The sequence below is a fragment of the Halomonas pelophila genome (assembly GCF_040196315.1).
Classification (GTDB): domain Bacteria; phylum Pseudomonadota; class Gammaproteobacteria; order Pseudomonadales; family Halomonadaceae; genus Halomonas; species Halomonas pelophila.
In genome coordinates this window covers 1-56,286 of record NZ_JBEGCI010000006.1, presented here as the reverse complement: position 1 = coordinate 56,286, position 56,286 = coordinate 1, and the positions used below count along the sequence as shown (strand labels likewise).

At 67.8% G+C, this 56,286-nt stretch carries 48 protein-coding genes and 5 tRNA genes (1 of these 53 only partly in view); 22 read left to right on the top strand and 31 right to left on the bottom strand.

Annotation, left to right across the window (positions count from 1 at the left end; genetic code table 11):
- The 8 genes from ABE957_RS08205 to ABE957_RS08170 form a co-directional block, all read right to left on the bottom strand.
- Nucleotides 1-846, bottom strand: the beginning of a protein-coding gene (locus tag ABE957_RS08205) for a PrkA family serine protein kinase (RefSeq protein WP_349758182.1). The gene continues 1,077 nt to the left of window position 1, outside the view; only the first 846 of its 1,923 coding nucleotides appear in the window; the start codon lies at nt 844-846; its stop codon lies beyond the left edge, outside the window.
- A gap of 350 nt (nt 847-1,196) precedes the next feature.
- On the bottom strand, nt 1,197-3,209 hold the full coding sequence (locus ABE957_RS08200) for an oxidoreductase (RefSeq protein ID WP_349758181.1): 2,013 nt from the start codon (nt 3,207-3,209) through the stop codon (nt 1,197-1,199).
- A gap of 194 nt (nt 3,210-3,403) precedes the next feature.
- Nucleotides 3,404-3,480: transfer RNA gene (locus ABE957_RS08195), tRNA-Asp, on the bottom strand.
- 3 nt (nt 3,481-3,483) lie between these two features.
- Nucleotides 3,484-3,560: transfer RNA gene (locus ABE957_RS08190), tRNA-Val, on the bottom strand.
- 42 nt (nt 3,561-3,602) lie between these two features.
- Nucleotides 3,603-3,679 (bottom strand) — tRNA-Asp (locus ABE957_RS08185).
- Nucleotides 3,680-3,707: 28 nt separating this feature from the next.
- A tRNA-Asp gene (locus tag ABE957_RS08180) sits at nt 3,708-3,784 on the bottom strand.
- Nucleotides 3,785-3,826: 42 nt separating this feature from the next.
- Nucleotides 3,827-3,902 (bottom strand) — tRNA-Val (locus tag ABE957_RS08175).
- A 136-nt stretch (nt 3,903-4,038) separates the two neighbouring features.
- Complete coding sequence (locus ABE957_RS08170; RefSeq protein ID WP_349758376.1) at nt 4,039-4,659, bottom strand: alpha/beta family hydrolase; 621 nt, start codon at nt 4,657-4,659, stop codon at nt 4,039-4,041.
- 277 nt (nt 4,660-4,936) lie between these two features.
- Between ABE957_RS08170 and ccoN the strand changes: the two genes are divergently transcribed.
- The 11 genes from ccoN to fnr all read left to right on the top strand — a co-directional run bounded on the left by ccoN (nt 4,937) and on the right by fnr (nt 15,946).
- Nucleotides 4,937-6,361: a cytochrome-c oxidase, cbb3-type subunit I gene (gene ccoN, locus ABE957_RS08165; protein ID WP_349758180.1), complete on the top strand. Its 1,425-nt coding sequence runs from the start codon at nt 4,937-4,939 to the stop codon at nt 6,359-6,361.
- Between the two features lie 23 nt (nt 6,362-6,384).
- Nucleotides 6,385-6,993, top strand: a complete 609-nt coding sequence (gene ccoO / locus ABE957_RS08160) for a cytochrome-c oxidase, cbb3-type subunit II (protein WP_089847433.1) — start codon at nt 6,385-6,387, stop codon at nt 6,991-6,993.
- Nucleotides 6,994-6,995: 2 nt separating this feature from the next.
- On the top strand, nt 6,996-7,208 hold the full coding sequence (locus ABE957_RS08155) for a cbb3-type cytochrome oxidase subunit 3 (protein WP_089847431.1): 213 nt from the start codon (nt 6,996-6,998) through the stop codon (nt 7,206-7,208).
- Nucleotides 7,205-8,134 (top strand): cytochrome-c oxidase, cbb3-type subunit III, encoded by a 930-nt coding sequence (ccoP, locus tag ABE957_RS08150; protein ID WP_349758179.1) that lies wholly within the window; start codon nt 7,205-7,207, stop codon nt 8,132-8,134. The genes ABE957_RS08155 and ccoP overlap by 4 nt, the downstream gene beginning before the upstream one ends.
- A 142-nt stretch (nt 8,135-8,276) precedes the next feature.
- Nucleotides 8,277-9,710 carry a cytochrome c oxidase accessory protein CcoG gene (gene ccoG / locus ABE957_RS08145; RefSeq protein WP_349758178.1) on the top strand — a complete coding sequence of 478 codons (1,434 nt, stop codon included), beginning with the start codon at nt 8,277-8,279 and terminating at the stop codon, nt 9,708-9,710.
- Nucleotides 9,710-10,222: a FixH family protein gene (locus ABE957_RS08140; protein WP_349758177.1), complete on the top strand. Its 513-nt coding sequence runs from the start codon at nt 9,710-9,712 to the stop codon at nt 10,220-10,222. The genes ccoG and ABE957_RS08140 overlap by 1 nt, the downstream gene beginning before the upstream one ends.
- Complete coding sequence (locus ABE957_RS08135; RefSeq protein ID WP_349758176.1) at nt 10,223-12,703, top strand: heavy metal translocating P-type ATPase; 2,481 nt, start codon at nt 10,223-10,225, stop codon at nt 12,701-12,703.
- Nucleotides 12,700-12,936, top strand: coding sequence for a cbb3-type cytochrome oxidase assembly protein CcoS (ccoS, locus tag ABE957_RS08130; RefSeq protein WP_349758175.1), 237 nt, complete (start codon nt 12,700-12,702; stop codon nt 12,934-12,936). Before ABE957_RS08135 ends, ccoS begins: the two co-directional genes overlap by 4 nt.
- Complete coding sequence (locus tag ABE957_RS08125; protein ID WP_349758174.1) at nt 12,936-13,634, top strand: sulfite exporter TauE/SafE family protein; 699 nt, start codon at nt 12,936-12,938, stop codon at nt 13,632-13,634. Before ccoS ends, ABE957_RS08125 begins: the two co-directional genes overlap by 1 nt.
- Before the next feature lie 131 nt (nt 13,635-13,765).
- Nucleotides 13,766-15,094 carry an oxygen-independent coproporphyrinogen III oxidase gene (gene hemN / locus ABE957_RS08120; protein ID WP_349758173.1) on the top strand — a complete coding sequence of 443 codons (1,329 nt, stop codon included), beginning with the start codon at nt 13,766-13,768 and terminating at the stop codon, nt 15,092-15,094.
- A gap of 108 nt (nt 15,095-15,202) precedes the next feature.
- A complete protein-coding gene (gene fnr / locus ABE957_RS08115) occupies nt 15,203-15,946 on the top strand; it encodes a fumarate/nitrate reduction transcriptional regulator Fnr (RefSeq protein WP_349758172.1) in 744 nt (247 codons plus the stop codon).
- Between the two features lie 116 nt (nt 15,947-16,062).
- Here fnr and ttcA read toward each other — a convergent pair whose 3' ends face one another.
- The 3 genes from ttcA to ABE957_RS08100 all read right to left on the bottom strand — a co-directional run bounded on the left by ttcA (nt 16,063) and on the right by ABE957_RS08100 (nt 19,584).
- Nucleotides 16,063-16,974 carry a tRNA 2-thiocytidine(32) synthetase TtcA gene (gene ttcA / locus ABE957_RS08110; protein ID WP_349758171.1) on the bottom strand — a complete coding sequence of 304 codons (912 nt, stop codon included), beginning with the start codon at nt 16,972-16,974 and terminating at the stop codon, nt 16,063-16,065.
- Nucleotides 16,975-17,087: 113 nt separating this feature from the next.
- Nucleotides 17,088-17,714 carry a 3'-5' exonuclease gene (locus tag ABE957_RS08105; protein WP_349758170.1) on the bottom strand — a complete coding sequence of 209 codons (627 nt, stop codon included), beginning with the start codon at nt 17,712-17,714 and terminating at the stop codon, nt 17,088-17,090.
- Between the two features lie 46 nt (nt 17,715-17,760).
- Nucleotides 17,761-19,584 (bottom strand): DUF294 nucleotidyltransferase-like domain-containing protein, encoded by a 1,824-nt coding sequence (locus ABE957_RS08100; RefSeq protein WP_349758169.1) that lies wholly within the window; start codon nt 19,582-19,584, stop codon nt 17,761-17,763.
- A gap of 527 nt (nt 19,585-20,111) precedes the next feature.
- On the opposite strand from ABE957_RS08100, the gene ABE957_RS08095 reads away from it, so the two are divergent.
- From ABE957_RS08095 to ABE957_RS08080, 4 genes are all read left to right on the top strand, one after another.
- On the top strand, nt 20,112-20,372 hold the full coding sequence (locus ABE957_RS08095) for a DUF4212 domain-containing protein (RefSeq protein WP_138181370.1): 261 nt from the start codon (nt 20,112-20,114) through the stop codon (nt 20,370-20,372).
- A gap of 6 nt (nt 20,373-20,378) precedes the next feature.
- Nucleotides 20,379-22,175, top strand: coding sequence for a sodium:solute symporter family protein (locus ABE957_RS08090; protein ID WP_349758168.1), 1,797 nt, complete (start codon nt 20,379-20,381; stop codon nt 22,173-22,175).
- Nucleotides 22,176-22,291: 116 nt separating this feature from the next.
- Nucleotides 22,292-22,807: a hypothetical protein gene (locus ABE957_RS08085; protein ID WP_349758167.1), complete on the top strand. Its 516-nt coding sequence runs from the start codon at nt 22,292-22,294 to the stop codon at nt 22,805-22,807.
- 71 nt (nt 22,808-22,878) lie between these two features.
- Nucleotides 22,879-26,826 (top strand): hybrid sensor histidine kinase/response regulator, encoded by a 3,948-nt coding sequence (locus ABE957_RS08080; RefSeq protein WP_349758166.1) that lies wholly within the window; start codon nt 22,879-22,881, stop codon nt 26,824-26,826.
- A 125-nt stretch (nt 26,827-26,951) separates the two neighbouring features.
- On the opposite strand, the gene ABE957_RS08075 is transcribed toward ABE957_RS08080, so the two are convergent.
- The 3 genes from ABE957_RS08075 to ABE957_RS08065 all read right to left on the bottom strand — a co-directional run bounded on the left by ABE957_RS08075 (nt 26,952) and on the right by ABE957_RS08065 (nt 30,509).
- Nucleotides 26,952-27,614 carry a LuxR C-terminal-related transcriptional regulator gene (locus ABE957_RS08075; protein ID WP_089847401.1) on the bottom strand — a complete coding sequence of 221 codons (663 nt, stop codon included), beginning with the start codon at nt 27,612-27,614 and terminating at the stop codon, nt 26,952-26,954.
- Between the two features lie 221 nt (nt 27,615-27,835).
- The gene (acs, locus tag ABE957_RS08070; protein ID WP_349758165.1) at nt 27,836-29,785 is read right to left on the bottom strand and encodes an acetate--CoA ligase; all 1,950 of its coding nucleotides are present in this window, start codon (nt 29,783-29,785) and stop codon (nt 27,836-27,838) included.
- 163 nt (nt 29,786-29,948) lie between these two features.
- Nucleotides 29,949-30,509 carry a SprT family zinc-dependent metalloprotease gene (locus ABE957_RS08065; RefSeq protein WP_349758164.1) on the bottom strand — a complete coding sequence of 187 codons (561 nt, stop codon included), beginning with the start codon at nt 30,507-30,509 and terminating at the stop codon, nt 29,949-29,951.
- Nucleotides 30,510-30,611: 102 nt separating this feature from the next.
- Between ABE957_RS08065 and ABE957_RS08060 the strand changes: the two genes are divergently transcribed.
- Nucleotides 30,612-31,268: a YecA/YgfB family protein gene (locus tag ABE957_RS08060; protein ID WP_349758163.1), complete on the top strand. Its 657-nt coding sequence runs from the start codon at nt 30,612-30,614 to the stop codon at nt 31,266-31,268.
- Between the two features lie 36 nt (nt 31,269-31,304).
- Here ABE957_RS08060 and ABE957_RS08055 read toward each other — a convergent pair whose 3' ends face one another.
- On the bottom strand, nt 31,305-32,426 hold the full coding sequence (locus ABE957_RS08055) for a phospholipase D-like domain-containing protein (protein WP_349758162.1): 1,122 nt from the start codon (nt 32,424-32,426) through the stop codon (nt 31,305-31,307).
- Nucleotides 32,427-32,552: 126 nt separating this feature from the next.
- Between ABE957_RS08055 and plsB the strand changes: the two genes are divergently transcribed.
- Entirely contained in the window at nt 32,553-35,009 is a 2,457-nt protein-coding gene (gene plsB, locus ABE957_RS08050; RefSeq protein ID WP_349758161.1) for a glycerol-3-phosphate 1-O-acyltransferase PlsB, read from the top strand.
- A 30-nt stretch (nt 35,010-35,039) separates the two neighbouring features.
- Here the strand turns inward: plsB and ABE957_RS08045 are convergent, their stop codons facing one another.
- The 6 genes from ABE957_RS08045 to ampD all read right to left on the bottom strand — a co-directional run bounded on the left by ABE957_RS08045 (nt 35,040) and on the right by ampD (nt 43,290).
- Complete coding sequence (locus ABE957_RS08045; RefSeq protein ID WP_349758160.1) at nt 35,040-35,831, bottom strand: class I SAM-dependent methyltransferase; 792 nt, start codon at nt 35,829-35,831, stop codon at nt 35,040-35,042.
- Nucleotides 35,828-36,544, bottom strand: coding sequence for a tRNA (adenosine(37)-N6)-threonylcarbamoyltransferase complex dimerization subunit type 1 TsaB (gene tsaB / locus ABE957_RS08040; RefSeq protein WP_349758159.1), 717 nt, complete (start codon nt 36,542-36,544; stop codon nt 35,828-35,830). The genes ABE957_RS08045 and tsaB overlap by 4 nt, the downstream gene beginning before the upstream one ends.
- Nucleotides 36,545-36,664: 120 nt before the next feature.
- On the bottom strand, nt 36,665-37,321 hold the full coding sequence (gene adk, locus ABE957_RS08035) for an adenylate kinase (protein WP_349758158.1): 657 nt from the start codon (nt 37,319-37,321) through the stop codon (nt 36,665-36,667).
- A gap of 291 nt (nt 37,322-37,612) precedes the next feature.
- Nucleotides 37,613-39,640 (bottom strand): pyruvate dehydrogenase complex dihydrolipoyllysine-residue acetyltransferase, encoded by a 2,028-nt coding sequence (aceF, locus tag ABE957_RS08030; RefSeq protein ID WP_349758157.1) that lies wholly within the window; start codon nt 39,638-39,640, stop codon nt 37,613-37,615.
- Between the two features lie 75 nt (nt 39,641-39,715).
- Nucleotides 39,716-42,388, bottom strand: a complete 2,673-nt coding sequence (aceE, locus tag ABE957_RS08025) for a pyruvate dehydrogenase (acetyl-transferring), homodimeric type (RefSeq protein WP_349758156.1) — start codon at nt 42,386-42,388, stop codon at nt 39,716-39,718.
- A gap of 338 nt (nt 42,389-42,726) precedes the next feature.
- Nucleotides 42,727-43,290 (bottom strand): 1,6-anhydro-N-acetylmuramyl-L-alanine amidase AmpD, encoded by a 564-nt coding sequence (gene ampD, locus ABE957_RS08020; protein ID WP_349758155.1) that lies wholly within the window; start codon nt 43,288-43,290, stop codon nt 42,727-42,729.
- A 78-nt stretch (nt 43,291-43,368) separates the two neighbouring features.
- Here ampD and nadC point away from each other — a divergent pair, with 78 nt between their 5' ends.
- Complete coding sequence (nadC, locus tag ABE957_RS08015; protein WP_349758154.1) at nt 43,369-44,220, top strand: carboxylating nicotinate-nucleotide diphosphorylase; 852 nt, start codon at nt 43,369-43,371, stop codon at nt 44,218-44,220.
- 29 nt (nt 44,221-44,249) lie between these two features.
- Here nadC and ABE957_RS08010 read toward each other — a convergent pair whose 3' ends face one another.
- Nucleotides 44,250-44,810, bottom strand: a complete 561-nt coding sequence (locus ABE957_RS08010; protein ID WP_349758153.1) for a GNAT family N-acetyltransferase — start codon at nt 44,808-44,810, stop codon at nt 44,250-44,252.
- A 92-nt stretch (nt 44,811-44,902) separates the two neighbouring features.
- Between ABE957_RS08010 and tsaA the strand changes: the two genes are divergently transcribed.
- Nucleotides 44,903-45,631, top strand: a complete 729-nt coding sequence (gene tsaA, locus ABE957_RS08005; protein WP_349758152.1) for a tRNA (N6-threonylcarbamoyladenosine(37)-N6)-methyltransferase TrmO — start codon at nt 44,903-44,905, stop codon at nt 45,629-45,631.
- Nucleotides 45,632-45,698: 67 nt separating this feature from the next.
- Here tsaA and purC read toward each other — a convergent pair whose 3' ends face one another.
- From purC to dapA, 4 genes are read right to left on the bottom strand one after another with little or no spacing between them, the layout of a single operon-like run.
- Nucleotides 45,699-46,412, bottom strand: coding sequence for a phosphoribosylaminoimidazolesuccinocarboxamide synthase (purC, locus tag ABE957_RS08000; protein WP_349758151.1), 714 nt, complete (start codon nt 46,410-46,412; stop codon nt 45,699-45,701).
- Between the two features lie 40 nt (nt 46,413-46,452).
- Nucleotides 46,453-47,238, bottom strand: coding sequence for an MBL fold metallo-hydrolase (locus tag ABE957_RS07995; protein ID WP_349758150.1), 786 nt, complete (start codon nt 47,236-47,238; stop codon nt 46,453-46,455).
- Nucleotides 47,238-48,206: a lipoprotein, NlpB gene (locus ABE957_RS07990; protein WP_349758149.1), complete on the bottom strand. Its 969-nt coding sequence runs from the start codon at nt 48,204-48,206 to the stop codon at nt 47,238-47,240. Before ABE957_RS07990 ends, ABE957_RS07995 begins: the two co-directional genes overlap by 1 nt.
- 47 nt (nt 48,207-48,253) lie before the next feature.
- Entirely contained in the window at nt 48,254-49,138 is an 885-nt protein-coding gene (gene dapA / locus ABE957_RS07985; protein ID WP_349758148.1) for a 4-hydroxy-tetrahydrodipicolinate synthase, read from the bottom strand.
- Between the two features lie 228 nt (nt 49,139-49,366).
- Here dapA and ABE957_RS07980 point away from each other — a divergent pair, with 228 nt between their 5' ends.
- Entirely contained in the window at nt 49,367-49,840 is a 474-nt protein-coding gene (locus tag ABE957_RS07980; RefSeq protein WP_349758147.1) for a peroxiredoxin, read from the top strand.
- 68 nt (nt 49,841-49,908) lie between these two features.
- Here ABE957_RS07980 and ABE957_RS07975 read toward each other — a convergent pair whose 3' ends face one another.
- Together ABE957_RS07975 and ABE957_RS07970 are read right to left on the bottom strand one after the other, a co-directional pair.
- Entirely contained in the window at nt 49,909-51,009 is a 1,101-nt protein-coding gene (locus ABE957_RS07975; RefSeq protein WP_349758146.1) for an AI-2E family transporter, read from the bottom strand.
- Nucleotides 51,006-51,251, bottom strand: coding sequence for a sulfurtransferase TusA family protein (locus ABE957_RS07970; RefSeq protein ID WP_349758145.1), 246 nt, complete (start codon nt 51,249-51,251; stop codon nt 51,006-51,008). Before ABE957_RS07970 ends, ABE957_RS07975 begins: the two co-directional genes overlap by 4 nt.
- A gap of 142 nt (nt 51,252-51,393) precedes the next feature.
- On the opposite strand from ABE957_RS07970, the gene ABE957_RS07965 reads away from it, so the two are divergent.
- Nucleotides 51,394-52,902: a M48 family metalloprotease gene (locus ABE957_RS07965; protein ID WP_349758144.1), complete on the top strand. Its 1,509-nt coding sequence runs from the start codon at nt 51,394-51,396 to the stop codon at nt 52,900-52,902.
- Nucleotides 52,903-52,995: 93 nt separating this feature from the next.
- Here the strand turns inward: ABE957_RS07965 and nadA are convergent, their stop codons facing one another.
- Nucleotides 52,996-54,024 carry a quinolinate synthase NadA gene (nadA, locus tag ABE957_RS07960; protein WP_349758143.1) on the bottom strand — a complete coding sequence of 343 codons (1,029 nt, stop codon included), beginning with the start codon at nt 54,022-54,024 and terminating at the stop codon, nt 52,996-52,998.
- A 340-nt stretch (nt 54,025-54,364) separates the two neighbouring features.
- On the opposite strand from nadA, the gene ABE957_RS07955 reads away from it, so the two are divergent.
- On the top strand, nt 54,365-54,610 hold the full coding sequence (locus ABE957_RS07955; RefSeq protein ID WP_349758142.1) for a hypothetical protein: 246 nt from the start codon (nt 54,365-54,367) through the stop codon (nt 54,608-54,610).
- Between the two features lie 84 nt (nt 54,611-54,694).
- Here ABE957_RS07955 and ABE957_RS07950 read toward each other — a convergent pair whose 3' ends face one another.
- Both ABE957_RS07950 and ABE957_RS07945 read right to left on the bottom strand, forming a co-directional pair.
- On the bottom strand, nt 54,695-55,882 hold the full coding sequence (locus tag ABE957_RS07950) for an AI-2E family transporter (RefSeq protein WP_349758141.1): 1,188 nt from the start codon (nt 55,880-55,882) through the stop codon (nt 54,695-54,697).
- A gap of 147 nt (nt 55,883-56,029) precedes the next feature.
- The coding region (locus ABE957_RS07945) for a helix-turn-helix domain-containing protein (RefSeq protein WP_349758140.1) at nt 56,030-56,286 on the bottom strand (257 nt) is incomplete at its 5' end.

Genomic DNA, 56,286 nt, shown 5'->3' with positions numbered 1-56,286 from the left:
GGGGTTGTAGTTGCCCTCCTGGGTCGCCGTCAGCAGCGGATGCAGCACCTTGATCGGCGCCTTGAACATCTCGACGAACTCCATCAGCCCCTGGTTGGCGCGGCACAGGCCGCCGGAGAAGCTGTAGGCGTCCGGGTCGTCCTGGGAATAGAGCTCGAGCTGGCGGATATCCACCTTGCCGACCAGCGAGGAGATGTCCTGGTTGTTCTCGTCGCCGGGCTCGGTCTTGGAGATGGCGATCTGGTTGAGCCGCGAGGGGTAGAGGCGCACCACCCGGAACTGCGAGATATCGCCGCCGTTCTCCTTGAGTCGCTTGGCGGCCCAGGGCGACATCACGCTCCTCAGGTAGCGCTGGGGAATGCCGTACTCCTTCTCCAGCAGCTCGCCGTCCTCCTCGGGGGAGAACAGCCCCAGCGGCGATTCATAGACCGGGGAATCCTTGATGGCATAGAAGGGCACCTTCTCCATCAGCAGCTTGAGGCGCTCGGCCAGCGACGACTTGCCACCGCCCACCGGCCCCAGCAGATAGAGGATCTGCTTGCGCTCCTCGAGCCCCTGGGAGGCGTGGCGGAAGTAGGCGACGATCTGCTCGATGGCCTCCTCCATGCCGTAGAACTCGGCGAAGGCCGGGTAGCGGCGGATCACCTTGTTGGAGAAGATGCGCGACAGCCGCGAATCCTTGGCGGTGTCGATCACCTCCGGCGCGCCGATGGCCTCCAGCATCCGCTCGGCGGCAGTGGCGTAGGCCACCGGTTCTCGGCGACAGAGTTCCAGATACTCCTGCAGGCTCATCTCTTCCTGCTGGACGCGAGAGAAGCGGTTCTGCACATGGTCGAAGATGCTCATCGATGCCTCCTTAAAGCCCGATTCCCCGGCCACGACGACGTGGTGATAAAAAGCCGGGTGGGGGTCTCATCAGCGTAGTCAGCATCAGCGGATAACGGTTTAGCCCACCAATCAACGCTCCCGAGCCCTCATCCCTGAGAGCCCAAGAGCGTCCGTCGGTTCATGAAGATCGTCGATAGATTAAACGCTGCAACGACGCTGGCCGCCGGAGACAGCGGCGGCCAGGGGGCAGGAATCGGCACGGCGACGCCGATCGGGGGCGGGCGTCAGACCCGATCACGGGCGCGCCGACGAGAATTACGGCGGGAAGTACGGCCAGAGGCCCGCCATCGCAGACGCCGCGCGTCGCCTCAGAGTCCCGCGGCCAGGCGAGTGCCCTGGGCGATGGCTCGCCGGGCGTCGAGCTCGGCGGCCTCGTCGGCCCCGCCGATCACGTGCACGGCCACCCCAGCGGCGCGCAGCGGCTGGAGCAGTTCCCGCACCGGCTCCTGACCGGCACACACCACCACCGTATCGACCTCGAGCCGACGCGGCTCGCCCGCGACGCGCAGCGCCAGACCCTCATCATCGATGCCGAGGTACTCGCAGTCGGCGATCATCTCGACCCCGCGATGGGCCAGCGAGGCACGATGCACCCAGCCGGTGGTCTTGCCGAGCCCCTTGCCGGGCCGCGAGGCCCGGCGCTGCAGCAGGAAGACCCGCCGCGGGGTCGAGGGCGGGCGCGGCGCCTTGAGCCCGCCGCGCTCGGCCATGGCCAGGTCGACGCCCCATTCGTCGCACCAGGTCGCGACATCCAGGGAGAGGGGACCGGCATGGGTCAGCAGCTCCGCCACGTCGAAGCCGATGCCCCCGGCGCCGATGATCGCGACCCGCGCGCCGACCCGCTCGGGATGGGTGATGGCCTGGGGGTAGCTCATCACCATGGCGTGATCGATGCCCGGCAGCGCGAGCCGGCGAGGGCGCACGCCGGTGGCGAGCACCACCGCGTCGAAGGCGCGCAGGTCCTCCACGCCCGCCTCGACGCCCAGCCGCACCTCGACGCCATGCTTGTCGAGCATCGTCCGGTAGTAGCGCAGGGTCTCGTCGAACTCCTCCTTGCCGGGGATGCGCCGCGCATGGTTGAACTGGCCGCCCAGTTCGCCGGCGCGCTCGAAGAGGGTCACCGCATGACCCCGCTCGGCGGCGGTCACGGCCGCGGCGAGCCCCGCCGGGCCGCCGCCCACCACGGCGACGCGCCTCGGGCGTTCGGTCGGCGTGACGATCAGTTCGGTCTCATGGCAGGCGCGGGGATTCACCAGGCAGGAGGTGAGCCGACCCAGGAAGACCTGGTCCAGGCAGGCCTGATTGCAGGCGATGCAGGTATTGATCTCGTCGTCGCGCCCGGCGGCGGCCTTGCTCACCCAGGCCGGGTCGGCCAGGAAGGGGCGCGCCATGGAGACCATGTCGGCATGCCCCTCGGCCAGCACCCGCTCGGCCACCTCGGGCATGTTGATGCGGTTGGTGGTGATCAGCGGTACGCTGAGTTCTTCGCGCATGCGCCTCGTCACCTCGGTGAAGGCGGCGCGCGGCACGCTGGTGACGATGGTCGGCACCCGCGCCTCGTGCCAACCGATGCCGGTATTGATCAGGTCGGCGCCGGCGGCCTCGATGGCGCGGCCGAGGGCCAGCACCTCCTCGCGGCTGCTGCCCTCCTCCACCAGATCGATCATCGACAGGCGAAAGATCAGCAGGAAGTCCTCGCCCACCGCCTCGCGGATGCGCCGCACGATCTCGACGGGAAAGCGCAGGCGATTCTCGAGGTTGCCGCCCCAGGCATCATCGCGCTGATTGGTACGCGGACAGATGAACTGGTTGATGAGATAGCCCTCGGAGCCCATCACCTCGACCCCGTCATAGCCGGCCTGCCGGGCCAGCATCGCGCAGCGCACGTAGGCCTCGATGCGCGCCTCGACCTCGTCGCTCGTGAGCTCACGGGGCATGAAGGGAGTGATCGGCGACTGGATCGGCGACGGCGCCACCAGCTCCGGGGTATAGGCGTAGCGGCCGGCATGCAGGATCTGCAGGCAGATGCGCCCGCCGGCCTCGTGCACGCCCTCGACCACTCGGCGGTGATCCGCCAGCTGATCCGGCCGCTCGAGGGTCGCTGCGCCCTGAAAGACGGCGCCCTCGGCGAGCGGTGCGATGCCGCCGGTGACGATCAGCCCCACCCCCTCGCGGGCCCGCTCGGCGTAGAAGGCCGCCAGCCGCTCGAAGCCCCCGGGGGCCTCCTCGAGGTTGGTGTGCATCGAGCCCATCAGCACCCGATTGGGGAGCGTCAGGTGGCCGACCCGCAGGGGGCGGAACAGCTGGGGGTAAGCACTCACGGCAGGATCCTCATGGTCGAAACGGCGACGATTTCAAACAACTGTATGATAATCGCGCCGCCGGACGCAAAGACTCACCGCGAGAACAGGCAAAAAACAGGGGAAACGACGAGAAAGGAAAACCGAAAGGGAGTCCCGAAAACGAAACAGCCCCGAGATCACAAGGATCTCGGGGCTGAAGAATTCGTGTGCAGTGGCGGACCGGACGGGACTCGAACCCGCGACCTCCGGCGTGACAGGCCGGCATTCTAACCAACTGAACTACCGGTCCGCGTGGTGGGTGATACCGGACTCGAACCAGTGACCCCCAGCATGTGAGGCTGGTGCTCTAACCAACTGAGCTAATCACCCACGCGTTACTGCAACTTTTACTACTGCTGTCTCATGCCATCGTGGCGGACCGGACGGGACTCGAACCCGCGACCTCCGGCGTGACAGGCCGGCATTCTAACCAACTGAACTACCGGTCCGCAAGACGACTTGCGACAAAGAAGATATTGGCGGACCGGACGGGACTCGAACCCGCGACCTCCGGCGTGACAGGCCGGCATTCTAACCAACTGAACTACCGGTCCGCTGCTATCTTCTACTACATGATCGGGTCATTGCCGCGGCAATGGTGGGTGGTACAGGGTTCGAACCTGTGACCCCCAGCTTGTAAGGCTGGTGCTCTCCCAGCTGAGCTAACCACCCCCGGTCACGTGGCGCTGCATTCTACAGGGGACCCGATCAATGTCAACGCTTTTTGCGCTGCCATCGTGCACCTTGTGGTGAAGAAGAATCGCCGCCCTTTCATCCACTTGGCTACATCGCCCGCGCCGCGCGGCTTTCAGGAATGTTCGCCCATGAAGGCGGCGATCGTATCGGACGCCTCGGTGATCAGCGACGCCTGATCGCGACCCGAGGCGCGCCTGGGTTTCCAGTCGTGATCGCCATCCTCGAGCCAGTGCAGCTGGGCCACCTCGGGCAGCGCATAGCCGGCGACCTGCTCGCGGGTGCCGAAGGGATCGCGACTGCCCTGCACCACCAGGGTCGGACAGGCGAGCGACGGCCAGTGGGCGAGGCGGAGTCGCTCCGGCTTGCCGGGGGGATGAAAGGGGTAGCCGCACAGCACCAGGCCCCGGGCGGACGCTCGGTGGGGGGCTTGCGCCGCCAGCATGCTGGCCACGCGACCGCCCATGGACTTGCCCCCCAGCCAGGGTGGCGGAAGGTCGCGGTGCGACACGCTGTCGCACCACAGGGACAGTTCATCGACCAGGCGATCTACCTTTGGCGGAGGGCGACGGCGCCCTTCACGGCGCATCGTCTGCAGGTAATCGAACTCGAAGGCCAGGGTCTGGACCCCGGCAGTGGCGAGGGATTCGCGCAACCGTTGCATAAAGGTTGAATCCTGGCCCGCGCCGGCTCCGTGAGCGATAAGCAGTCGCCCCGCACGGCCTTCGCCGCGCACGTCCAGCGGGCCGAGCCCGGCGATATTCCAGCATCCCTGCTCGCCATCGAGCAGTCGTCGGGACAGGGTTGACCGGTCGATCGACGGTAAATCCCGACAAAAACGGTCCGACAATTTAGGCCTCCTTGAGTTCATAAATCAACACATTGGCGTGTTCAGCTTGCCGGACGCCTGCGCTAGAATCACCCTTGGTTATAGACCTGCATCATCCTGCGGAGGTCACCCCGAGGCAGAATGCCGCGGGACACCCCCAAACCGCGTTCGATGGGAACCTGACATGAGCACAGCATTTGAACACCCGACCTACAACTACAAGGTAGTTCGGCAGTTCGCGATCATGACGGTGGTGTGGGGCATCGTGGGCATGGCCCTCGGTGTCATCCTCGCCTCACAGCTGGTATGGCCGGAACTGAACCTGGGACTGCCGTGGACGAGCTTCGGCCGACTGCGCCCCCTGCACACCAACGCCGTGATCTTCGCCTTCGGCGGCTCGGCGCTGTTTGCCACCTCCTACTACGTCGTGCAGCGAACCTGCCAGGTACGACTGTTCTCGGACAAGCTGGCGGCCTTCACCTTCTGGGGCTGGCAGGCGGTGATCCTCTCCGCGGTGGTCACCCTGCCGCTGGGCCTCACCAGCACCAAGGAGTACGCCGAGCTCGAGTGGCCGATCGACATCCTGCTGGCCGTGGTCTGGATCAGCTATGCCATCGTCTTCCTGGGGACCATCAAGCTGCGCAAGACCTCCCACATCTACGTGGCGAACTGGTTCTTCGCGGCCTTCATCATCACCGTGGCCGTGCTGCACATCGTCAACAGCGCCTCGATCCCGGTGACCTCGACCTATTCGGTCTCGCTCTACGCGGGCGCCATCGACGCGATGACCCAGTGGTGGTACGGCCACAACGCGGTGGGCTTCTTCCTGACCGCGGGCTTCCTGGGGATGATGTACTACTTCGTGCCCAAGCAGGCCGAGCGTCCGGTCTACTCCTATCGTCTCTCCATCGTCCACTTCTGGGCGCTGATCATGGTGTACATGTGGGCCGGCCCGCACCACCTGCACTACACCGCGCTGCCCAACTGGACCCAGTCGCTCGGCATGGTGCTGTCGATCATCCTGCTGGCACCCTCCTGGGGCGGCATGATCAACGGCATGATGACCCTCTCCGGCGCCTGGCATAAGCTGCGCACCGACCCGACCCTGCGTTTCCTGGTGGTGGCCCTCTCCTTCTACGGCATGTCCACCTTCGAGGGCCCGATGATGGCGGTGAAGACCGTCAACGCGCTCTCCCACTACACCGACTGGACCATCGGTCACGTTCACGCCGGCGCCCTGGGCTGGGTGGCGATGATCACCATCGGCTCCATGTACCACCTGATCCCGCGCCTGTTCGGCCGCACCGAGATGCACTCGGTGAACCTGATCGCCGTGCACTTCTGGCTGGCGACCATCGGCACCGTGCTCTACATCGCCGCCATGTGGGTCAACGGCATCCTGCAGGGCCTGATGTGGCGCGCCGTGAACCCCGACGGCACCCTGATGTACACCTTTGTCGAGTCGGTGGAAGCCAGCGGCCCGGGCTACATCGTGCGACTGATCGGTGGCCTGTGCTGGGTGGCCGGCATGCTGATCATGGCCTTCAACGTGTACATGACCGTGCGGCGCGGTGAAAGCGCCCGTCAGCCGATTCCGCAGACCGCCTGAGCCAACCAGGGAACGAGACACCAATGAGACACGAGATAGTCGAAAAGAACGTCGGTCTGCTCGCCGTGCTGATCCTGGTAGTGATCAGTTTCGGGGGCCTGGCGGAGATCGTGCCGCTGTTCTTCCAGAAGCAGACCACCGAGCCGGTCGAGGGCCTCGAGCCTCTCTCCCCCCTGGAGCTCGCGGGCCGCGGCGTCTATCGCCGCGAGGGCTGCGTCGGCTGCCACTCGCAGATGGTGCGCCCCTTCCGCGCCGAGACCGAGCGCTACGGCCCTTACAGCGTCGCGGGCGAACAGGTCTACGAGCACAACTTCCTGTGGGGCTCCAAGCGCACCGGGCCGGACCTGGCCCGCGTCGGCGGCCGCTACAGCGATGACTGGCACCGTGCCCACCTCTACAACCCGCGTGACGTGGTGCCGGAGTCGATCATGCCGGCCTACCCGTGGCTGTTCGAGAACACGCTGAGCGGCGAGCGTATCGATGACGAGATGCGCGTCATGCAGACGCTGGGCGTCCCCTACACCGACGAGCAGATTGCCAACGCCAGCGAGGAGGTTCGCGGCGAGCGGGAGATCACCGCCCTGGTCGCCTACCTGCAGCAGCTCGGCACCGTGCTCAAGGATTCGCGCTGATCATGGATAACGGGATCGTCAACGGGGTGATCATCATCCTGCTGATCATCGCCTTCGCGGGGCTCACGATGTGGGCCTACTCGAAGCGACGCAAGCCGGATTTCGACGAGGCGGCCAACCTGCCCTTCGCCGATGAGGATGAACCGCCGCACCGTGACCAGAATGCCTCCCGAGAGGCCGATTCCCGACACGACAAGGGAGAGAGGAACACATGAACAATTTTTGGGGTGACTCCCTTTCCAGCTTCTGGAGCGTCTGGATCATCGTCATCACGCTGGGCACCATCGGCATCAGCGCCTGGCTGCTCTTCGCCAACCGCAAGACCGACAAGACCCCGGATGCCGAGGGCAACGTCGACACCACGGGCCACGCCGCCGACGGGATCGAGGAGTACGACAACCCGTTGCCGCGCTGGTGGTTCCAGCTCTACGTCGGCACCGTGATCTTCTCGCTGGGCTATCTGGTGCTCTACCCCGGCCTCGGCAACTTCTCCGGCCTGCTGGGCTGGAGCCAGGAGAGCCAGTGGGAGGAAGAGGTCGCCCGGGCCGAGGAGCGCTTCGCGCCGATCTTCGCCCAGTACCAGGAGGTGCCGATCCCGGAACTGTCCCAGGACGGCGAGGCCATGCAGGTCGCCGAGCGCATCTTCCTCAACAACTGCGCGATCTGCCACGGCTCCAACGCCAAGGGCGGCTACGGCTTCCCCAACCTGACCGACGACGCCTGGCTGTATGGCGGTGCGCCGGAGAATATCGTCCAGACCCTCAACAACGGGCGTAACGGCCTGATGCCCTCCTGGCAGCAGCTGGGCAGCGAGAACATCGAGAACGTGACCCAGCACGTGCTCTCGCTCTCCGGCAACGCCGAGGATGCCGAGCGCGCCGAACAGGGCGCCAGCGTGTTCGCCTCGGTGTGTGCCGCCTGCCACATGCCCGACGGCACCGGCAACCAGGCCCTGGGCGCGCCCAACCTGACCGACGATGCCTGGCTCTATCGGGCACCGGACCAGTCGCTGGCCGACTCGGTGCGCCAGACCCTGCGTAACGGCCGCAACGGCCATATGCCGGCTCAGGCCGCCTACATCGGCGAGGACAAGGTCCACCTCGTCGCCGCCTACGTCTACGGCCTGAGCCGCCAGGACTGAGCCGGCGAACGATGACGGCATGCAAAGGGTGCGGCCTCCGGTCGCACCCTTTCTTGTTATGCAGCCGCGCCGATACAATGTCGACCACCCGCAACGGGTCACCCCCGACGGCCCTCCCCTCCTTGCCAGCCACGAGCCTGCCATGAGCGAGAAGATCCCGACTCACGATGTCACCCCGGATCCGGTGCAGCACCACGCGCCGAACGAGGCGGTCACCCAGCACATGTACGAGAGCCGGCGGCATATCTACGTCCGCGAGATCAAGGGCGTCTTCCAGCGCCTGCGCCGGGCCTCCAACTGGGCCCTGATGCTGGCCTTCTTCCTGCTGCCCTGGGTGCCCTGGGGCGACCGCCCGGCCATCTGGTTCGACCTCCCCGGTCGGGAGTTTCACATCTTCTCGGCGACCTTCTATCCCCAGGAGTTCATGCTGCTCTCCTGGCTCTTGATCATCTGCGCCTTCGGCCTGTTCTTCATCACGGTGTTCGCCGGGCGCGTCTGGTGCGGCTACACCTGCCCGCAGAGCGTCTGGACCTTCCTGTTCATCTGGGTCGAGCATCGCCTGGAGGGCTCGCGCAACCGCCGCATCAAGCTCGACAAGCAGCCGATGACCACCGACAAGCTGTGGCGCAAGGGCGCCAAGCACGCCATCTGGCTTCTGATCGCCCTGGCCACGGGCCTCACCTTCGTCGGCTACTTCACGCCGATCCGTGACCTGGTCGTGGAGCTGCCGACCCTGAACGCCGCCGGCTGGTCCTACTTCTGGGTGGGCTTCTTCCTGGTCTTCACCTACCTCAACGCCGGCTGGCTGCGCGAGCAGGTGTGCATCTACATGTGCCCCTACGCCCGCTTCCAGTCGGTGATGTTCGACCGCGACACCCTGATCGTCTCCTACGACGCCGACCGCGGCGAACCGCGCGGCCCGCGCAAGAAGACGCTGAGTCACGAGCAGGCGCAAGCCGCCGGCCACGGCGACTGCATCGACTGCGACCTCTGCGTGCAGGTCTGTCCCACCGGGATCGATATCCGCGACGGTCTGCAGTACGAGTGCATCACCTGTGCGGCCTGCATCGACGCCTGCGACAGCGTGATGGACAAGATGGGCTACCCCCGCGGGCTGATCCGCTACACCACCGAGAACGCCCTGGAGGGCAAGCCGACGCATATCCTGCGCCCCCGCCTGATGGGCTATCTCGCCGCGCTGCTGGTGATGATCGGCGTCTTCGCCTGGGCGGTGGCCGATCGCACGCCGCTGGGCTTCGACGTCGAGCGCGATCGCAACCAGCTGTTCCAGATGACCCAGGACGGGCGCATCAGCAACGTCTACACCCTGACCGTGCGCAACCTCGACAATCGGCCGCACAGCTACCGGCTGGAGGCCTCCGGCCTGCCCGGCCTGACCCTCGACACCCACGAGATCAGCGTGCCGGCCAGCGAATCGCGCCAGCTGGTGATCCAGGCCAGCGTGCCGCCCGAATCCATCGACCGGCCCAGCGCCGAGATCATCCTGCGCCTCGAGGCGACGGATGCCGACATCGCCATCGAACGTGACAGCCGTTTCCTAGGAGAGACCCGCTGATGAGTGCGGAACCGGACATCATCCCCCCCTGGTACAAGCAGTTCTGGCCGTGGTTTCTGATCGGCCTGCTGGCCTCGTCGGTGACCTTCAGCATCACCTACCTGGTGCTGTCGATTCACTACTACGACGGCACGGTGGAGCAGGACTACTACAAGCAGGGGCTGGCCATCAACGAGCGGCTGGCCAAGCAGGAGCACGCTCGGGAGCTGGGTCTCGAGGCGGTCATGCGCGCCGACCCGCGCACCGGCGACATCGTCATCGACCTCGAGGGCGAACGCCGACCGGAGCGGCTCTACCTCGAGCTGATCTTCCCCACCGAGAGCAGCCGCGACCGCTCGCTGGTGCTGGAGCACGTCCGCGACGGGCGCTTCGTCACCTCCATCGATCAGCCGCTCAACTACCGCTGGTACCTGCACCTGCAGCCCGCCGAGGGCCAGGACGCCGCGTGGCGCCTGACCGGCGAGGCGCACTTCCCCACGGAAGGCGACATCTCGCTCTCCCCCGGCCTCTAGATGACCGCGACCGCCACACCGCCCTCGACCACCGAGGACCCCGGCTGCTACCACTGCGGCAGCCGGGTGCCCGCGGACGCCCCCTGGTCGATCACCCTGGACGATGAACGACGGCCGCTGTGCTGTCCCGGCTGCGAGGCGGTGGCCCACGCCATCGTCGACGGGGGCCTGGCGAGCTACTACCGCTTTCGCACCGAGCTGCCCGAGCGGCCGGACGATCGCCAGGCGGTCCACGCCGAGACCTGGGCAGTGTTCGACGACCCCGGCCTGCAGGCGCGCTTCGTGCACCCCGACGGCGACGGCGGCGGGGTGCACGCCACCCTCGCCGTGGACGGCATCACCTGCGCGGCCTGCGCCTGGCTGATCGAGCATCGCCTCAACGCCCTCCGCGGCATCGAGGCGAGCGCCGTCAACCTCTCCCACCATCGCCTGCGTGTCAGCTGGAATCCCGAACGGGTGACCCTGTCGCGGATCCTCGCCGAGATGGCCGCCATCGGCTATCCGGCCCAGCCCTACGAGCCAGATGCGGCCCAGAGCCGGCTGCAGCACGAGGAGCGCATGAACGTGCGCCGGCTGATCGTCGCCGCGGTGGCGATGATGCAGGTGCTGATGTTCTCGATCCCGATCTACGTGGCCGACCCCGGCGAGCTCAGCGCCGACTTCGACGCTCTCTTCCACTGGCTCTCCTTCGCGCTGGCCACCCCGGTGGTGCTCTTCTCGGCACAGCCCTTCTTCACCAATGCCCTGCGCGACCTCAAGACCCGCACCCTGGGCATGGACGTGCCGGTATCGCTGGCCATCGGCGGCGCCTACCTGGCCAGCGGCTATGCGGTGGTCGTCGGGCATGGCGACGTCTATTTCGATTCGGTGGCGATGTTCACCTTCTTCCTGCTGTTCGGCCGCTACGTCGAGGTGCGCGCCCGGCGCCGCAGCGGCCACAGCGGCAACGCCCTCTCCGGCGCCCTGCCACTCTCGGCGATCCGCCTCACCGAGGCGGGCGAGGAGCGCATCCTGCCCTCCAGCGAGCTCGCCGCCGGCGACCGGGTGCTGATCAAGCCCGGCCACGGCGTGCCGGCCGACGGCGTGATCGAGCGCGGCGAGTCGAGCCTCGACGAGTCGATGCTCACCGGCGAATACCTGCCGGTGACAAGGCGCGCCGGCGATCGCGTCACCGGCGGCAGCCAGAACATCGAGAGCCCGCTGACGGTGCGCGTCACCCATGCCGGCCGCGAGGCGCGGGTCGCCGGCATCGTCGATCTGACCGATCGCGCCTTCGCCAGCCGGCCGCGCATCGCCCAGCTGGCCGCGCGCATGGCCCACCACTTCGTGCTGCAGGTGCTGCTGATCTCCGTCGGCGTGGCCGTCGCCTGGTGGTTCATCGATCCCGACCGCATGCTGTGGGTCACCCTCTCGGTGCTGGTGGTGACCTGCCCCTGCGCCCTGGCGCTGGCCACGCCCACGGCCCTGACCGCCGGCCACGGCCGGCTGCACCGCCGCGGCGTGCTGATTACCCGCGCCGACGCCCTGGAGGCGCTGTCGCAGCTGGACCGGGTGATCTTCGACAAGACCGGCACCCTGACCAGCGGCGAGATGAGCCTGGTGGAGACGCGCCCGATCGGCGACACCCTCGACGAAGCGCGCGCGCGTGCCCTGGCGGCCGCCCTGGAGGCCCAGTCCGAGCACCCCATCGCCCGCGCCTTTCGCCCCTTCCGCGAGGCCGGCATCAGTGCCGACGAGGTGCTCAGCCGCCCCGGCCGGGGCCTGGAGGGCCGCATCGACGGGCGCCGCTGGCGGCTCGGCACCCCCGCCTTCGCCGCCCCGGAGGCGACGCCCGAGGCACCCGGCGAGGGCCAGTGGCTGCTGCTGGCCGAGGACGACACGCCGAGGGCCTGGTTCTGCCTGCACGATCGCCTGCGCGACGACGCCCGAGAGACCGTCGAGGCCCTGAAGGCGCGCGGCCTCGCGGTGGAGCTGCTCTCCGGCGACACCGAATCGGCGGTGGCGGCCATGGCCGCGCGCCTTGGCATCGCGACCTGGCAGGCGGCGGCCTCGCCGGAGGACAAGCTGGCACGCATCCAGTCGCTGCAAGCCGCCGGTGAGCGAGTGGCCATGGTGGGCGACGGCATCAACGACGTGCCGGTGCTGGCCGGGGCCGACGTGGCCATCGCCATGAACGGCGCCACCGATCTCGCCCGCACCCGCGCCGACGCCGTCTTGCTGGGTCCTCGGCTGGGGCGTATCGTCGAGGCCATCGCGACCAGCCGCACCACGCGGCGCATCATCCGCCAGAACCTGGCCTGGTCGCTGATCTACAACATCTCGGCGCTGCCCCTGGCGGCGATGGGTTTCGTGCCCCCCTGGCTCGCGGCCATCGGCATGTCGGCGAGCTCGCTGGTCGTGGTCGGCAACGCCCTTCGCCTGACCCGCGTCGGGCCCGAACGGCCCGCTGGCGCCGACTCCTCCCGGCTGGTGAACGCATGAGCATCCTCTACCTGCTGATCCCCCTCTCGCTGATCCTGCTGGGACTGGCCGTCTGGGCCTTCTTCTGGGCCGTCAAGCACGACCAGTTCGAGGACCTCGAGGGCCCTGCCTACCGCATCCTCTTCGACGAGGATGAGAACGATCGCCCGCGCAAGGAGCGTGCCTCACCCGACGCGGATGCCGGCGCCGATCCCGGTTCCGGCGCGCCCCGCGACGAGGACCGCCGCGACTGATGGATCCCACCGGCCTCGACCTTCCCCCGCTGGCGGCGGCCTTCGTCTTCGGCCTGCTCGGCGGCGCCCACTGCATCGGCATGTGCGGCGGCATCATGAGCGCCCTGACCTTCGCCGTGCCACCCAGCATGCGAAGCCCCGCTCGCCTCTCGGGGCTGCTGCTCGGCTACAACCTGGGACGCATCGCCAGCTACATGATGGCCGGCGCCCTGGCGGCGGGACTCGGCACGCTGATCGCCCTGAGCCCCCAGGCCCGCCTGGTGCTGCAGGGCCTGGCCGCGGTGATGCTGATCCTGATGGCGCTCTATATCGCCGACTGGTGGAAGGGGCTACTCAAGGTCGAAGCGGTCGGCAGGCGCCTGTGGCGCCACCTCGAGCCGCTGGGACGGCGGCTGATGCCGGTGGTCCGGGTGCCCCAGGCGTTCGCCCTGGGCGCCGTCTGGGGCTGGCTGCCGTGTGGCCTGGTCTACTCGATGCTCGCCTGGAGCCTGGCCATCGCCGATCCCTGGCGGGGCGCGATCCTGATGGGCGCCTTCGGCCTCGGCACCCTGCCGGCCCTGCTGGCCACCGGCCTCGCCGCGCGCCAGCTCGGCGCGCTGATTCGCCATCCGGCCACCCGCACGCTCTCCGCGCTGTCGATCATCGCCTTCGCCCTCTGGCAGCTGTGGACGCTGCTGCCCGGGGCGACGTTGCACTGACGGCCGCGCCGATCACGCCGTCGAGATAGCCCTGCCCAGATAGCCGAATACGACTTCGATTGACGCAGCTCAACGCGGTGCACCAGGCGCCTCGCTAGCATAAAGGCATGTTTCCCTCCGGAGGGCCGACCATGCCCGCTCGCGCGTCAACCGCACCCGGTAGCGACGCCCCCTTCGCGGCGGCCTCACCGGCCCCCGCCTATGCCTTCTACCCCACGCCCCAGGCGATGGGCGACGGCATCGGCGCCGAGGACTATCGCCGCGCGCTCGAGCACAGCAACGCCGCGGCGCGCCCGCTGTCGCTCTATGTGCACCTGCCCTTTTGCCAGCAGGCCTGCTTTCACTGCACACGCCGGCCGGTCACCACCTCGGATACCCGGCTGACCGAGGCCTACCTCACCCGCCTCGACCGCGAGATGGTGCTGACCAGTCGCCACCTGGACGCTCGGCGGGAGGTCCGCTCCCTGCAGTGGGGCGGCGGCACCCCGACCTTCCTGACCCTCAACCAGATGGGCGACCTGATCGATCGGCTGGATGCCCGCTTCCGGCTGGCCGGCGATCGCGACCGGGAGTACCTCATCGAGATCGACCCCCGCGAGGCCGATGTCTTCACTCTGCGCCATCTCGAGGCCCTGGGGTTCAACCGGCTGAGCCTCGAGGTGCTGGACCTGGATAGCGAGGTCCAGCGGGCGATCAACCGTGAGCAGGGCCGCGGCCTGACCGAGCAGCTGCTCGACGAGGCGGACCGGCTGGGTTTCACCTCCGTCAACCTGAACCTGATCCTCGGCCTGCCCCGCCAGACCCGCGATAGCGTCGCCGCGACGCTCGAGCAGGTCATCGCCATGGCACCGTCGCGGCTGTCGCTGTTTCACTACCAGCACCACCCCGAACGCTTCCCCCGGCAGCGCCAGATCCGCACCGAGGACCTGCCTGCCCCCCAGGAGGTCCAGGAGATGCTGCAGGCGGCCATCGCGATGCTCGCCGCCGCGGGCTATATGCATATCGGCCATGACCGCTTCGTGCGCGGCGACGACCGCCTGGCCAAGGCCCTCGAGGCCGGGCGGGAGCGCCACGACCTGGTGGGCCTGGGCGTCATGGCGGTCTCCCGCCTGGAGGACCTGCACGTTCGCAACCCGCTGAGGCTCGAGGAGTACGAGGCGTCCCTGGATCGAGGGGAGCTGCCCACCGCCGTCGGCCATCGGCTGAGCCTGGACGACCGGCTGCGCAGCGCCGCCATCGAGCGACTGATGTGCGATCTGCCCCTCGACCTGGCGGCGCTCGGCGAGGCCTTCGGGCTGGACGCCGAGGCCCATCTCGCCGCACCGCTGGCGCGACTGGCCCGGGCCGAGACCCAGGACCTGATCGTGCGCCAGGGCCGCCAGTGGCGCGTGACGCCCAGCGGGCGCCCGCTGATCCGTCAGCTGGCGGCGGCCTTCGATGCCTACCCCGCCGCGCCCTGATCGCCACACGCTGATCGCTACCGTCAGCGGCGAGGTGTTAAGCGGTGCTTTGCCGGTGGGCGACTATCCCCCATAATGATCTCTGAGCCACCATCCATGGAGGAGAGCATGCCCGACCCCGCAACCGGTAGGCGCCGCGCCCTGCTGAACGAGACGCGCTGCCAGACCTGCAGCCTGAGCTCGCTCTGCCTGCCGCTGGCACTCGAAGTGCAGGACATGGATCAGTTCGATGCCATCATCCGCCGCCGACCGCCGTTGAAGAAGGGCGAGGCACTGTTCCGCCAGGGCACCCCCTTCACCAGCGTCTTCGCAGTCCGCTCGGGCAGCCTCAAGCAGGTGACCACCGAGGGCAGCGGCGAGGACCAGCTGACCAACTTCTACCTGCCCAGCGAACTGGTGGGACTCGACGGCATCGACGAGGAACGCTACCCGGGCACGGTGGTGGCCCTGGAGACCACCACGGTCTGCGAGATCCCCTTCGATCGCCTCGACACCCTCTCCGAATCCCTGCCGGAGCTGCGCGGCCAGCTCTACCGCAGCATGAGCAAGGAGATGCGTGACGACCGCCGCATGATGCGCCTGCTGTCGCGCAAGACCGCCGACCAGCGCCTGGCGACCTTCTTCACCAGCCTCTCCGACCGCTTCCGTCGGCGCGGCTACTCGCCCTACAGCTTCCGGCTGTCCATGTCGCGGGCCGACATCGGCAACTACCTGGGGCTCGCGGTGGAGACCGTCAGCCGCATCCTGAGTCGCTTCCAGTCCCAGGAGCTGGTGGCCGTCTCCGGCCGCGAAGTGAACATCCTCGACCTGGAATCGCTGATCGAGGTGGCCGAACAGGAGGGCTGCCGCTGAGGCCGCGCGCCGATCGCGCTCTCCCGTCTCGACACGAAAAACCCCAGCGCCCGATGAGGTCGCTGGGGTTTTTCATGCTTGGCCGTCCGGCCACCGCGAGATGCTATCGCTTCTGATCAGGGCTCGTTATGCAGGGCGATGCGATCGGCATTGAGGCGCGCCTGCTTCTCCTCGAGGCCGGCGAAGTCGAAGAGCTCGCGGTCGGCCAGCTGGGAGGGTGCCACGTTGGTGACCGCCTTGAACATGCTCTCGAGCCGTCCCGGATGCGACGTCTCCCACTCGGCCAGCATCTCCTTGACCACCTGGCGCTGCAGGTTCGGTTGGGAGCCGCAGAGGTTGCAGGGAATGATCGGGAAGGCCATCCGCCGGGCGAACTCGGCGATGTCGGCCTCCCGGCAGTAGGCGAGCGGACGGATGACCATGTTCTTGCCGTCGTCGGAGAGCAGCTTGGGCGGCATCGCCTTGAGGCTGCCGCCAAAGAACATGTTGAGAAACAGCGTCTCGAGGATGTCCTCGCGATGATGCCCCAGCGCCACCTTGGTGGCCCCGATCTCCTCGGCGAAGCCGTACAGTGAGCCGCGCCGCAGCCGTGAACAGAGCGCGCAGGTGGTCTTGCCCTCGGGGGTCTTCTCCTTGACCACCGAGTAGGTGTCGCGCTCGAGGATGTGGTACTCGACGTCGAGCTTATCCAGGTACTCGGGCAGCACGTGCTCGGGGAAGCCGGGCTGCTTCTGGTCCAGATTGACCGCCACCAGGGAGAAGTTCACCGGCGCGTTGCGCTGCAGGTTGCGCAGGATCTCCAGCAGGGTGTAGCTGTCCTTGCCCCCGGAGAGGCAGACCATCACCCGGTCCCCCTCATGAATCATCCCGTAATCGATGATGGCGTTGCCCACCTGGCGACGCAGCCGCTTCTGCAGCTTGTTGAAGGCGCGCTTGTCCGCGGCATCGGATTCGTCGGAAGGCGTCGCGGGGTCGGCGACGGGCCGCAGGGCGGTGTCGCGGGGATCGAACATCAGGGCGTCTGGCATGGTATCGGCGCTGCCTGGGCGGCTGGAAAATGGCGGGCGCTATCCTACCATTCTCGCCGCCGACAGGCGACGCGGGGCCGCCCGAACCGCGGCGATCAACAGAAACGCGGCGATCAGCAGAAACGTTCGACCTCGGGCGTGCTGCGCGTCAGGCGCAGGTGGATCAGCGCCGTGGTCACGGCGTCACCGAGTGCCGTGTGCCGCCCCATCACCGGCACCCCCAGGCGCTCGGCTACCTGCTCGAAGCGCGGCCGGGTGACGAGTTCGGGGTGGGTGCGGCGCAGCCGGCGATAGTAGGCCTGCGCCACGTCGATGCAGGCGTTGGGCAGATCGAAGCCGAAGCGCGGCCGCAGGTAGCGGTTGAGCAGCGTCAGGTCGTCATCCAGGCGCCAGCCGATCAGCGGGCGATTGCCGACGAAGTCCAGGAACTGTGCCAGCGCCTCGTCGATGCCGGCCCCCTCCGCCAGGTCGATGCCGCGCAGGCCGTGCAGGCGGATCGAATCGCCACATAGGCTGGCGGGGCGCGCCAGCCGCAGGTCGAGGGAGTCGCTGGTCAGCACCCGATCCCCGCGCAGGCGCACCGCCGCCAGCGACACCAGCTCGGCCCGACGCGGATCGGGGCCGGTGGTCACGCAGTCGATGGCGACCATCTCCTCGCCGGTATAGGGCGCGAAGAGCCAGCCGTGATCGCCGTCGACCTGACGGCGTCGATCGGCGGCGCGGCGCAGGGCCCTGAGCATCAGGCAACCTCCTGTTGTTGAGTCGATCGAGCAGCGTCGAGGCGCGTCAGGAGTACTCGAGGTGGAAACGGTGCGAGATCCGCTGCTTGAACTCCTTGACGATGTGCAGGGCCTCGCGGAGCAGGTCCCGCTCCAGGGAGGAGAGCTCCTGCACCACCACCCGGTCGGGCGCCTCGCCCTTGCCCTCCGGATCATCGAGGCGCTCGAGCTGCTGGCGAAGCCTCAGCTCGGTGAACAGCGACAGGGCCTCGCCCAGGTCCTCGGCGAAACGCTCCTCCAGCCGTCCGTCGGCGACCAGCGCGTCCAGCCGCGCAAGCGTCGAGGTCGCGGCGATGCGCCGCTCGAGCGCCAGGGTGCGCACCCCGTGGACGATGGGGAAGATGCCGCCCTTCTTGATGTCCACCCCGTGCTGAGGCTTCTTCAGCGACCCGAACAGCGTCAGCGGCGTGGAGAAACGCAGCGCGGTGCGGGCGAAGTAGGAGAGCAGGATCTCGTCGCGGCTGCAGCGCTCGAAGAGCTCCTCGCGCAGCCGCTCGAGCAGCGAGGCGTTGCCGGCCACCGCATGAGCGTCGAGCATGATCGCCAGGCGCATGAGGCTCTCGCCATCGCGCTTCGCCGCCCACTGCGCAATGCGCCCGCGCCACTGGCTCTCGGTGCCCACCCACTCGGGGTTGGAGACCATGATGTCGCCGGGGCACGGCGGGTAGCCCAGCTCGATCAGCGTCTCGGTGAGGCGCTGCATCTGCGCCTGACAGTCGGGCCAGTCGAGATCGTCGGCGAGGATCAGGCCGTTGTCCTGGTCGGTCTTCAGGATCTGCTCGCCGCGCCCCTCGCTGCCCATCACGATCAGGCAGCTCTGGTCGTGATACTGCTCGTCGATCAGAAAGCCCCAGGCCTTGTTCATGATGCGCCCGTTGAGCGCCGCCAATAGCCCCATGGCGAAGCGCAGCTTGACGCCCTGGGCCATCAGCGCCTTGACCAGCTCCGGCGTGCGACGGCTGGCGGCGGCCAGCGCCTCCAGGCTGTCCGCCTGTTCCACCTGCAGGCTCACCACGTAGCTGCGGCTGGAGAAGTAGCTGAGCACGTCGGTCAGCTCGACCACGCCGCAGGGCCGGTCGCCTTCCATGACCACGACGCGCTCCACCTTGAAGCGGGTCATCTGGACCAGCACCTCGAACAGGTACTGCTCGGGGGTCGCCGTGATCAGCGCGAAGTGCGCCACGTCCTGCACCGGGCTCTGCTGGGTCAGGCCCTCGAGGACCAGGGCGTTGAGCAGGTCGGTCTTGGTGACCATGCCCGGCCCCTGCTCGCCCTCGACCAGCAGGCTGTCGGCATGGCTGTCGTTCAGGGTATGCACCGCCTCGGCCAGGTGGGTAGTGGCCGCCACCAGCAGGGGGGCGCGCATGCACTCGCTGACGCGGGCCAGCATGAAGCCCGCCATGGTGACGCCGCCCTCGGCGCGGCGCTCGGTGAGCAGGCGCGTCTTCTGGGCCAGGCGCTGGCGGAAGAACTCGGCGAAGGCCGGATAGGCCGTGCAGAGCTGCTTGAACACGCCCTTGGGCAGCAGGTAGCAGAGGCACTCCTGTTCGGCCCGGAAGCGATAGCGGCTCTTGCCGTTGAGGATGCTGATGGCGCCGAACAGGTCGCCGGCCGTGTAGTGACCGATATGCGACTGGGCGCCGGGCAGGGTCGGGTCCAGCTCGGCGACCTCGCCCTTGTGGATCAGGAAGAGATACTCCCCGGCCTGGCCGGCATCGAGGATGATCTCCTCGCGGTCGTAATAGGCCAGGTCGATGCTGCGGCGAACGCGCTCACGGCCCTCCTCGTCGAGGAAGGTGAAAGGGGGATGGGAGAGTTCTACATCGACCATGGGGCTGTCCTCGTTGCGCGGCGTTCACCACCCCGCTGACCTCGGCACACTCGTCGTCCAGCAAGCCTTCAAGATAGCAAAGTCGGAGTAGCATAAAGACCTAGACAATCGTCCTAACCTGGCTCTCTTAGACCATCGTCAAACACTGCGCTCCGACGCCCCTCAACCCGGTGACATTTCCAGGCTATACCATCGTCCTATGCGCCCCCCAAAGAGAACAAAAACGCTTTCTAAATAACGCTGCAAACCATTGATTAAAAAACAACTACCAAAAAGACCCCGCGCGGGTTCGTCATCATGATACGAAAGTCTGGGATTTATTTTAGGCGTTTGCTGCCCAGTATTGTGCATGAGCCATACAGGGCATTCCCGCGTCGACACTTCACGACGACCGGCCGCGGGCCACCCGATGACAGGCCGGTCCAGACTCCGCCATCGAGGCTGTTCCGTCGGCACGACTGCCCTGATGAGTGATGCAAACACTCCGGGCAACTTTCCAATCTCAACAACAAGTGGAGAGCAACACTATGGCAGACGACAAGTCTAATGCCGCTGCTTACTGGAAGGCGAACGTACGCCTGATCACGGGGTGCCTGATCGTCTGGGCCTTCGTGTCATATGGCTGCGCCATCCTGTTCCGCCCGCTGCTGGCTGGCATTCCAGTAGGAGGAACGGACCTGGGCTTCTGGTTCGCCCAGCAGGGGTCGATCCTGACCTTCATCGCGATCATCTTCTTCTACGCCTGGAAGATGAACCGTCTCGATAAACAGTTCGGACTCGGGGAGTAAGCCAGCATGAGTCAGTTTGCCATCAACCTGCTGTTTGTAGGGGCCTCGTTCGCCCTCTACATCGGCATCGCGATCTGGGCCCGCGCCGGCTCGACCAAGGACTTCTACGTCGCCGGCGGCGGCGTTCACCCGATCACCAACGGCATGGCCACCGCCGCCGACTGGATGTCTGCGGCCTCCTTCATCTCCATGGCCGGCCTGCTGGCCTCCGGCGGCTATGCCAACTCCACCTTCCTGATGGGCTGGACCGGCGGCTACGTCATCCTGGCCATGCTGCTGGCGCCCTACCTGCGCAAGTTCGGCAAGTTCACGGTGCCGGACTTCATCGGGGATCGTTTCTACAGCAACACCGCCCGCCTGGTCGCGGTCATCTGCCTGATCGTGGCCTCGATCACCTACGTCATCGGCCAGATGACCGGTGCCGGCGTGGCCTTCTCGCGCTTCCTCGAGGTCAGCAACACCTGGGGCATCTGGATCGCCGCCTTCATCGTCTTCCTGTATGCGGTCTTCGGCGGCATGAAGGGCATCACCTACACCCAGGTCGCCCAGTACGTGGTGCTGATCATCGCCTACACCATCCCGGCGGTGTTCATCGCCCTGGAACTGACCGGCAACCCGATCCCGGGGCTGGGCATGTTCAGCACCCACACCGAATCCGGCGTGCCGCTGCTCGAGAAGCTGGATGACGTGGTCAACGCGCTCGGCTTTCGCGACTACACGGCCGACGTCGACAACAAGCTGAACATGGTGCTGTTCACCCTGTCGCTGATGGTCGGTACCGCAGGCCTGCCCCACGTCATCATCCGCTTCTTCACCGTGCCGAAGGTGGCCGATGCGCGCTGGTCCGCCGGCTGGGCCCTGGTCTTCATCGCCCTGCTCTACCTGACCGCGCCCGCCGTGGGTTCCATGGCGCGCCTGAACCTGATGACCACCGTCTATCCGGACATGGCCGGCCAGGTCGAGAGCTATGAGGACGCCGCGAACAACCCCATCCTCTATGAGGACCGTCCCGAGTGGGTGCGGACCTGGGAAGAGACCGGCCTGATCCAGTTCGAGGACAAGAACAACGACGGTCGCATCCAGGTCTACAACGACGGCAGCGAGGCCTTCGCCGCCACCGCCGAACAGCGCGGCTGGAACGGCAGCGAGCTCAACGTCAACAACGACATCCTGGTACTCGCCAACCCCGAGATCGCCAACCTGCCGAGCTGGGTCATCGGCCTGATCGCCGCCGGTGGTATCGCCGCGGCGCTGTCCACGGCCGCCGGCCTGCTGCTGGCCATCTCCTCGGCCATCAGCCACGACCTGATCAAGACCATGATCAACCCGAAGATCACCGAGAAGGGCGAGATGCTGGCGGCACGTATCTCCATGGCCGGTGCCATCCTGCTGGCGACCTACCTGGGCCTCAACCCGCCCGGCTTCGCGGCGCAGACGGTGGCCCTGGCCTTCGGGATCGCCGGTGCCTCGCTGTTCCCGGTGCTGATGATGGGCATCTTCTCCAAGCGGGTGAACAACAAGGGCGCCGTCGCGGGCATGCTGACCGGCCTGGGCACGACCCTGCTCTACATCTTCACCTACCTGGGCTGGTTCTTCATTCCGGAGACCAACATGCTGCCCAACACGCCGGATAACTGGATCCTGGGCATCTCACCGCTCTCCTTCGGTGCAGTGGGCGCGATCTTCAACTTCGCGGTCGCCTTCACCGTCTCCAACGCCACCGAGGAGCCTCCGCAGGAGATCCAGGACCTGGTGGAGAGCGTTCGCTATCCCAAGGGCGCTGGTGTCGCCACCGGGCACTGACGTCTCGGGACCTTCTGGGCCATAATGGCCCCCCTGGCCCGGCCAGTCCGGGCCGCGGAACCTCACCCGATCGGGCTTCCTCAGGGAAGCCCGATTGCTTTAAGGATGGATGATTTATGATATGGCACCTGATTGCGGCGGTCTTCGCCGGCCTGGGCGCCGCGGGGGTCGGGCTGATCCTGCGCCTGGCCAGCGGCAAGCGCCTGCCGCGCTGGATCGTCCCGGTATTCGCCGGCATCGGCATGCTGGCCTACCAGATCCACCACGAATACTCCTGGTTCGAGTACAAGCAGGAACAGCTGCCCGACTCGGCCGAGGTGGTCGACGTGGAGCAGAGCCAGGTCTTCTGGCGCCCCTGGACCTTCCTCTTCCCGATGACCACGGCCTTCACCATCGTCGAGCAGGACCAGCTGGCGGTGAGCCGGGCAGACGATGAGCGGCTGGTCGAGTTCCTGCTCTACCGCTTCGAGAAGGAGTACGTGGATCAGGTCAGCCACCAGGCCTGGCTGATGAACTGCGCGACCCGGGAAATGCTGCCCCTCGAGGGCGAAGCCCGCACGCCCGTCACCGAGGCGATGCGCCGCCTCGACGCCTCCGCCCCGCTCTATGGGGTACTCTGCCCGCGGGCCTGAATCGTGTGAGACGGCCGCCCCGCGCACCGGCCTTGCCCTAGCACGGGCGTCTTCGGAAGGGAGTTGAGTGCATGTTCGCCGGCTGGCTGCTGATCGTCGTTTCACTGCTCTACATCACCGTGCTGTTCGCCATCGCCTGGCGCGGTGATCGCCACGCTCGCCAGCACGGGGCGAGCCGACGCCGCCCGGTGATCTACAGCCTGGCGCTGGCCATCTACTGCACCTCCTGGACCTTTCACGGCGCCGTGGGCCAGGCGGCCACGTCGGGCTGGTCGTTCGCCAGCATCTTCGTCGGCCCGATCCTCACCCTGCTGCTGTTCTGGCCGGTGCTGGCCAAGATGATCCGCGTCGCCAAGCACCAGAACGTCACCTCCATCGCCGACTTCATCGCCTCGCGCTACGGCAAGACCCAGTCGCTGGCGGCCTTCGCGAGCCTGGTGGCGCTGATCGGCACCCTGCCCTACATCGCCCTGCAGCTGAAGGCGGTCTCGACCTCCTTCAGCGTGATCACCGCCGCCTCGGACATCACCCGGGCCCCGCTGTTCGGCGACACCGCCTTCTACGTGGCGCTGGTGATGGCGGCCTTCGCCATCCTCTTCGGCACCCGCCACACCGACGCCACCGAGCACCACGAGGGGCTGATCCACGCCGTGGCCTTCGAGTCGCTGGTCAAGCTGGTGGCCTTCCTGGCCCTCGGCGCCTACGTCACCTGGGGCATGTTCGACGGCCTGGGCGACCTGCTGGGCCGCGCCGAGGAGCAGCTGGCGCTGCAGCGCCAGCTCGCCGACCAGGACTTCGGCCAGAGCTTCTGGGCCCAGACCCTGCTGGCGATGCTGGCCATCCTCTGCCTGCCCCGCCAGTTCCATGTCGCGGTGGTCGAGAACATCCACCGCGACGATGCCACCAAGGCGCGTTGGCTCTTCCCGCTCTACCTGCTGGCCTTCGCCTTCTTCGTCATCCCCATCGCCGCGGCCGGCCTGACCGTCTTCTCCGAGAGCCGCATCGAGCCCGACACCTATGTGCTGGCCCTGCCGATGGCGGCCGACAACGCCTGGCTGACGCTGTTGACCTTCATCGGCGGTTTCTCGGCGGCCACCGGCATGGTGATCGTCGCCGCCGTGGCGGTGTCGATCATGATCTCTAACGAGATCGTCATCCCGGCGCTATTCCGCCTGCGCTGGTTCGATACCAAGCCGCGGGACTACGGCCGCCTGGTGCTGCGCGCCCGGCGCATCACCATCGTGGTGATCCTGGCGATGGCCTACGGCGTCTACCACCTGATCGGCGAATTCAGCTCGCTGGCCAACATCGGCATGCTGTCGTTTGCCGCCGCGGCGCAGTTCGCCCCGGCGCTGATCGGCGGCCTCTACTGGAAGCGCGGCAACCGGCTCGGGGTGATCGTCGGCATGAACGCCGGCTTCGCCATCTGGGCCTACAGCCTGCTGATGCCGACCATGATCGCCACCGGCGTGCTGCCGCTCGACTGGGCCGACGGCGGCCCCCTGAACATCGCCTGGCTCGCCCCCACCTCGCTGTTCGGCCTCAACGTCGGCGACAGCTTCACCCACGGCGTGATGCTCTCGCTGGGCGTGAACCTCTTCTGCTACATCTTCGTCTCCCAGATGACCCCGCAGCGGGTGGTCGAGCGCATCCAGGCCTCGCTGTTCGTCGACAGCGTCGAGACCCGCCAGACCTCGGTGAACCGCCCCTGGACCGGCGCCACCACCGTGGGCGACCTGAAGGTGCTGTGCGAGCGCTTCCTGGGCGCCGGCCAGGTGAGCCGCGCCTTCGACGACTATGCGAGGCGCACCGGCAAGCCGCTGGAGGACAACACCCGGGCCTCCATCGACGTCATCCAGTTCACCGAGCGTTTCCTGGCCTCGGTGCTCGGCGCCTCCTCGGCGCGCATCGTCGTCAACTCCGCCCTGCAGGGCCGCGGCATCGGTATCTCGGACGTGATCTCGATCGTCGACGAGGCCTCCCAGGTGCTGGAGTTCAACCGCGCCCTGTTGCAGGCCACCATCGAGAACATCAATCAGGGCATCAGCGTGGTCGACCAGAACCTGCGCCTGGTGGTGTGGAACCAGCGCTATCTGGAGCTGTTCCGCTTCCCCGACCACCTGATCCGGGTCGGCGCGCCGATGGACAAGATCTTCCGCTACAACGCCCACAACGGCGAGTACGGCCCCGGCGACCCGGAGGAGCACGTGCGGCTGCTGATCGACAACATCCGCGAGGGCCAGCCCCACCGCTACGTACGCTACCGTCAGGACGGCAGCGTGCTGGAGGTCCAGGGCAACCCCATGCCGGGCGGCGGCTTCGTCTACACCTATCAGGACATCACCCAGCAGAAGCGCATCGAGGAGGCGCTGATCCGCTCGGAGAACAACATCCGCATCTACACGGACAACGTGCCGGCGCTGATCGCCTACTTCGACAAGGAGTGTCGCTACCTCTTCACCAACCGCGCCTACGAGCAGGCCTTCGACATCGACCGCAACGCGGTGATCGGCAAGCGCGTCGATGAGGTCATCGCCCCCGACATGGCCCGCGAGCGGGCCCCCTGGATCGAGCGTGCGCTGGCCGGGGAACGGGTCAACTTCGAGGTCTCGCTGCCCATCGGCGAGGCGCGACGCTACATGCTGGTCACCTACACGCCGCACTTCGGCGACAGCGGGGCCATCCTTGGCTTCTTCGCCCTCTACCAGGACATCACCGAGCGGCGCCGGGCCGAGATCGCCCTCAAGGAGACCAACGAGACCCTCGAGGAGCGCGTGCGCGAGCGCACCCAGGCGCTCTCCGAGGCCAACGCCGCGCTGCGCCAGGAGAACCGCGTGCGCGCCGAGGCCGAGCTGGCCCTGCGCCAGGCAAAGCAGCTCGCCGAGGACGCCAACGCCTCCAAGACGCGCTTTCTGGCCGCCGCCAGCCACGACCTGCTGCAGCCGCTCAACGCCGCGCGACTGTTCACCTCGGCGCTGGCCCAGGAGATGGATGCCGAGGACATGAAGCGCACCATCGGCCATATCGACAACTCCCTGCAGGCCGCCGAGGAGCTGCTCGGCACCCTGCTCGACATCTCCAAGCTCGATGCCGGCGCCCTGACCCCGCGGCGCAGCCACTTCGCCCTGGCCGACATCATCCGGCCGCTGCGCGCCGAGTTCGCGGTGATGGCCGAGGAGCGCGGCCTGGACCTGGTGGTGGTGCCGACCGGCCAGTGGGTCGACAGCGATGCCCAGATGCTGCGCCGCATCATCCAGAACTTCCTCTCCAACGCCATCCGCTACACCCAGGCGGGCCGCGTCCTGCTGGGCTGCCGCCGCCACGGCGAGCGGCTCACCGTCGAGGTCTGGGACTCGGGCCCGGGGATTCCCGAGGCCAAGCAGACCGAGATCTTCCAGGAGTTCCGGCGCCTCGACCAGGCCACGCGGCACAAGGAGAGCGAGAAGGGACTCGGGCTCGGGCTCTCCATCGCCGATCGCATGGCCCGGGTGCTCGACCACCCCATCCGGGTGCGCTCCCGGGAGGGGGTAGGCACCATGTTCTCGGTCAGCGTGCCGACCGTGGCGCCGCGCACCGCGACCCAGCAGGCCGAGGACGCCGCCCCGAAGCGGGCTGGCAACAAGCTCGACGGCACGCGAATACTCTGCATCGACAACGAATCGCTGATCCTCGAGGGCATGAAGGCGATGCTCTCGGGCTGGGGCTGCGAGGTCTTCACGGCCACCACCATCGGCGGCGCCAAGTCGGTGCTGCGCCACCTGGACGGCCCCCCGGACGCGATACTCGCCGACTACCACCTGGACAACGAGGTCACCGGCCTGATGGCCCTGGAGGCCCTCGGCGACCGGCTGGAGGAGGCCGTGCCGGGCATCGTGATCACCGCTGATCGCACCGAGGAGGTCGCCGAGGAGATCAAGCGGGCGGGCTATCAGCTGCTGCTCAAGCCCGTGCGCCCCGCCGCCCTGCGTGCCCTGCTCACCCGCACCCTGCAGGCCAGCCGGGCGGAACGGCATCCGTGAGGCCGTGCACCACGCCTCGCTGAGCACGCGAAACATGTAGGGCCATCATGCAAGAAACCCACCAAATGGTGGGTTTCTTGCTGTGTGAGCGGCCTGAGACGACGGGCTGGAAGCGCTCGCCGGGGCTAGGACTCGACCTTGGGCGGCTCGACCTCGAGCTTCTGGGCGGCGATCACCGCCTGGGTGCGGGAGTGCACACCGAGCTTTCGGAGGATGGCGGTGACGTGCGCCTTGATGGTCGCCTCGGAGACGCTCAGCTCATAGGCGATCTGCTTGTTGAGCAGCCCCTCGGTGAGCATGTTGAGCACCCGGAACTGCTGCGGCGTCAGCGAGGCGATGGCCTCGGCGAACTTGGTCTCGTCCTCGTTGGCCTCGCCCAGGGCGTCGGCCATCTCGGCCGGCAGCCACACCTCGCCGTCGAGGATCTCGCCCACCGCCTCGGCGATCAGCTGAAGAGAGGAAGACTTGGGAATGAAGCCCGAGGCGCCGTAGTCGATGGCGCGGCGCACCACGTAGACCTCGTCGCTGCCCGAGACCACCGCCACCGGGATGTCCGGCGTCTGGCCGCGCAGCTGGATAAGGCCGGAGAAGCCATGGGCGCCCGGCATGTGCAGGTCCAGCAGGATCAGGTCGGCATCGGGATGCCGGGTGACCACGTCGGTGGTGGCCTCCATGGTATCGGATTCGACGATCTCGGCCTGGGGCGCCAGCTGACGCAGGGCCTGGGTCAGGGCCGCACGGAACAGCGGATGGTCATCGGCAACGATGAATTTCTGGGCAAAGGCCATGGATCTTCCTCCGGTTCCTCGGGCGGCGGACCGACGACCGCCACGCTGGGCTCTCGATTTGTTATCGCATGTTACCCCATGGCCTAGGCGATTCCCAAGAGGCGAGAAACAATGAGGCGCTGATCGGGTCGCCGACCCGTCACCCGCCGTCGACCGCACATGAAGAAGCCGGCCCCCAGGGGACCGGCTCGGTTTCTGCTGTCGCGGCTGGGGCGCTGCCCTCAGCGATTGGCGCGATGCTCGATCAGCTCATCGACCACCGAGGGATCCGCCAGGGTGCTGGTGTCGCCCAGGCCGTCACACTCGTTGGCGGCGATCTTGCGCAGGATGCGGCGCATGATCTTGCCCGAACGGGTCTTGGGCAGCCCCGGCGCCCACTGGATGACGTCCGGCGAGGCGATCGGACCGATGTCCTTGCGCACCCACTGGGTCAGCTCCTTCTTGAGCTCGTCGCTCTCCTCGAAGCCATCGCCCAGGGTCACGTAGATGTAGATGCCCTGGCCCTTGATGTCGTGGGGGAAGCCGACCACGGCCGCCTCGGCCACCGCCTCGTGTGCCACCAGCGAGGACTCGATCTCGGCGGTGCCCATGCGGTGACCGGAGACGTTGAGCACATCGTCGACGCGGCCGGTGATCCAGTAGTAGCCGTCCTCGTCGCGGCGACAGCCGTCACCGGTGAAGTACATGCCCTGGTAGGTCGAGAAGTAGGTCTGCACGAAGCGGTCGTGGTCGCCCCAGATGGAGCGCGCCTGCCCCGGCCAGGAGTCGAGGAGCACCAGGTTGCCCTCGGTGGCACCCTTGAGCTCATTGCCCTCGTTGTCGACCAGCGCCGGCACCACGCCGAAGAACGGCAGGGTCGCGGAGCCCGGCTTGAGATCCGTGGCACCGGGCAGCGGGGCGATCATGATGCCGCCGGTCTCGGTCTGCCACCAGGTATCGACGATGGGGCACTTCGAGTTGCCGATCACCCGATGGAACCACTCCCAGGCCTCGGGGTTGATCGGCTCGCCCACCGAGCCGAGCAGGCGCAGGCTGTCGCGCTGGCTGGAGGCCATGACGTCGTCGCCATGGGCCATCAGCGCCCGCACCGCGGTGGGGGCGGTGTAGAGGATGCTGACGTTGTGCTTGTCGACGATCTCGCCCATGCGGCCATGGGTCGGATAGCTCGGCACGCCCTCGAACATCAGGGTGGTGCCGCCGTTGGCCAGCGGCCCGTAGACGATGTAGCTGTGACCGGTGACCCAGCCCACGTCGGCGGTGCACCAGTAGACCTCACCGTCCTGGTAGTCGAAGACGTAGCGGTGGGTCAGGGCGGCCTGCAGCAGGTAGCCGCCGGTGGTGTGCTTGAGGCCCTTGGGGGCGCCGGTGGAGCCCGAGGTGTAGAGGATGAACAGCGGGTCCTCGGCGTTCATCTCCTCGGCCGGGCAGTCGGTGGACTGCTTGGCGACGACGTCGTCGTACCAGACGTCACGGCCGTCCTTCCAGTCGATCTCGCCGCCGGTGCGCTTGACCACCAGCACCTTCTCGCAGACCTCGGTGCCGTCGCGGGTCAGGGCGGCATCGACGTTGTCCTTGAGCGGCACCTGCTTGCCGCCGCGAACGGACTCGTCGGCGGTGATGATCAGCTTGGACTGGGCGCCGACCACGCGTTGGGCGACGGCGTCCGGCGAGAAGCCGCCGAAGACCACCGAGTGCACCGCACCGATGCGGGCACAGGCCAGCATCGCCATGGCGGCCTCGGGAATCATCGGCATGTAGAGCGTGACCACGTCACCCTTGCCGACCCCCAGCTCCTTGAGGCCGTTGGCCAGCTGGCAGGTCTGCTCATAGAGCTCGCGATAGGTGAGGGTCTTGTCGTCCTTGGGATCGTCGCCTTCCCAGATGATCGCCGGCTGGTCGCCGCGGGCCTCGAGGTGGCGATCGAGGCAGTTGACGCTGGCGTTGAGGGTACCGTCCTCGAACCAGCGGATGTCCACGTTGTGCGCGTCGAAGGAGGTGTGCTTGATCTTGGTCGGCGCCTTGAACCACTCCAGGCTCTTGGCCTGCTCGCCCCAGAACCCCTGTGGGTCGTCGACCGACTGCCGATACATGGCCTCGTAGGTGGCCTTGTCGGCGTTGGCCTTGGCGGCGAAGTCGTCGCTTACCGGGTAGACGTTCTGATGCTCGGTCATGGATATGCCTCTGTCCGGGAGGATGCGCCCTCCTGGTGGATGTTGCCGGCCGCGTTGGTGTTGGACGAGCCGGTTCCATAAAACTGCCCACCAGCATATACGTCCCGGCGCGGCCTTCCCTTTAGACATTGGTATGATCAAATTTCTTTTTTATAACAATAACTTAAACGGTCTTTTCAAACGCCGAGCGGCCGCAATAGACCAAGGTCTGAGCGCAGTGGCGGCAGCGATAGCGGCTCCCGCGACGGGCCAGGGCGTGGCGACGCGCCGTGAAGTCGTGCTCGCGGCAGGCGCAGTGGTAGCGATAGGGGGCGGGGCTCGCCCGCCCGGTATCGAAGCGGTGGGTGGTGCTGGGGGGAAGTCCAAAGAGACGCCGCATCACGGTCTGCCACTCGCGACCGTGGGGCCGCGCCCGACCGCCATCCTCGAGGTGATGCACCAGCCAGTGCGCCATCTCGTGGGGCACCACCTCGACCAGGAAGGCTCGGCGGTTCTCCTCGTAAAGCACCGGATTGAAGCGCAGCCCGCCGCGCCCGAAATGGGCCTGTCCGGCCGACTTGCCGCGCAGGTCCAGCCACACCGCCGGGCGCGGCAGGGCCGGGTGCACCTCGCGGCACAGTTGCCAGGCCGCCTCGACCCGGTCGAGCAGGGCACGGTGCAGGGCCTCGCGCTCGAGGGCGTCGAGTCGGGCGGTGTCGGGGTCGGGAAGCGCGGGAGCCATCATGGGATGCTAGAATGGCCGGTCTATCTAAACGCGTAAAGCCCGGAGCACCGCGCCCGCGGCGCCACCCCGTACACCCTGCACCGTTTCCCTGCGAGAGCCATCATGTCCGATGCCGAAACGCCCCTCCCCCAGCCGCTGCTCGAGGACCAGGAGCTCGACCTGCTGGATGACTTCCTCGACTCCGAGCGCGTCGATGCCGACGCCCTGGACCTGATCGGCGCCCACGGCTTCCTGGTGGCGCTGGCGGTGGCCCCGCGCGACGTGCCGGCGGCGACCTGGGTCGCCGAGCTCTTCCACGGCGAGCCGACCTTCGAGGACGACGCCGAGCGCGAGGCGATCCTCGGGCTGCTGGAGCGCCTGCGCGCCAACGCCATCGAGGTGCTGGAGGGCGGCGGGCTGCCGGAGCTGCCCTTCGAGCTCGAACTGGGCGAGGTGCCGCCCGAGGAGACGCCGATCGGCGACTGGTGCGCCGGCTTCATGGAGGGGGTGTTCCTCGACGAGGCCGCCTGGTTCGACGACGACGAGGAGGCCGCCGCCACCCTGCTGCTGCCCTTCATGCTGCTCTCGGGGCTGTTCGAGGACGAGCCCGACATGGCCGAACTGGCCGGCGACAAGGCGCGGCTGGAGAGCCTGGTCGGCCAGCTGCCGGAGTTGCTGCTGGATCTCTACCTGCACTATCGCGTCCCGCCGGAGACGCCCAAGCCCAAGCCGCGGCGCAAGGCGCCCGCCGGTCGCGGCAAGGGCAAGGGCAAGCGGTAAGCGGTAAGCGCTGGGCGCTGGGCGCCCGGCACGACGCTAAGTCAGCCGCGTCAGCAGGCCGTCCACCAAACCGAACAGCCACTCCTTAAAACGCTGCCAGCGCGGGCGGCGGGACCAGGCCTCGGGATCGATCTCATCGCTGGTCGCGAAGTGGCGCTCGAACAGCTCGGCGACCCGGGCGGCGAAGCGGGCATCGTCCACCTCCTGATTGGCCTCCAGGTTCCACTGCAGGCTCCAGTGGTCGAAGTTGCAGGAGCCGAGGCTGACCCAGTCGTCGACCAGCGAGAACTTGGCGTGGATGAAGGTGGGCTGGAACTCGAAAATGCGCACCCCGGCGCGCAGCAGTCGGCCGTAGAAGCGCTGGCCAGCATAGCGCACGCCGGGGTGGTCGTGGGTCTTGCCGGGCAGCAGCAGCCGCACGTCGACCCCGCGGCGGGCCGCCCGCGCCAGGCGCTGGCGCAGGGTGAGCGTGGGCACGAAGTAGGGCGTGCAGATCCACAGCCGCTGCGTCGACGTCGAGACCCGACGATGCAGGGAGTGGCGGATCGCCTGGTAGCGATAGCCCTGCCCCCACACCACGCGTCCGCGCATGCCGTGATAGCCCTCGGCGCGGCGCGGCGAAAGCTCGATCCCCCGCACCAGCGAGGGCGCACCGGGACCGCGACTCAACGGCGAGTCCCACACGCTGCAGAACAGCCGCACCCAGTCGGCGACCACCGGCCCCTCGATGTGAACCGCGACCTCGTACCAGGCATCCAGGAACTCGTCCACGGCGCCGAAGCCGCCGGTGAAGGCCTCGGCGCCATCGACCACCACCAGCTTGCGGTGATCCCGGGTGAGGTTGCGCACCGGTGACTCGAACCCCAGGGGATTGAAGAAGCGCAGCGCCACCCCGCCGGCCTCCAGGCGACGGCGATCGGCATCGTCGAGGCCCATGGCGCCGTAGCCATCGAGCAGCAGCATCACCGACACGCCGCGCTCGGCGGCCCGCAGCAGCACCTCGGTGAGAGCCGTGGCCAGCCGGCCCGTCTCCATCAGGTAGAGCTCGATCAGCACGAAGTGGCGCGCCCGGTCGACGGCCTCGAACATCGCCGGCAGGAAGCGCGCCGCCTCGGGCAGCAGCGCGAAGTGATTGCCGTCTCGCCACATGCCGTGCATGGCATCGTCCCTGTCACCGTTCGTTACAGCATTGACGCATGTTTACCGCCTGGGGAAAAGAGCGCCCGCTGGCCGCCGGATCGAGGCGCGTTATACTGACGGTTCATTTCCGGCCGGGGCAAACGGATGGGCCTTGCACGCATGCTCGCCGGCGCGCTGCGCGCACCGCTCACGCAGCTGATGATCCGCGGGACCCAGATCCGGCTGATCGAGCCCGCGCCCGAGGCGCTGCCGCTGGAACCGACGCTGCCGGTGCTCTATGTGCTGTCGCGCCCGGCGCTCTCCGACACCCTGCTGCTGGAGACGCTGGCCCGCGCCCACGGTCTGCCGACGGCCGGCGGCCGACGCCGCGTGGGGAGTGTCAGCCTGCCCGCCTGCCTGGCGCTGCCCGCCCCGGGGCGTCGCCTGTGGCGCCGCGGACGGCGACCGACGGCGCCCTTCCAGCCGCTGATCGAGCAGTATCGCCGCGACCCCGCGCGCGACGCGCAGCTGGTGCCGGTGAGCGTCTTCTGGGGACGCGCCCCGGGCAAGCGCTTCGGCGTCTGGCATCTGCTGGCCGCCGACAGCTGGCGACTCACCGGGCGGCTGCGCCGCCTGCTCTCGGTGGCGGTCAACGGGCGCGACGTGGAGGTGCAGTTCGGCGCACCGCTGCGGCTCTCCGAACTCGATGACGACCGCGACCCGGCGCTCACCAATCGCAAGGTGGCGAGACTGCTGCGGGGGCATTTTCGCCGCCTGCGCACCCGGGTGCTGGGCCCGGATCTCTCCCATCGGCGCACCCTGATCGACGGCGTGGTGGCCAGCGCCGAGGTGCAGCGCGCCATCGGCGAGGTCGCCAGGGCCCAGCGCCTGCCGCCTGCCCGCCTGGAACGACGCGCCCGCCGCTACGGGCGCGAGATCGCCTCCGACATGACCTACCCGGTGATGCGCTTCATGGCCGGCGCCCTGCGGCGCCTGTGGAACCGCCTCTACGATGGCGTCGAGGTGCGCGGCCTGGCGCGGGTCAAGGCCGTGGCCGGCGACCACACCCTGGTCTATGTGCCCTGCCACCGCAGCCACATCGACTACCTGCTGCTCTCCTACGCGCTCTACCGCGAGGGGCTGATGCCCCCGCACATCGCCGCCGGGCGCAATCTCGACATGCCGCTGATCGGCCCGCTGCTGCGCCGCGGCGGCGCCTTCTTCATGCGCCGCAGCTTCCGCGACAACCGCCTCTATGCGGCGGTCTTCAACGAGTACCTGCACCGCCTGCTGTCGCGGGGCCACCCCCTGGAGTACTTCATGGAGGGGGGGCGCTCGCGCAGCGGCCGCCTGCTGCCGGCCCGGCCGGGGATGCTCGCCATGACCCTGCGCTCCTTCCTGCGCAGCCGACGGGAAGGTGGCCGGGACATCGTCTTCGTGCCCGTCTACCTCGGCTACGAGCGCATCCTCGAGAGCGCCAGCTACCAGCGCGAGCTGCACGGGGCCGACAAGCGCAAGGAGTCGCCGCTGGCGCTACTCGGCGTGACGCGACGGCTGCGTCAGCCCCATGGGCGGGTGGCCGTGAACATCGGCGAGCCGCTGTCACTCTCGGCCTTCCTCGATGCGCAGATGCCGGACTGGCGACAGCGGCTCGACGCGCCCCGTCCGGCCTGGCTCACGCGGGTCGTGCCGGCGCTTGGCGAGACCCTCTCGCGGCGCATCAACGCCGCCGCCGCCCTCAACCCGGTCAACCTGGTGGCCCTGGTGCTGCTGGCCACCCCCCATCGCGCCATCGAGGTCGGGCTGCTGAAGCAACAGCTGGCGCAGCTGGTGGCCCTGCAGCGGCGCCTGCCGGGTGGGCGCGACGCGAGCCTGCCGGCAGGCACGCCCGAGGCGTGGATCGATCAGGTGGCGACCCTGGGCATGATCGGCCGCCACCCTCACCCGCTGGGCGACATCATCGTCGCAGACGAGCGCCAGGCCGGGCTGCTGGGCTGGTACCGCAACAATGTGCTGCACCTCTTCGCCCTGGCCGGCCTCACCGCCTTCGCCTTCCGGCATCAGGCCTGCCATCGCCTGGACGATCTCGCCGCCCTGCTCGGCCCCGGCTGGCCGATACTCGCCCGGGAGCTCGCCATCGAGCCCGCGCCGACGCTGCGTGACGACCTGGCCGCGATGCTCGAGGCGCTGGTCGAGCAGGGCCTGCTAGAGCGCGAGGGCGACGGCTGGCGGCGCCCCCGGGAGTCGCTGGCGGCAGGGGAGCAGCTGGATATGCTCGGCGCACTGATGCAGCCCTCGCTGGAGCGCGGCTACCTGCTGCTCTCGGTGCTCCTGAGCGAGCCCTCGGGGCACTTCACCGCCGAGGCGCTCACCGAGCGCAGCCGGCTCTTGGCCGAGCGGCTGGCCCTGCTCTCGGGACGCGACGCCCCGGAATTCTTCGATGCGCGGCTATTCGCCGGCCTGGTGGAGAGCCTCGCGGCCTGCGGATGGCTCGCCGCCGCCGACGACGGCCGCCTGACCTTTGGAGAGGCGCTGCGCGAGGCGGCCCGGCACAGCCGGGCGCTGTTCGACCCGGCGCTGCGCCATCGGCTGCAGCTGGTCAGCCGCCAGGGTGAAGAATGAAAGATGAAGGGTGAGAGGCGAGAATTGAGCTCAGGCGCCCAGGCGGCGATGCACGTAGAGATCGTAACGGCTGGTCTTGTCCTCGATGACGTGGCGCGGCGGCGGTCCCGCCAGGGGCGGCGCCTTGCGCGGGCGCTTGACCACCACCCGGTGGGTCGCCACGTCCAGCGCCGCCTCGAGCAGCCGCGGGGCATCCGGGTCGTCGCCGGCCAGGGTGCGGAAGAGGCGCATCTCCTTCTTGACCAGCGCGGACTTGTCGCGGTGGGGAAACATGGGATCGAGGTGGATCACCTCGGGGGCCACGCCGCCGTTTTCCACCAGGGTCGCAAGCTCGCGGCCGGCATCGCCGTGCGCCAGGTGCATGCGCGCGGCGATCTCGCGGGTCTCGGGATCGGCCAGGGCCCGGGCCAGGCCGTCCTCGAGCAGCGCGAAGATTGCCGCGACCCGCTCCACCAGCAGCACCTCGGCACCCAGGCTCGCCAGCACGAAGGCGTCGCGGCCAAGTCCCGCGGTAGCGTCCACCACCGAGGGCGTGACGCCCTTGGCGAGACCGCAGGCCCGGGCGATGAGCTGGCCGCGGCCGCCGCCGAAGCGCCGCCGGTGGGCGGCGCGCCCGGTGACGAAATCCACCGCCAGGGGGTGACCGTAGCGACGCGGATCGCCGGCCAGCACCAGGCGATCGTCCTGGCGGGCGAGGGTCAACTCGGCGCCGCCCGCCTCGGCCTCGCTCGCTTCGACTGCCGCGCCGTCATCGACCATGGGCAGCCCCAGGCGCCGGGCGAGCGGATACAGGGCCGGATCCCGCACCGCCACGCGGCTCATCGGCTCTTCTGCCAGGCGACCTGGTCGCGCAGGTAGACCGGCTGCACCTCGTGGGCCGGGCGCGCCTCGCCCCGCGCCAGCGCCTCCACGGCCAGCAGCGCCATGTCGGCGGCGTCGGCCTCGACCTCGGGCAGGCAGAGGCCGAGCCCCGCCTGCACCTCGACGCTCATCTGCTCGCGGAGATTCCAGCCGGAGCCGATGCCGACCCAGTCGGCGTCGTCCTGGGCACTGTCCTCGAGGGCGGGCAGCCGCAGCCGCTCCGGGGGCATCACCGCCTCCTCCAAGAGCGGCAGCACGCGGCCATCGCGACACTGCCAGGCGGCCACGTAGATCTCGCCCATGCGGGCGTCCAGGGCGGTGATCAGCTGGCGATAGTGGTGGCGGCGATGCCCGCCCAGGGCCAGCGCCTCGAGCGTCGAGACGCCGACCATCGGGCGGTCGAGGCCGAAGGCGAGGCCCTGGGCGACGCCGGCGGCGATGCGCAGCCCGGTGAAGGAGCCGGGCCCTCGGCCGTAGGCCACGGCGTCGAGCGCCGAGGCCGCCAGGCCCGCCTCGGCCAGCACCTCGTCGACCATCGGCAGCAGGCGGCGGGTGTGCTCGCGCGGGGTCAGGGCGAAGCGTGAGATCAGTTCGTCAGCGTGGCCGTCTCGACGGCGCAGCAGGGCGGCGGAACAGGCGCTCGAGGAAGCGTCCAGGGCCAGCAGGATCGGCATGGGAGATCACGTCGTGGCGAAAATGTTCGCGCATTATACGCGCGCCGCCGCCAACGACGAAGGCCCGCGAGAGCGGGCCTTCGGCGACGTGCAGCGCACGCGGTGATGCAGGAAGTGAGCTCAGCCTTCGAGGGCCTCGATCACCTGACCGGTGATGTCGTCGATGCTGCCCACGCCCTCGACGCGGTGGTAGGTCGGGGCCGCCTCGGGGGCTTCCTTGGCCCACTGCTGGTAGTAGTCGACCAGCGGCGCGGTCTGCTCGTGGTAGACCGACAGGCGATTGCGCACCGTGGACTCGCGATCGTCGTCGCGCTGGATCAGGGCCTCGCCGGTGACGTCGTCCTTGCCCTCTTCCTTCGGCGGCTGGTACTCGAGGTGGTAGACGCGACCCGAGCCCGGGTGGACACGGCGACCGGCCAGGCGCTTGACGATCTCCTCGTCATCGACGGCGATCTCCAGCACGTGATCGATCTTCACCTCGGCATCGCGCATGGCCTGGGCCTGCGGGATGGTGCGCGGGAAGCCGTCGAACAGGAAGCCGTTGGCGCAGTCGGGCTGGCTGATGCGCTCCTTGACCAGGGCGATGATGATGTCGTCGGACACCAGGCCGCCGCTGTTCATGATCTCCTTGACCTTGAGCCCCAGCTCGCTGCCCTCCTTCACCGCGGCGCGCAGCATGTCGCCGGTGGAGATCTGCGGAATGTTGAATCGTTCGCAGATGAACTGGGCCTGGGTACCCTTGCCGGCACCCGGGGCGCCCAAAAGGATCAAACGCATCTGACTGCTCCTTATAAGTGTGTTTCTGGTCGAAGAAGAAGGTAAGAAGCGAACGATAACCGCGCCGCCGGGCGCAGACAAGCGAAGGGCTCCGATTCACCTCGCTAAAGAGGAAAAAAGGGTGCGGCATCAAGCCCCTGCGACCAAGTTGCACTTTGGTCTGCCCCGCAGTAACCGTGCTCTTCATGACAGCGTCCTGCCTGAGGAGCCCTGCAGGAATAACCCGGTAGAAGAGCGCCCTGCAAACGATAACGGCGCCTCGCGGCGCCGTTATCGGTGTCAGGGTGCGGCTTACAGCAGCAGGCGACGGATGTCCGTCAGCACCTGACCCAGGAAGGCGGTGAAGCGCGCGGCATCGGCGCCGTTGACCGCCCGGTGGTCGTAGGAGAGGCACAGCGGCATCATCAGCCGCGGCTGGAAGGCCGCGCCGTCCCACACCGGCTTCATCGACGCCTTGGAGATGCCGAGGATGGCGACCTCCGGGGCGTTGACGATCGGCGTGAAGGCGGTGCCGCCGATGGAGCCCAGGCTCGAGATGGTGAAACAGCCCCCGGTCATCTCGTCGCGCTTGAGCTTCTTCGACTGCGCCTTGCCGGCCAGCTCCACCGACTCCTTGGCCAGCTCGATCAGCGACTTCTGATCGGCGTTGCGGATCACTGGCACCATCAGGCCGTCCGGGGTGTCCACGGCGATGCCGATGTGCACGTACTTCTTGTGCACGATCGTCTCGCCGTCGCTCTTCAGGCTGACGTTGAACTGCGGGTACTTCTTCAGCGCGAAGGCGCAGGCCTTGATCAGGAAGGGCAGCGGCGTGAGCTTGGCGCCCTGAGCCTCAGCCTCGGCCTTCATCGACTTGCGGAAGGCCTCGAGCTCGCTGATGTCCGCCTCGTCGAACTGCGTGACGTGGGGCAGGTTGACCCAGCTGCGATGCAGGTTGGTGGCGCCCATCTTCATCAGGCGACCCATCGGCTTCTCTTCCACCTCGCCGAACTGGCTAAAGTCCTGATCCGGGATCGGCGGAATGCCGCTGCCGGCGACGGCCGGTGCCGCGGCGGCGGGGGTCTTAGCCTTGCCGTCCATGACCTGCTTGACGTAGGCGTGGACGTCCTCCTTGAGCACGCGCTCCTTGGGGCCGCTGGGCTTGACCAGCTCCAGATCGACGCCCAGCTCGCGGGCCAGCATGCGCACCGCCGGACCGGCGTGCACCAGCTTGCCGTCGCGCGGCTTGTGGGCGGCCATCTGCGCCTCGGGGCTCGGCGAGCCGGCGGGGGTACCGGAGGACTTAGCGGCCGGCGCCTCGGCCTTCTGCTCGGGCTTCTTCTCCGCCTTCTGCTCGGGCGCCTTCGACGCCGGCTTGGCGGCGGGCTTGCTACCCGCAACCTCGATATAGCCGATCAGGTCGCCCTCGGAGACGGTATCGCCCTCCTTGACGGTCAGCTCGAGAAGCTTGCCCTTGTAGGGGCTGGGCACGTCCATGGAGGCCTTGTCGGACTCCAGGGTGATCAGCGGATCTTCCTCGTCGACCTCGTCGCCGGCGCTGGCGGCGATCTCGATGATCGGCACGTCGGCGGAACCGGAGAGGTCCGGCACGCGCACTTCCTTGCGCTCCGGCTCGCCACCGCCGCTCTCTTCTTGCTCGGCCTCGGCGTCCGCCTGGGGGGCGCTCTCGGCAGGCTCCGGCGCCGACTCGGCGGGCTCGGCGTCACCGCCGCCCTCACCGGTACCCGCGTCCTCGACCTCCATGGTGCCGATGACGTCACCCTCGGAGACGGTATCGCCCTCCTTGACGGTCAGGCTGACGATCTTGCCGGCCTGGGGGCTCGGCACGTCCATGGAGGCCTTGTCGGACTCCAGGGTGATCAGGGTGTCTTCCGCGTCGACCTGGTCGCCGGCGGCCACCGCCACCTCGATGATCTCCACGTCGGCGGAGCCGCCGAGGTCGGGCACCTTGATCTCGACGGTCTGCTTGCCGCCGCCGCTCTTCTTGGCCGCGGGCTTCTCCGGCGCAGGCTCGGCTGCCTTCTCGGGCTCGGGGGCCTTCTCGGCTTCTTCCTTGCCACCTGCGTCGGCGTCGCCGCCACCCTCGGCCTCGATCTCGACGATGTCGTCACCCTCAGAGACGGTATCGCCCTCCTTGACCAGGACCTTCAGCACCTTGCCGCCCTTGGGCGCCGGCACGTCCATGCTGGCCTTGTCGGACTCCAGCGTGATCAGGGTGTCCTCGGGGGCGATGACGTCGCCCTCGGCCACCGCGATCTCGATGATCTCGACATCGGTATCGCCACCGATGTCCGGAACTTTGATGATTTCGCTACTCAAGGTCGCGCTCCTTCAAACTCTTGACGGGGGCGGGCCCGCGGGCCCGCCATGCCACCGAATCGCTCGGGCGACGCCTCACACCGCAAGCGGGTTGGGCTTGGCCGGATCGATGCCGTACTTCTTGAGCGCCTCGCCGACGACCTTGCGATCCAGCTCGCCGCGGTCGGCCAGCGCCTTGAGCGCGGCCACGGTGACGAAGCGACGGTCGACCTCGAAGAAGTGACGGAGCTTCTCGCGGGTGTCGGAGCGGCCGTAACCGTCGGTGCCCAGTACATGGTAGTCGGTCGGCACCCAGGCACGGACCTGGTCGGCGAACAGCTTCATGTAGTCGGTGGAGACGATCGCCGGACCCTCGCGGCCCTCCAGGCAGGCGGTGACGTGGGGCTTGCCCGCCTCGGCCTCGGGGTTGATGAAGGCCTGACGGTCGATCTCCAGGGCCTCGCGACGCAGCTCGTTGAAGCTGGTGACGCTCCAGATGTCGGCGCCCACGCCCCACTCCTCGGCGAGCATCTCGGCGGCCGCCTCGACCTCGCGCAGGATGGTGCCGCAGCCCATCAGCTGCACGCGGCCCTTCTTGCCCTTGGTCTCGCGCAGCAGGTACATGCCCTTGATGATGTCGGCGGCGGGCACTTCCTCCATGACCGGCTGCTCGTAGTTCTCGTTCATCACCGTCAGGTAGTAGAAGCAGTTCTCCTTGTCGGTGAACATGCGCTTCAGGCCGTCCTGAACGATCACCGCCACCTCATGGGCGTAGGTCGGATCATAGCTACGGCAGTTCGGGATCATCGACGCCTGCAGGTGGCTGTGGCCGTCCTGGTGCTGCAGACCCTCGCCGTTCAAGGTGGTGCGACCGGCGGTACCGCCGACCAGGAAGCCGCGTGCCTGCATGTCGCCGGCGGCCCAGGCCAGGTCACCGATGCGCTGGAAACCGAACATCGAGTAGTAGACGTAGAACGGCAGCAGCGTCGTGGCGTTGTTCGAGTAGGAGGTCGCGGCGGCGATCCACGCCGACATGGCGCCGGCCTCGGTGATGCCCTCCTCGAGGATCTGACCCTTCTGATCCTCGCGGTAGAACATGATCTGGCCTTTATCCACCGGCTCGTACTTCTGGCCTTCCGAGGTGTAGATGCCGAGCTGGCGGAACATGCCCTCCATGCCGAAGGTGCGCGCCTCGTCGGGAATGATCGGCACCACGCGCTCGCCGATCTTCTTGTCCTTGACCAGGCCGTTCAGGATGCGCACGAAGGCCATGGTGGTGGAGACCTCGCGACCCTTGGAACCGCCGGTCTGGGAGGCAAAGGTCTTGTCCTCCAGGGCCGGGATCGGCAGCGACTCGAAGTCGTTGCGACGGCTCGGCAGGTAGCCGCCGAGGCGCTCACGCTGCAGGTGCATGTACTTCAGTTCCGGGGAGTCGTCCTCGGGCTTGTAGTACGGCACCTCCTTGAGCTGCTCGTCGGTCAGCGGGATGCCGAAGCGGTCGCGGAAACGACGCAGCGCCTCGTACTCCATGGTCTTGACCTGGTGCGCCTCGTTGGCGGCCTCGCCATCGCCACCGCCCATGCCGTAGCCCTTGACAGTGTGCGCCAGGATCACGGTGGGCCGGCCGTTGGGGTTCTGGGTCGCCTCATGGTACGCCGCGTAGACCTTGAACGGGTCGTGGCCGCCGCGGTTGAGCTTCCAGATGTCCTCGTCGGACATGTCCTTGACCATCTCGGCGGTCTCCGGGTACTTCCCGAAGAAGTGCTCCTTGGTATAGGCGCCGCCGTTGGCCTTGTAGTTCTGGTAGTCGCCGTCGACCGCCTCATCCATGCGCTTTTGCAGGATGCCCTTGGTGTCCTTCTCGAAGAGCGGATCCCACAGGCGGCCCCAGACAACCTTCTGCACGTTCCAGCCGGCACCGCGGAAGACGCCCTCGAGCTCGTCCATGATCCGCGAGTTGCCGCGGACCGGGCCGTCGAGGCGCTGCAGGTTGCAGTTGATGACGAAGATCAGGTTGTCGAGCTTCTCGCGGCTGGCCAGGTGAATGGCACCGAGGGACTCCGGCTCGTCGCACTCGCCGTCGCCCATGAAGCACCAGATCTTGCGATCGTGCATGTTCTTGAGTTCACGGGAATCCAGGTACTTCATCACGTGGGCCTGGTAGATGGCCTGGATGGGGCCGAGGCCCATGGATACCGTGGGGAACTGCCAGAAGTCCGGCATCAGCCAGGGGTGCGGGTAGGACGAGAGGCCGTCACCGTCCACTTCCTGGCGATACTTGTCCATCTGGTCTTCGGTGAGGCGGCCCTCGAGGTAGGCGCGAGCATAGACGCCCGGCGCCACGTGACCCTGGATGTAGACCAGGTCGCCTTCGAAGTCGCCGTTCGGAGCGCGGAAGAAGTGGTTGAAGCCCACGTCATACAGGGTCGCCGCCGACATGAAGCTGGCGATGTGCCCGCCCAGGCCCGGGTTGGCGCGGTTGTTGCGGATGACCTGGGCGATGGCGTTGTAGCGAATCAGCGAGCGGATGCGACGTTCCATGAACAGGTCGCCCGGCATCGGCGCCTCGCGGTGCACCGGAATGGTGTTGCGATGCGGGGTCGTCACCGAGAAGGGCACCTGCATGCCATCACGCCGCACCCGGTCGGCCAGGCGAGTCATCAGGTACCGGGCACGATCCTCGCCCTCGCGATCCAGGACCGATTCCAGGGAATCCAACCATTCCGTGGTTTCGACCGGATCGAGATCTTCTCTTGTTTCCAGACTCATAGACGTCTCTCCGAATGACGGTGGGGAACTACAGCCCCGCAGAGGGGCGAAATGGTACTCATGATCGGGGTTGGCGCCCCAACGCGTCAGGCCTGTAGTTGTTTTACAAGACAATGCACAGGGTGCCCTGCTGATGGCGCGAAGATACCGTAAACGCTGGTCCCTGCCAATTCAAGATAGAGTGGAAATATTTTTCAAATACCCATACTGCACCGCAGCGTAGGGAATTAGCGCCTTTTCTCCGCCGAAACCGGCCGGATTCGGGTCACTGTAGGAGGACTACCCTGCGCGGCGCCTCCGACGCCGACGCCGAGGCGACGCCACGACAAGTTTGGTGCCTAAGTACGTATTTTTCCAAGCTCCTGGCGAAAGTAGGCCCAGTCGAAGGCGGGACCGGGATCGTTCTTGCGCAGCGGGGCCACCCGGGCGTGGCTGGTGATGCGACGCGGCGTGAGCGCCGGATAGTGCGCCAGCAGCGCCGCCGTGGCGCTCGCCAAGGCCCGGTACTGGGCGCCGGTATAGGGCGTCACCTCGTCGCCTTCCAGCTCGATGCCCACGGCGAAGTCATTCAGCGCCCGTCGCTCGAGGGCCCCGTCCAGCCACCGCGAGCGCCCGGCGTGCCAGGCGCGCGCCGCGAAGGGCACGAACTGCACGCACTCCCCGTCGCGGCGGATCAGCAGGTGCGCCGAGACGCGCAGGTCGGCGATCGCGGCGAAGAAGGGATGCGCCGCGGGATCGAGCCGATTGGTGAAGAGCCGCTCGATATGCTCGCCGCCGAACTCTCCCGGCGGCAGGCTGATCGAGTGCAGCACCAGCAGTGAGACCTCCCCCGCCGGGCGAGCATCCTGGTTGGGCGAGGCGAGCCGCCGGGCGGGCGACAGCCAGCCGTCGTCGATGCGCATGGTTTTTCCCTGACGTCGATGCATGGGTTTCCCCTATAATGACCCGCTCAAGCTTCCCCGCACAGAGATGGACCCGCCATGCATTATCAGGACGCCATTGCCGAAGAGATCCGTGACAGTGCCGCTCGGCTGCTGGCCGAGGACGTCGGCCCCGGCGACATCACCGCCCAGCTGATTCCCGAGAAGCAGATGGCCCGCGCGCGGGTGATCACCCGCGAGGCGACGATCCTCTGCGGGGTGGCCTGGGTCGACGAGCTCTTTCGACGTCTCGACCCCCGGGTCAGCCTCCACTGGCAGGCCGCCGACGGCGACCGCCTCGAGGCCGGCCAGGGCTTCCTGGAGCTGGAGGGACCGGCCCGCAGCCTGCTCACCGGCGAGCGCGCCGCGCTCAACCTGCTGCAGACCCTCTCGGCCACGGCGACCCGCACCCGCCACTACGTCGACCTGCTCGAGGGCACCGGGGTGCGCCTGCTCGACACCCGCAAGACCCTGCCGGGCCTGCGCCTGGCGCAGAAGTACGCGGTGACCTGCGGTGGCGGCCACAACCACCGCATTGGCCTCCATGACGCCTTCTTGATCAAGGAGAACCATATCGCTGCCTGCGGGGGGATCGAGGCGGCGGTGCGCGAGGCCCGCGACATTGCCAAGGACCTGCCGGTGGAGGTCGAGGTGGAGACCTTCGAGGAGCTTGACCTGGCGCTTGCCGCCGGCGCCGACGTCATCATGCTCGACAATTTCAGCCTCGATGACATGCGCGAGGCGGTCGCCCGCAACGCGGGACGCGCCACCCTGGAGGCCTCGGGCAACGTCGACGAGACCACCCTGCGCGCCATCGCCGAGACCGGGGTTCACTGCATCTCCAGCGGCGCGCTGACCAAGGACCTGAAGGCCATCGACCTGTCGATGCGCTTCATCGACCAGCCGGACTAACGTCACCGACGAGCAACCGAGAAGCGGCCTCAGGTCTCGACGGCGACGAGGCGCTTCTCCAGGCGCTGGCGATAGAGCCGCTCGCCGCCGCGCTCGACCCAGTCGTCGCCCCGCCGCTGCCAGCCGCGGTGCACCAGGCCATCGGCCAACATGGCGCTGGCCTCGATGCGGGCGCGGCTCACCCCCTGCTCCAGCAGCATCCGCTCGGCATGCACCAGCAGCGTCGAGCCGATGCCGCGCCGCCCCAGCGACGGCCAGACGTAGAGGGTCTCGATCCGACCCTCGGCCAGATCCAGCTCAAGAAAGCCCACGCAGCGGCCCTCGCAATCGGCCACCAGGGTGGTGAAGAGCGCCTGGCGCGCCGACCAGGCACTGGCATCCCGCGGCAGGGCCATGGCCCAGGCCTCACGCTCGGCCAGCGTGTAGTGCCCCGCGGCGCCCTGCATCACGGCGTGATAAAAGACCTCGGCCTGATCGGCGGCGTCGCGGACGCGCGCCGCCCGGTAGACGATGCGCGGCCCGCGGCGTGTCCCGGGGAGTGCCTCGGAGGACGGCTCGTCGCCGGCGGTGGGGTGGTCGGCATGACGCATGCGTAGGCTTCCTGCGATGATGGTCAGGCCAGCAGACTACCCAAGCCCTGCCTCGGGGCCAATCCCCGCGAGGAAAAAGCGCAAGGATCCCCATGAACGACCGCCCCGCCCTGCCCGACGCCTTCGACATGGCCCCCGTCGGCCTCATCGAGAGCGACTTCCCGGACAAGTTCGGCATCCCGCGCCAGCCGGGGCTCGCCGACGCGGCCCGGGCGAGCCTGGTGCTGCTGCCGCCCTTCGATGATCCGCTGACGGTGCGGGGCCTCGAGGCCTTCAGCCACCTCTGGCTGACCTTCGTCTTTCACCAGAGCCCCGAGCGCTGGACGCCGCTGGTGCGCCCGCCGCGCCTGGGCGGCAACGCCCGGGTGGGGGTCTTCGCCAGCCGCAGCACCCATCGCCCCAACCGCCTGGGGCTCTCGCTGGTGGAGCTCGTCGACATCGACACCGCCCACGGCGTGCGCCTCAACCTGCGCGGCGCCGATCTGGTCAGCGGCACGCCAGTGCTCGACCTCAAGCCCTACCTCCCCTGGGCGGAGTCACGCCCCGAGGCGCGCGCCGGCTTCGCCCCCGAGGCGCCGCCGACCCTGGCGGTGGCGCTCTCCCCCGCGGCCGAGGCCGAGCTTACGCGCCGCGACGACGGCGAGAGCCTGCGCGCGCTGATCCGCCAGGTGCTCGCCCAGGACCCCCGCCCGGCCTATCGCCGCGGCGCCGAGGAACGTGTTTACGGGGTACGCCTGCGCGACGTGGACGTGCGCTTCCAGGCGCGCACCGACGCCAGGGGCGAGACGCGCCTGGAGGTCATCGAGATCGCGCCGGCCTGAAGGCCAGCAACGACGAAGGGCCCCGCGGGGCCCTTCGTCATGACGCGCGTTGGTGCAATGGCCGGACTCAGTCGAAGTCGATGCCGATCCGCCGACCCACTTCCTCATAGGACTCGATCACGTTGCCGAGCCCCTGGCGGAAGCGGTCCTTGTCGAGCTTCTCGCGGGTCTTCGCGTCCCACAGGCGGCAGCCGTCCGGGGAGAACTCGTCGCCCAGCACGATCTCGCCGTGGAAGAGACCGAACTCGAGCTTGTAGTCGACCAGCAGCATGCCGCCGTCGGCGAACAGCGCCTTGAGCACCTCGTTGACGCGGAAGGTCAGCGCCTTCATCTCGGCCAGCTGCTCGGGGGTCGCCCAGCCGAAGGTCTCGGCCAGCGACTCGTTGATCATCGGGTCGTGGAGCTCATCGTTCTTCAGGAACAGCTGGAAGGTCGGCGGGGTGAGGGTCTGCCCCTCCTCGACGCCGAGGGTCTTGACCAGGCTGCCGGCGGCGATGTTGCGCACCACGCACTCCACCGGGATCATCTCAAGGTTCTTGACCACGCACTCATCGGCGGAGAGCTGGCTCTCGAAGTGGGTGGGGATCCCCGCTTCCTGCAGCTTGCCCATGATGAAGGCATTGAAACGGTTGTTGACCTGCCCCTTGCGCTCGAGCGCCTCCACGCGACGGCCGTCGAAGGCGCTGGTGTCGTTGCGGAAGTGCAGGATCAGGCGGTCCGGATCATCGGTGGCATAGACCGACTTGGCCTTGCCGGCAAAGAGTTCTTGGCGCTTTTCCATGGGAGCCTCCAGAGGCGAGGATACGGGTAAGGATGGTCGGTCAGCCGAGGGTCTGCCACGCCAGGCCATCGTCCTGGGCGGCGATCCTCAGCCGGGAGTCGTCGCCGTCGAGCAGGGGCACCAGGGCCTCCAGGGCCAGCTCGGGGCGGTTGTTGTGTTCGGAGAGGTGCGAGCAGACGATGCGCTGCAGGCGATCGAGCCCCAGCCGCTGCAGCAGCCAGGCCGCCTGGACGTTGGCCAGGTGGCCCCAGTCGCCGCCCACCCGGCGCTTCAGGCTGGCGGGATAGGGTCCCTCGGCGAGCATCCGGCGGTCGTGGTTGCACTCCAGCACCAGGCCGTCGCAGCCGGCGAAGGCCTCGACCACATGCGCGCTGGGATGCCCCAGATCGGTGAGCAGGCCGAGCCGATGGCCACCGCCAGCGATGCCGAACTGCACCGGCTCGCGGGCGTCGTGGGGCACGGTGATCGGATCGATGGAAAGCCCCTTGACGGCGAACCGCGCCTGGGGGGTGATCCAGTGACGGTGCGGCAGCTCACCGAGGCGCCCCGACAGCCAGGTGCCCGGCGTCAGGTAGACGGGCACCTGGTGACGGCGCGCCAGGGGTCCGACGCCGCGGATGTGATCGCCGTGCTCGTGGGTCACCAGCACGGCATCGAGCTGGCGGGGATGCAGCCCCAGCCGGGCCAGGCGTCGCTCGGTCTCCTTCAGGCCGAAGCCGCAGTCGACCAGCAGGTGCGTCTCGCCGTCGCTGACCAGGGTGGCGTTGCCCTTGCTGCCGCTGCCCAGGGAGGCGAAGGTGAGGCCGCCCGACGCCGTGTCGTTCATCAGCGCAGCAGGCCTGCCACCCGCTCGAGCAGCTCGCGCTGGTCCTCCTCGGGCAGTGAACCGGCCTCGCCGACGCCTACCGCGCGCAGCACGGTCTCCTCGGGGCCACGCGCCTCGAGGGTCAACTGCACCGGCTGTGGCTCGGCGCCGAGCTCCAGCGAGGCCAGCGAGCTCAGCAGGCCCTGCTCGCGCCCTTCGCGGGTCAGGTAGCCGACCAGGAAGCTGCGCGTGCCCGGGTCGCGCTCGCGCAGCTCGCGGCGGCCCTCGACGGCGAAGTCGATCTCCAACTGGTGGCTGAGCTCGGCCCACAGGCGATCGATGTCGTAGGGCAGGATCACCTGCCAGTCATCGCCGCGCTGCTCGAACCGGGCGCGGTCCTGCACCTCGGGCCGCTGGGCGGTCAGCGACGCCGCGCTGGCCGAGGCGCTGAGCGACTGGAAGTGGCGCTCCAGCGCCCGGAGGCAGCCCGCGTCGACGCTGCCACCGCGCTCGCAGTGCAGCTCGCTGTCGCCGCGGCGCAGCCCCTGGCGGACGCTCAGTCGGGCCTGCTCGGTCTCCAGCACGCCGCGGCTCGGATCACGGGCGATGACGTCCAGCCCGCGCCCCTGCACGAAGCGCTCGAGCTCCGGCCACACCGAGGCCGGCTGGGCGCCCACCACCAGCCAGGCGTCGCTGCCGATCTCGCGACGCTCGACGTAGCCGCGCTCCCGGGCGCGCCCTGGCGACAGGGCCTGGGGCAGCGGCGCTTCCACCACGCCGTCCGCGGCGGGACGCGCGCCGCTCACCTCGGGCACCGGCATGGCATCCCGGTAGCGCGCCGGGTTGCGGGCCTCCGGCAGCACCAGGGGCGCCGTCTCCTCGGCCTCGGCGTAGTCGAGGTTGCGATCGTGATAGTAGCCATCACGGGCACAGCCAGCCGTGGCCAGCGCGACCGTCGCCACCAGCATCCCTTTCAGCGCAGAGTTCATGCGTCCACCTTGCCTCGTGTTGTGCGGAGTGCGATGCCGGGCACCGCTCAGTCGTCGATCATCCCCGCCAGCTGCAGGGCCTCGCTGACGGTGGAGTGGTACTTCTCGGAGAGCCAGGTCAGCGGCAGGCGGATGCCCTGCTCCATGTAGCCCATGCGATGCAGCGCCCACTTGACCGGAATCGGGTTGGACTCGACACCCAGGTTGGTGTGCAGCGGCAGCAGGCGGGTATTGATCTGGTGGGCCTTGTCGGAGTCGCCGGCCACGGCGGCGCTGCACAGCTCATGCATGGCCCGCGGGGCGACGTTGGCGGTCACCGAGATGTCGCCGTGGCCGCCCATCAGCATGAAGTCGCAGGCGGTGGCGTCGTCGCCGGAATAGAGCATGAAGTCGCTGCCCTTGAGGCGCGCGATCAGGTCCTCGGCACGCTCCAGGTTGCCGGTGGCATCCTTCAAGCCGATGATGCCGTCGACCTCGGCGAGACGCATCACGGTCTCGTTGTAGATGTCGGAGCAGGTGCGGCCCGGCACGTTGTAGAGGATCACCGGCAGGTCGCTGGCTTCGGCGATGGCCTTGAAGTGCTGAAACAGGCCTTCCTGGGTCGGCTTGTTGTAGTAGGGCGCAACCGTCAGGCAGTAGTCGGCCCCGACCTCCTTGGCGTAGCGGGTCAGCTCGACCGCCTCGGTGGTGTTGTTGGAGCCGGTGCCGGCGATCACCGGAATGTGGCCATTGACCTCTTCCACCACGGTGCGGATGACGTCGAAGTGCTCGGCAAAGGACATGGTCGTCGGCTCGCCGGTGGTGCCGGCCGCCACGATCGCATCGGTGCCGTTGTCGAGATGAAAGTGCACCAGGCGGCGCAGGGCCTCCCAGTCGATATCGCCGTTGACCTTCATCGGCGTCGCCAGCGCGACGATACTACCAGTGATCATCCTCTCGATTCCTCTCGATTCACCTGCATTCACGGCCAACAGGCCCCGGAAGCGCCGGGACCTGCCCCGGGGCCAGGGGCCAAATGGTACTCAGGCCTCGAGAGCCTGTACAGCCGCGACTTTACAGTTCGCCGCGGGTTGCGTGTAATCGACGCTCACTGGTCCGACCCACCCCGTCCGACCGGCAGCTTTTCACTGTCCTACGCCCCCCTTACAAGGAGTCGTTTCATGAGCATCAGCCTCGGCGAACCCGTCCCCGATTTCACCGCCACCGCCACCGGCGATACCACCCTGAGCCTCGCCGACCTGAAGGGCCAGCAGGTGGTGATCTACTTCTATCCCAAGGCCAGCACCCCGGGCTGCACCACCGAGGGCGGCGACTTCCGCGATCGCAAGGAGGCCTTCGAGGCCGCCAATACCGTGATCCTGGGCGTCTCCAGGGACGGCATCCGCGCCCAGGAGAACTTCAAGGCCAAGCAGGGGTTCAACTTCGCGCTGATCTCCGACAAGGACGAGGCCGTCTGCCGGCTGTTCGACGTCATCAAGCTGAAGAAGCTCTACGGCAAGGAGCACCTGGGGATAGAGCGCAGCACCTTCCTGATCGATGCCGACGGCCGGCTTGCCCGCGAGTGGCGCGGCGTCAAGGTCAAGGGGCACGTCGAGGAGGTCCTCGAGGCGGCCCAGGCCCTGCACGCCGGCTGAATCCGCCTCATCACCGCACCCTCGAGTGCCCCTGAGGATGCGGGCGCGTCACGCCCGGGCGGGTCGCCTCAGGGCTCGACGGACGTTTCCGGCACTTCCTGGCGCTGGCGCTGCTGGATGCCGCGGGGCCAGGCGTAGACCAGCGCCTTGAGCAGGGTCGCCAGGGGGATCGCGAAGAAGATCCCCCAGAAGCCCCAGATGCCGCCGAAGAACAGCACCGCCAGGATGATCGACACCGGGTGCAGGTTGACCGCCTCGGAGAACAGGACCGGCACCAGCACATTGCCGTCCAGCGCCTGGATCACGCCGTAGGCCACGATCACGTAGAGGAACTGGTCGCTGATGCCGAAGTGGAAGCCCGCCACCGCGGCCACCGGCAGCGTGGCCACCGCGGCGCCGATGTAAGGCACCAGCACCGACAGACCCACCAGCACGGCCAGCAGCGCCGTGTAGGGCAACCCGAAGAAGGCGAAGGTGAAGAACGCCACGCTGCCGACGATGATGATCTCGGTGAACTTGCCACGCACGTAGTTGGCGATCTGGTCGTCCATCTCCTGCCAGATGCGGGTCATCAGGTCGCGCCGTTGGGGCAGCAGCGAAACGGTGAAGCCCACCAGGCGGTCGCGATCCTTGAGCATGAAGAAGACCAGGATCGGCACCAGCACCAGGTAGATGATCAGCGCCAGGACGTTGCCCAGCGAGGCCAGCGAGAGCGTCAGGGCGCGCTGGCCGAGTTGGGTCACCTCGCGCCCGGCCATGCCGATCCAGTTCTGGATCTGATCCGGCGTCACCAGCTGCGGGTAGCGCGCCTGAAGATCGTCGAGCAGCTGCTGGCCGCTGGCAAACATCCGCGGCGTCTCCTGGATCAGGTTGACCAGCTGCGTCCAGATCAGCGGCATCAGGATCAGCGCCATGGCCAGCAGCACGCCGATGAAGCCCAGGAAGACCAGGATCACCGCCAGCAGGTGCGGCACCCGGCGGCGGGTCAGGCCATTCACCGCCCCCTGCAGCAGGAAGGCGATGACCAGGGCGGTGAGGAAGGGCGCCAGCATGCGGCCCATCCAGATCACCACGGCGAAGCCGAGCGCCAGCACCACCAGCAGGATCACCGCCTCCTCGTCGGAGAAGTAGTGCTCGATCCAGCCACGGAATACCGACCTCAGGGTCATGAAGGCGATGCCCCCTTGCGGATCCAGTAGTGGTAGACCTCGCCCCGCTCCTCCCTGGCCGGCATCTCGTGAGGGCTCTGGGCGACGAAGGTCTCGAAGTCGCGCCAGGAGCCCGCGTCGGTGGCCTGTATCTCGAGCAGCTGACCGGGCGCGAGGCGTGACAGGGCCTGCTTGGCCTTGAGCAGCGGCAGCGGACAGGGCAGACCGCGGGCATCGAGCAGGTCGTCGGGTTGCAGCGCCATGTTGTCTCCCGGGAGAATGCAGTGAGTCGTGCAGGCCGGCGGGCCCACACGCAAGTTCCTGCGATTTAAAGGCACTTTGCGGACCGAATCAATGTCAGAGCGGAACGCCCGCCCCTGCTTATGCCCCGTGACGAGGATGGCCATGCTGCGTCGAACCGGATATTGCCTCACCGCCAGCGCCCTCTGCCTGGCGCTCGCCCTGCCGGTCCAGGCCCAGTCCGCGGATCTCTTCGAAGCGCCCGGCCTGACCGATCGCGGCGGCACCCCGATCGCCAGCGGCGACTACGGCCTGCCGAGCCTCACCTACGGCGGCAGCCAGGCGATCAGCGGCGAGGAGCTGCGCCTGGGACGCGCCTGGCTGCGCCAGTTTCGCGCCCGGGCGCCCGAGTGGCAGGACGCCATCGCCCAGGACTACGTGGAGTCGCTGGTGGCCCGCCTGCTGCCCCACAGCGGGCTCAGCCAGGCGCGCACCGTCGTCACCCTGGTGGAGAGCCGCCTGCTCAACGCCTTCGCGGTGCCGGGCGGGGTGATCGGCGTCAATGCCGGGCTGTTCGCCTTCGCCGAGCGGGAGGCGGAGCTGGCCTCGGTGGTCGCCCACGAGCTTGGCCACCTCGCCCAGCGCCACTATGCCCGCGGCCGGGAACGCGCCGAGCAGACCCAGATTCCGACCATGGCCGCCATGCTGGCCGGCATGCTGATCGCCGCCGGGGGCGGCGGCGATGCCGGCATCGCAGCCGCCATGGGCACCCAGGCGGCCTTGATTCAGGATCAGCTGCGCTACTCGCGGCGCTTCGAGCAGGAGGCCGACCGCGTCGGCCTGCAGGCGATGGCCGGCGCCGGCTACGACCCGGACGCCATGGTGGAGATGTTTCGCGCCATGCAGCGCATGGTCAGCCTGCAGGGCGGCAGTCCACCGGAGTTCCTGCTCTCCCACCCGGTGACCGAGTCGCGCATCAGCGACACCCAGGCCCGCGCCAACCAGACCCCCGTGGCGACGCCGCGCGGCGAAGATCTCGAGTACGCGCTGGTCAGGGCCCGCGCCCTGCTGGCGATCCACGAGCGCGATCCCCAGCAGGCCGCCACCCGGCTGGCGCAGGACCAGGCGCCAGCGGCGGCACGGCGCTACCTGGCGGCGTTAATCGACGCCCGGGCGGGCCGCACCGACCGGGCGCTGGGCGAGCTCGACGCCCTGGCACGCGCGCATCCGGACCTCGCCATGCTGCCGGCCACCGCCGCCCAGGTGGCCTTCGCGGCCGGGCGCACCGACGACGCCATCGCGCGCAGCCGGGGACAGCTGCGGCTGATGCCGGACTACGCGCCGACCCGCCGACTGCTCGGCGAGGCGCTGCTGCAGCGCGACCCCGACGAGGCCTATCGCGTGCTGCGCGAGCTGGCCGAGCGCCGCCCCGAGGATCCGCAGGTGTTCACCCTGCTCGCCGAGGCCGCCGGGCGCAGCGACCGGGAAGCCTGGGGCCACCTGGCCCGCGCCGAGCAGCTGCAGCTCACCGGCCGCATCGACCGGGCCATTCGCCAGCTCGAGGTGGCCAAGGAGGTTGCCCGGCGCCGGGGCGAGCCCGCCGCGGCGAGCGCGATCGAGCGGCGCCGGGAGGACTTCCTCGGCTACCGGGAGACGCTGGAGGAGTTTCGATAGAAGCCGCAAGCCGCAAGTCAGCAACCTGACATCGCCCGCAGCAAAAGAAAACCCCGGAGGTCTGGGCCTTCGGGGTTTCTTGTCGCTCGGCGCTTACTTCTTGAAGTTGAGCATCCGCTCCAGGGGCTTGAGGGCGGCCAGGCGCAGGGCATCATCGACAAACACCTCACCGGTCCCCTGGCGCAGCGCGCCGGCCAGGTTGTCCAGGGCGTTCATCGCCATCCACGGGCAGTGGGCGCAGCTCTTGCAGGTGGCGCCGTTGCCGGCGGTGGGCGCCTCGAACAGCGTCTTCTCCGGCACCGCCTGCTGCATCTTGAAGAAGATGCCGCGATCGGTGGCGACGATCAGCCGCTCGTTGGGCAGCTCCTTGGCCGCGGTGATCAGCTGGGAGGTGGACCCCGCCACATCGGCCAGCTCCACCACCGAGGCCGGCGATTCCGGGTGCACCAGCACCGCCGCATCGGGATAGAGCGACTTGAGGTCCTCGACGCCCTTGGCCTTGAACTCCTCGTGGACGATGCAGGCCCCATCCCAGAGCAGCATGTCGGCGCCGGTCTGCTTCTGGATGTAGCCGCCGAGGTGCTTGTCCGGGGCCCAGAGGATCTTCTCGCCGCGCGCCTGGAGGTGCTCGATCACGTCCACGGCGATGGACGAGGTCACCACCCAGTCGGCGCGCGCCTTCACCGCCGCGGAGGTGTTGGCATAGACCACCACGGTGCGGTCGGGATGGGCATCGCAGAAGGCGCTGAACTCGTCGGCCGGGCAGCCCAGGTCCAGCGAGCAGGTCGCCTCCAGGGTCGGCATCAGCACGCGCTTCTCGGGGGAGAGGATCTTGGCCGTCTCGCCCATGAAGCGCACGCCGGCCACCACCAGGGTATCGGCCTCGTGGCGGGCGCCGAAGCGCGCCATCTCCAGGGAATCGGCCACGCAGCCGCCGGTCTCTTCGGCCAGCTGCTGGATGGCATCATCGGTGTAGTAGTGCGCCACCAGCACGGCGTTATTGGCCTCGAGGAGCGCCTTGATCTCGTCTATGCGCGCCTCATCCTCGGCGGGAATGCGGGTGGGGCAATAGGTGCGTGCCAGCTGCTCGCGCAGATCGGCACGGGAAGTCATGATCGTCATCGTGTCTACCACTGTGACCGGCAGGGGCTCCCCCTGCAATGCACCAGGTGTCGCCGCTCGTGCACTCCGCACGGGGCCACACGCCAGAGGGTCAACCGCTGCGTCTGTCGCGATGGCCAACCCAACGCCATTCTAGACCAGAATGCCCGCCCTTTGTTCGATTCCGCGGAGAAAGTGTGGGCCGAGGGTCTGACCTCGGGCCACCCGCTCGGCGCGGGGCGATTGGCAGTGTCGACGGAATGGGTGTGTTAGCGCACCGACGACGGCCTGCCGTTGCGCCAAAGTGACCTTACCGACGCTTCACGACGTCGTGAGGCTCGCGCAGCGACCTGAGGTCAACATGACAACCCCCATCCAGAACTCCATGCCTCAACCAGCCCCCGATTCGGGAATGTTCTCGCACTTCGTGCGTCTCGCCGACAAGGAAGCGAGCGAGCATCAACACGGCTGCCCCTTCAAGCCCCAACAGCCTCTGGAAGCACCTGTGACACCGCCCCCCGACAAGAGCACCATCGAACCAGGTGTACAGGTTTCCGGCGGCGATGATGACCTGATGAGTCAGGACATCAACGCGACCGCTTCCTAGATACCGCCACGGCGCCTCGGCGGGTGCGCCCTGCCCGGGGTGCACCCGCCGAGCTCACGCCATGCCCAGGGAGATCCGCGTCCATCATGTCGCGACTTCCCGGCTGCTCAGCGAATGTTTCAGGCTGGCCTTGATCTCGCTCCAGATGGCGACGAAGAATGCCGTCAAGGGAACCGCAAGTATCATGCCGATGATGCCATCCAGGGCGGTGCCCCAGAAGAACAGAGAAATAATCACGAGTGCGGGGTGCAAGCCCGAGCGGTTGGCCATGATCTTTGGTGTCAGCAGCCAGCTTTCCAGCAGTTGCACCGCGGCGAACACCAGTCCGGTCAGGACCAGCAACTCCACTCCCCCATCCGGCTGAAGATAGGCCATGGGCAGGATCACCAGCAGGCCGAGCAGGGTGCCTAGGAAGGGCACGATATTCAACAGCCCCAGAACCAGCCCGGCGAGCACACCGAACTTAAGTCCAATCAAGGTAAAGCCCGTGACGTACAGGGCTCCCATGCACACGGCGATAAGCAGCTGCCCCTGAAAGAAAGCGGTGACATACCCCACGAAAACATCCATGAAATACAATACTTTCTGCTGGGTTGGCTTATGGAAGACGGATAACAGCTCGGAAACTTGTCCACGAAGTAAGTCACCGGAAAGCAGGGTAAAGAACAGGAAAAGGGGCACAAAGCTTATCCCCGCCAACAGCCCCAGGTAGGACATGATGGCCGCGCCCGGGTTTTGCGTGACGGCCAAGGCTGGCTGAGCCTCCGCCCCGCCGCTGCTCTCCATGCTGGTGGAAATCATGGAGCTGAGTCCCGGGAAATGTGTGGAGAAATGCGCCTCCCAGCTTGCCAGCGCGTCTGGCAAGATGGTCATCAACTGGACGGCCTGGCTGACAAGAAGAGGGACGAGAAGGTAGATCAGACCGGCGATACCTACAAAGAAGACAACCAGAACAAGCAGGATGACCAGCAGGTTCGGCAAGTGAAGCCGTCTCTCGAGAAGTTCCACCACAGGATGAAGAACCAGTGCCAGCACACCGGCAATGGCGAGCGGCATCAGCAAGTGATTAAACGAATTCAGTAGCCAGCCAAATGCCCAGACAATGATGCCGATCAGAAAGGTCAGCACAATCAGCGATAACAGTACCGCCGTGTAGCGAAACAAGCGAAGCTCAGCGACATTGAACAGTCGCTTGTCAGGAGGTGACGCCGGTGAGTACTGGCTGGAAACTCTCGCCTCGCCAGCCAAGGGGGTCTGCCTGTGATCGGACATTGTACGCTCCCGTGCTACTGGTTGCTCGTGGGTTTACCCAACAGCAACGGTTCGTCATCGGCCGCTACTGAAGCTGCGGTCGGTCTCTTGGGTGATCCGAGCAGCAGGCCATGTCCGAAGCACCATTTGAAATACGTCTCGACGACGTCATGGCGCCTCCCCTTCGGTGATGACCCGCCGATAGATGCTTCGATCGGCGGTATAGCAGCCACAGGCGGCCTCGATCAGGCCCGCCCGATCCAGCACCGTGATATCCCCCCGCTGATAACTGATCAACCCGTGCCCCTGAAGCGCCATGGCGGCCAGGGTGATGCCGGCACGACGGACCCCCAGCATCATGGCCAGAAACTCGTGGGTAAGATGCAGCCGATCCGAGTGCGCACGATCCTGAGTCATCAGCAGCC

What these genes read in the sequence shown, in the direction of transcription:
- ABE957_RS08140 (WP_349758177.1), top strand. Translation starts at nt 9,710, where the DNA reads ATGAGTGCGGAACCGGACATCATCCCCCCCTGGTACAAGCAGTTCTGG.
- ABE957_RS07995 (WP_349758150.1), bottom strand. Translation starts at nt 47,238, where the DNA reads ATGAACGACACGGCGTCGGGCGGCCTCACCTTCGCCTCCCTGGGCAGC.
- adk (WP_349758158.1), bottom strand. Translation starts at nt 37,321, where the DNA reads ATGCGTTTGATCCTTTTGGGCGCCCCGGGTGCCGGCAAGGGTACCCAG.
- tsaA (WP_349758152.1), top strand. Translation starts at nt 44,903, where the DNA reads ATGAACGACCGCCCCGCCCTGCCCGACGCCTTCGACATGGCCCCCGTC.
- dapA (WP_349758148.1), bottom strand. Translation starts at nt 49,138, where the DNA reads ATGATCACTGGTAGTATCGTCGCGCTGGCGACGCCGATGAAGGTCAAC.
- nadA (WP_349758143.1), bottom strand. Translation starts at nt 54,024, where the DNA reads ATGACGATCATGACTTCCCGTGCCGATCTGCGCGAGCAGCTGGCACGC.
- ABE957_RS08075 (WP_089847401.1), bottom strand. Translation starts at nt 27,614, where the DNA reads ATGGCCTTTGCCCAGAAATTCATCGTTGCCGATGACCATCCGCTGTTC.
- ABE957_RS08095 (WP_138181370.1), top strand. Translation starts at nt 20,112, where the DNA reads ATGGCAGACGACAAGTCTAATGCCGCTGCTTACTGGAAGGCGAACGTA.
- ABE957_RS08105 (WP_349758170.1), bottom strand. Translation starts at nt 17,714, where the DNA reads ATGCTCAGGGCCCTGCGCCGCGCCGCCGATCGACGCCGTCAGGTCGAC.
- ABE957_RS08090 (WP_349758168.1), top strand. Translation starts at nt 20,379, where the DNA reads ATGAGTCAGTTTGCCATCAACCTGCTGTTTGTAGGGGCCTCGTTCGCC.
- nadC (WP_349758154.1), top strand. Translation starts at nt 43,369, where the DNA reads ATGCATTATCAGGACGCCATTGCCGAAGAGATCCGTGACAGTGCCGCT.
- hemN (WP_349758173.1), top strand. Translation starts at nt 13,766, where the DNA reads ATGCCCGCTCGCGCGTCAACCGCACCCGGTAGCGACGCCCCCTTCGCG.
- ABE957_RS08100 (WP_349758169.1), bottom strand. Translation starts at nt 19,584, where the DNA reads ATGGTCGATGTAGAACTCTCCCATCCCCCTTTCACCTTCCTCGACGAG.
- ABE957_RS08065 (WP_349758164.1), bottom strand. Translation starts at nt 30,509, where the DNA reads ATGATGGCTCCCGCGCTTCCCGACCCCGACACCGCCCGACTCGACGCC.
- ABE957_RS07950 (WP_349758141.1), bottom strand. Translation starts at nt 55,882, where the DNA reads ATGTCCGATCACAGGCAGACCCCCTTGGCTGGCGAGGCGAGAGTTTCC.
- ABE957_RS07975 (WP_349758146.1), bottom strand. Translation starts at nt 51,009, where the DNA reads ATGACCCTGAGGTCGGTATTCCGTGGCTGGATCGAGCACTACTTCTCC.
- ABE957_RS08010 (WP_349758153.1), bottom strand. Translation starts at nt 44,810, where the DNA reads ATGCGTCATGCCGACCACCCCACCGCCGGCGACGAGCCGTCCTCCGAG.
- ABE957_RS08135 (WP_349758176.1), top strand. Translation starts at nt 10,223, where the DNA reads ATGACCGCGACCGCCACACCGCCCTCGACCACCGAGGACCCCGGCTGC.
- ttcA (WP_349758171.1), bottom strand. Translation starts at nt 16,974, where the DNA reads ATGCCAGACGCCCTGATGTTCGATCCCCGCGACACCGCCCTGCGGCCC.
- ABE957_RS08155 (WP_089847431.1), top strand. Translation starts at nt 6,996, where the DNA reads ATGGATAACGGGATCGTCAACGGGGTGATCATCATCCTGCTGATCATC.
- ccoO (WP_089847433.1), top strand. Translation starts at nt 6,385, where the DNA reads ATGAGACACGAGATAGTCGAAAAGAACGTCGGTCTGCTCGCCGTGCTG.
- tsaB (WP_349758159.1), bottom strand. Translation starts at nt 36,544, where the DNA reads ATGCCGATCCTGCTGGCCCTGGACGCTTCCTCGAGCGCCTGTTCCGCC.
- ampD (WP_349758155.1), bottom strand. Translation starts at nt 43,290, where the DNA reads ATGCGCATCGACGACGGCTGGCTGTCGCCCGCCCGGCGGCTCGCCTCG.
- ABE957_RS08085 (WP_349758167.1), top strand. Translation starts at nt 22,292, where the DNA reads ATGATATGGCACCTGATTGCGGCGGTCTTCGCCGGCCTGGGCGCCGCG.
- fnr (WP_349758172.1), top strand. Translation starts at nt 15,203, where the DNA reads ATGCCCGACCCCGCAACCGGTAGGCGCCGCGCCCTGCTGAACGAGACG.
- ccoG (WP_349758178.1), top strand. Translation starts at nt 8,277, where the DNA reads ATGAGCGAGAAGATCCCGACTCACGATGTCACCCCGGATCCGGTGCAG.
- plsB (WP_349758161.1), top strand. Translation starts at nt 32,553, where the DNA reads ATGGGCCTTGCACGCATGCTCGCCGGCGCGCTGCGCGCACCGCTCACG.
- purC (WP_349758151.1), bottom strand. Translation starts at nt 46,412, where the DNA reads ATGGAAAAGCGCCAAGAACTCTTTGCCGGCAAGGCCAAGTCGGTCTAT.
- ccoN (WP_349758180.1), top strand. Translation starts at nt 4,937, where the DNA reads ATGAGCACAGCATTTGAACACCCGACCTACAACTACAAGGTAGTTCGG.
- ccoP (WP_349758179.1), top strand. Translation starts at nt 7,205, where the DNA reads ATGAACAATTTTTGGGGTGACTCCCTTTCCAGCTTCTGGAGCGTCTGG.
- ABE957_RS07970 (WP_349758145.1), bottom strand. Translation starts at nt 51,251, where the DNA reads ATGGCGCTGCAACCCGACGACCTGCTCGATGCCCGCGGTCTGCCCTGT.
- ABE957_RS07955 (WP_349758142.1), top strand. Translation starts at nt 54,365, where the DNA reads ATGACAACCCCCATCCAGAACTCCATGCCTCAACCAGCCCCCGATTCG.
- ABE957_RS08080 (WP_349758166.1), top strand. Translation starts at nt 22,879, where the DNA reads ATGTTCGCCGGCTGGCTGCTGATCGTCGTTTCACTGCTCTACATCACC.
- ABE957_RS08055 (WP_349758162.1), bottom strand. Translation starts at nt 32,426, where the DNA reads ATGCACGGCATGTGGCGAGACGGCAATCACTTCGCGCTGCTGCCCGAG.
- ABE957_RS07965 (WP_349758144.1), top strand. Translation starts at nt 51,394, where the DNA reads ATGCTGCGTCGAACCGGATATTGCCTCACCGCCAGCGCCCTCTGCCTG.
- aceE (WP_349758156.1), bottom strand. Translation starts at nt 42,388, where the DNA reads ATGAGTCTGGAAACAAGAGAAGATCTCGATCCGGTCGAAACCACGGAA.
- ccoS (WP_349758175.1), top strand. Translation starts at nt 12,700, where the DNA reads ATGAGCATCCTCTACCTGCTGATCCCCCTCTCGCTGATCCTGCTGGGA.
- acs (WP_349758165.1), bottom strand. Translation starts at nt 29,785, where the DNA reads ATGACCGAGCATCAGAACGTCTACCCGGTAAGCGACGACTTCGCCGCC.
- ABE957_RS07990 (WP_349758149.1), bottom strand. Translation starts at nt 48,206, where the DNA reads ATGAACTCTGCGCTGAAAGGGATGCTGGTGGCGACGGTCGCGCTGGCC.
- ABE957_RS08045 (WP_349758160.1), bottom strand. Translation starts at nt 35,831, where the DNA reads ATGAGCCGCGTGGCGGTGCGGGATCCGGCCCTGTATCCGCTCGCCCGG.
- ABE957_RS08060 (WP_349758163.1), top strand. Translation starts at nt 30,612, where the DNA reads ATGTCCGATGCCGAAACGCCCCTCCCCCAGCCGCTGCTCGAGGACCAG.
- ABE957_RS07980 (WP_349758147.1), top strand. Translation starts at nt 49,367, where the DNA reads ATGAGCATCAGCCTCGGCGAACCCGTCCCCGATTTCACCGCCACCGCC.
- ABE957_RS08125 (WP_349758174.1), top strand. Translation starts at nt 12,936, where the DNA reads ATGGATCCCACCGGCCTCGACCTTCCCCCGCTGGCGGCGGCCTTCGTC.